Source organism: Legionella taurinensis (genome assembly GCF_900452865.1).
Classification (GTDB): Bacteria; Pseudomonadota; Gammaproteobacteria; order Legionellales; family Legionellaceae; genus Legionella_C; species Legionella_C taurinensis.
This window is the reverse complement of sequence record NZ_UGOZ01000001.1, coordinates 2,830,001-2,887,671: the sequence shown is the minus strand read 5'-3', so window position 1 is coordinate 2,887,671 and position 57,671 is coordinate 2,830,001. Positions and strand designations below refer to the sequence as shown.

The following is a 57,671-nucleotide window of genomic DNA, read 5'->3' as shown; positions in this document are numbered from 1 at the left end:
AGTCCAGATTGTCCAATAGCGACTTTTTTTGCATTCTATTCAGTTGGCCAATCCCCTGCGGATGACGGACGATCAAATCCACAAACACAAAGCGGGTTTTACTTTTTTCATAAATATCAAATAATTCATTCACCGTTAATGCACGGGACAAGGTCAACAAGGCAGACCATTGCACGTCTTCAAGCGCGGGTCGCTTAAGCAGTTCCAAGGCAAGTTGCCTGCCTTCTTCGGCGTCCAGCTTATCAAAGAGCAGGGTGAATTGATCCTCTTGCAGCAGCGCCGGTGGATTAAGCAGCAATTGTTTAATGTAATTTTGAAAAATCCGGTCTTTGGTCAGGGCAGGATGAAGCGACACGGTGATGTGATTCAACAACAGGGTCGTGAACGGGTGACGATCAATGGTTTTGGCCTCCGCGCTGAAAAGGCAGGATAAAGCCAGCGAGGCAAAGGCCTTGTCGCTTAAAATTAATCGGGGCCACTGGATATCGCGTTCGTTAAGAAAATTGATGAGATTAAACAGCTGACTTTCAAGCTCCTTCATGAAATAAGGGTTTTCATCCCGATTACTCATCCATTGTTGAAAGAGCTTCAGTTGCTGAAGAATGAGGGCCTTGTCACTTAAATTGTGAAACTGGATGTCGGTTAAATCAAGGATGAGCATGGTTAATACGGGCGCGGCAATGGAGAGTCTGTGTCCTGTTTTCCCCAGGTGCTGTTGCATGGCGTCGATGGCTTTGCGTTTTTCAGCCGCACCCAGTTTATTAATCTGTTGATAGAGGCAGATGCAATGCACTTCACACCGCTCATGGCGGGTCAATTCGATAAAAATGGCGGGCAGGTAGGGACTTAAGCATTGTTGCTGCAATACGCCATTGAGCCATTGCGAATCGGCTGGCAACAGGGAAATTAAAGGCCCCAGGGCAATGTCTTGAAGACCCCCCTTGTCAGCCAACGTTTTCAGCCACGCGCAGAAATTGTTTTTCAGGTAGTCCTCACTGCTTTCCCTAACCAGCCACTGCAAGAGCTCGTCATCGAATAAAGGCAGAAGGGTGGCAAACGGAGGCAACTGACTGACAAACTGGAAACACTGATTCACCAGTAAAGGGTTATTTTTGATTTTTTTTAATTCACTGATCAGGCGTTTCAAAAAAGCAACCGCATTCTCCGGCGATTGAGTCAGTAAATACTGGGCGGTCTTTTTCCAGTTTTCCTGCGTCCGGTCATCCATGGAATGGAGCAAAACCGAGACCATCACGTCGGGTTTGATTTGATCAAAATTCTTAGGCTCAATCTGGGTAAGGTACAATGCGCTTAAATGCACGTCCTTGTTTTGGGCAAGGTTGTTAGCCAGGGTGGTCAATACGCCGTCAAAACGATGAGGGGCGGTCAATTGAGACGTGAGCAGTGTCTTGATAGAACTGTCGTCATCGACCGCTTTCTCCTGTTCTTTGGGTTTTAACAACGCCCAGCAACTGGCCTTTAGGTGGTTATAATTTTTTTTACCTTCTTCGCTTAAACTGCTTTCAATGAATGATAAATGGCTAAACAGTTCATGCAGGACAGCAGGAGACTCGCGAAACTGACTGAGTAAATTGAGCGCTATCGTATCCGCTGAGGCTTCATTGAGTCTCGCGATATCCAGCACACGGGTTATTCGTAATTTAAGATCAGTCGCTACATTCTGGCAAACAATCCCCTGCAATAGGGACGGTGTGAAATTTTGCAGGTAAGACGAGCGCGAGCAAAGTGAAAGAAAACAGACGGGACTCAACAGTAACTGTTCAGCAATAAGGGCATTGTTTGTACAATCGGTCCAGTGATGTACCGGCGCGTTACCGTCATAGGTGAGCTGCAGCCTGTTGCAGAAATGAAGCAGCACCTGCTCCAGCGTGGCCTTGTATTCGGCATTCGTTTGAGCTAAATCAACCAGTGACTCCACAAGATAAATGATGTTTTTAATTTCAATGCAATCCAGCAGCTTGCCAAGGAAGGTGCGACTGATAAGCGGCGTATTGGAAAGAATGTAAAGCAATACTGTTTCTCGGTCAGTTTCCTTAAACAGTTCGACAAAGCAGGTAAATTCTTCTTCCCCCGCCTGATTTCGGACCAGATACAGGTAGAAATCAAATAATTCCTTGCAGGACAATTGTTTTAAAATGTCCTGCTTTTGATTGGCGTAAATGCCCTGATTGAGCAGCAGGCGGCAATAAGGCATTAATTTGGTCTTATTGACACAACTGCCCAGCAGGGCCATCAGCCATTCATATTGTACTTGAGGTTGCCCTTTTAACTGATTAAAGACCAAATCGACCATTTCATCCCAGGCCTGATCAGGAATGGCGGCCACCAGTTCAGGGAAGCTGTTTTTTACCTTATTCGCCAGCGTGATTTTCCGGATCACGATGTCGCAATAGATTTTCAGGTAATAAGGCTGTTCGTGACGATAGAGGTGCGCCAAAGCCGCAAGCGGCCCGCAAAAATTAAGCAACTGGCTGATGTCGAGCATGTCCAGGCAGCCGCGAAGCAGTTTATTGTCACGTGTACGGCTGGCGGTCAAATAATTAATGATAAAGAAGTTATCCGCATCATTATGCTGCTTCAGGCAGTGGAGAATAAGCTCGTCATCGGGTTTTCTTTCAAAAAGGGCATCAAGAAGGCGAATGACGTCATAATAATTTCGGTCGTGATGGTAATTGAAGTAGTGGCTAAACGCGAGGGCGGCCTGTTCTTTTGACAGGGCTTGCAGCACATCGACAATCTGCCCGAGGATAAAGGCGTGAAACGGCTTATCCTGCCAGTTGAAATGGGCACAGTTTTTCAGCAATTTAAAAACCAGGCTCCGTTGCTCTTCCACGGAGTCGAGCAATTTTAACCGCTTGGACATCAGTAAATTAGCCAGTTCCGCATTGTTCTCTGTTAATTGCTGATACTCCGATTCCGACGCGGTCGCCCGAATGGTCAGGCACATCAGCAATTCTTCGTAATGGCTTAAATAAAGGTGCTTAAGCGGCGATGAATGGCTGGGGGTGTCTTTACTGGTATAAGTGGACGCCAGCGCGCGCAAATGAAAGGTCACGTCAATCAGTTGCGGGGTACTTAATAACAGGCTTAGTGATTTTAAATCCTCGGTGGTGCACGGCAGAGGGGATAGAATCAGACAGCGGGCTAACAGTTCGAGGTGCTGGCTTTTATTATGGTCCTCAGCAGAAGACAAAACAAACTGAATGAAGGACGGAACCCAGTGCTCTTTACCTGACGCTGTTTCAAGTAGGCGTTGGTAGAATTTTTCACAAACAGGGGGCGGAAGGCGGCTTAATACCCCGTTGATTTCTTCAGCCGGGCGTGATTGTTTAATCCATTGCAACAGCTCCTCCATTACCATTGACCACAGCGCATCGTCAGGGGATGCCAACGGTTTTAGCTCAGTGAGCCGGCTCATCATGTCCTCGCTGTCATTGTGTTGACAGGCATGGGCCAGTAAAATGGAATTTAAGCTGTTCAGCAATTGCTTTTGCTCGCTCTCCTCCTGGATCTGCTCCCTGACTAAAACCAGCAATAGACGTAGATGTTCGTAGGCCTGTGCTTTGTCAAGCCGGGCAATGAGTTGCGTTAGATCGTGAACAGAAGGCTTTTCGATGAGCAGAAGCTGGCGTAATTCACTGATGGTTTTTTTTGACAGAAAAACGCTAAGAAATTGTTCGCCCATGGACGTGGCCTCCTGTGCCTTGAGCTGCGGAAACGATGAAAGAGCGTCCCGGACTCAATCCTTGACAAGTAGCATCAGCATAACGCCTTCAAAAAAAAAATCAATCTGTCATGTTAATGAATAAAATCACGCGGTTATTTTTGCCAGAATTGGCGGGAAAAAATAATAAGCAGGGAAAAGATTTCAAGTCGGCCCGCAATCATGGCAAAAATCAGAACCCATTTGCTGGCGCGGGTTAAGCCTGCAAAATTTTGGCTGACCGTGCCTAAGCCGGCGCCGGCATTCGCCATGCTGGCAATTATGGAGGAAAACGATGTTATGAAGTCATTCCCCAGGGCCATAAACAGCAGCATCAGGAAAATAAACAAGCCTAAAAAGACAGAAATAAAACCCCACATCGATTGCAGAATGGATTCCGGCAAAATCTGTTTACCGAATTTAATGGGGATGATGGCGTTGGGATGGAGCAGATGGTACATCTCGCGCCGGCTTTGTTTATAAATAAGCAGCGCACGAATCACTTTAATGCCGCCGCTGGTGGATGCGGCACAACCGCCAATCAGGGCAGCCAGCATGATTAAGACAGGCACGTAGGTAGGCCAGGTGCTGAATGGGGCAGAAATAAAGCCCGTGGTGGTGGCCATGGAGATAATATTAAAGGTGCTTTTGATGAGGGCATGGTGCTTTTCATCAAAGAAGCCGTTGATCACCAGGCTCCAGGTCACAAAACCAATGACAATGATTAAAAACGCGATGTAGCTGCGAAACTCTTCGTCTTCCCAGTAATGCCTGAAGCTTCGTTTTTTAAGGATCATAAAATGCAGGGCGAAACTGGAGCCGCCGAGCAACATAAACAGGCAGGCGATGAGTTCAATCAAATCACTTTCATAATAAGCAAAACTGGTGTCATGCATGGAGAAGCCGCCGGTGGACACGGTGGCAAAACTTTCTCCCAGGGCATCAAACCAATCCATGCCAGCGAGCCAGTAGCAGAGCATGCACAAGAGTGTCAACAAAACATAAATAGACCACAATGCTTTGGCAGTCTGGGCAATGCGCGGTGTTAATTTGCTGTCCTTCATCGGGCCTGGTGTTTCGGCACGGTACAGCTGCATGCCTCCGACGCCCAGCATGGGAAGAATGGCCACAGCCAGAACCACAATACCCATGCCCCCCAAAAACTGCAATTGTTGACGGTAAAACAAAAGGGCATGCGGTAGCGTTTCCAACTGGGGAATGATGCTGGCGCCTGTGGTGGTAAATCCTGAAACCGATTCAAAAATCGCATCGGTGATGCTGTGATCGTGATGGCTGATGGCAAAAATAAAGGGCAGGGAGGCAAATGAACAAAGCACGACCCAGAACAGGGCGACAATCAGGAAGCCGTCGCGTATTTTAAGCTCGGTCTGCTGCCCATTAAATAAAAAAGAGAGTAAAGCCCCGGTAAAAAAAGTACAGGCAAAGGCGGTCACAAAGGGCTTCCAGAAATCTTCATGAAAGATGACGTTAATCAGCAGGGGTGTCACCATGCTGAAGCTGAACATCATTAACAATAAACCGATCAGGCGCAGTATGGTTTTAATTTGCATGGTGAGATCTAATCCCGTTTAACTCATAAAGGTTAAGCTGACTTGAAACAGCGATTCGACCTGGCGAAGGTAACGTTTTTTTAATAATAAAATCACCAGGTGATCGCCGGCCTCAAGCGTCAACTGGGGATCACTCATCAGGATTTTATCTTCCCGAATCACCGCCATCACAGAGCAACCCTGCGGCAGATCGATTTCGTTGAGTTTCCGGCCAATGACTTTCGAGGTCTGCTGGTCGCCATGGATAACCAATTCAATGGCTTCCTGTTCGCCATTGTTCAGGCGGTGAACCTTGATCATATTTCCCCGCCGCAATTTAGTCAGAATGCTGCCAATGGTAATTAATTGCGGGGAAATGGCATGATCGATGCTGCTGTCTTCGATCAACTCGACATACGCGTTGCGATTAACCAGAGCCATGGTATGGCGAGCCCCCAATCGTTTAGCTTGAAGACAGGACATGATGTTGGCTTCATCGTCATTGGTTACGGCACAAAACACATCAGTAAATTCAATGTTTTCATTCAGCAGCAGATCGCGGTCGGCGATATCCCCCTGCAAAACGGTGCCCTTGTTCAGTTGTCCGGCAAGATCCATGGCGCGTGTCATGTTATGGTCAATGACTTTGATGCGGTAGCGGTCTTCAAGCGTTTGTGCGAGTTTCGTACCGATATGGCCGCCACCGGCAATAATAATGCGGCGGTTCGGATGGGTATAACGGCCCAGGGCAATCAAAACCTGTTGAATGGCCTGCGGGGGCGCGATGAACAAGACGTCATCATCACTTTTGATCTCGCAATTTTCCTCCGGCATCAAGGTTTCCTTGTCGCGGAAAATCGCCACCACCCGGACATCGATAAGTTCCAGATGTCGATAAAGCTGCTGTATGGTTTTGCCGACCATCACCCCGCCGGGTTTGGGCTTGATGGTAATCAATAACAGGCGGCCGTCTGCAAAATCAAGCACCTGGGTGGCGCCAGGGTAATCAATGAGGTTCTCAATGTGTTCTGTGACCAGTTTTTCGGGGCTGATGCACACATCCACCGGCACATGGTCGTTGCAGAACAGCTGGGGGTAATCAAAATAGTATTGCGAGCGGATGCGGGCAATTTTTGTGGGCGTGCGAAACAGGCTGTAGGCAATCTGGCAACCCATCATGTTGATTTCATCGCTGTTGGTCACCGCAATCAGCATATCCGCCTGCTCAATGCCGGCAGCAATCAGAATATTGGGGTGTGCGGCGGAACCCTGCACCGTCTGAATATCCAGGCGGTGATGCAATTCCCGCAGACGTTCCTCGTCCAGGTCCACCACGGTAATGTCATTGTTTTCGCGCGTTAAATTACGTGCCAGCGTACCGCCAACCTGACCGGCGCCAAGAATCACTATGCGCATAACAAAACTCCTTCATACACGAAAACGGCCGGGCCAGTCAGCTGTATGGGGCTATTCATATCAGGCCAATCCACGGTTAACTCACCGCCTTGCAGGCTCACTTTCACCGTGGGTTCAAGCCGATGGAAAAGACGTCCTGCGGCAACAGCCGCGACTGCGCCGCTGCCGCAGGCACTGGTTTCTCCACACCCGCGTTCATAGACCCGCAGCCGGATTTGTCCGGGATTAACAATTTCCATAAAACCGACATTCACCTGTTCAGGGAATAAACGATGCTCACAAATTTCCTTCCCCAGGGTAGCGACCGGGCTGTTGGCTACCTCATCCACCACCAGAACCGCGTGGGGATTGCCGACGTTGACGGCGTGCACCGGCAGGTGAGTCCCATCCAGCAGCGGGATCGGGTAATGCGGTGATTTTTCCACGGCAAACATCGGGATTTCTGCTGGATTAAGCCGGGGCTTACCCATGTCGACCGTGACGGTCTTATCGTCATTGAGGAGAAGTGCCATGCGGGTTGTGGGCGTGGCCACTGTGATGCGTTTCTTGTCGGTTAAACCATAATGATGAAGAAAACGCGCCAGACAGCGGGCGCCATTCCCGCATTGCCCGACCTCATGGCCGTCAGCGTTAAAAATGCGATAAAAAAAATCAGTATCCGGGCTCGTGCTTTTTTCAACAATAAGGCATTGATCAAAGCCGATGCCGGTATGACGCGCGGCCAGGCGGGCGATTGTTTGGGGGCGTAAATCCGGTGTCTGATGAATGGCGTCAATGACCATGAAATCATTGCCAAGACCGTGCATTTTTGTGAACTTAATGGCCATAATGGACTCGCTGCTAACGAATTTTCGATGAGTGTGGCGGGTTGTTGTCAGGCAGGTACAGCGGGCCCTTCTGCCCGCAAGCGGCCAGAAGCAGGGTCATTATTGCCAGCAATACGCCATGGTGGAACAGTTTCATGAGTATCTCAAAGGGAGCCAATGCCTTTGATTATAAAGAAACCTTTAACAAAGCGCCATGCTGGTTCGTCTCAGATTCCATGCTTTCACTGGGTTGTTCTGCTTCTGCCGCTTTGCGAAGATGATCAATGGAAGCCCGCATGGATCGGGTAGGGAATCCGTAAGACGCTGGATTAAACCGTATTTCCTCCTGATGAAATTCATTGTCACAGTCTTTTTTAAGCCACTCCAGGCGATAAATGATTTCCGAGGGGATTAAGGAATCCTCCTGGTCATAATGGGGTGTGACCGTAATGGTAATGGAAGGAATGCCTGATTTTAATCGGTCCGCAATTTCCCGCTCGACAATTTGCAGAATGCTGAGATTGCATTGACGGGTGGCGGGAATTAAGTTGTCGACGCTGTGGTCGCCGCCTAAGAAATGGGCGACAAGGTGCGACCAATGGTATTGATTGCCATGGGTTGTGCTGGCTTCGTCATGACCATGGGCAATGAAAATATCCTTGCAGGTTGCCTGCGTTAATTGCTTTTGACTGCACAGGCGGTTCTGGCCCTCGGGGAGCATTTTATCGAGTGTGGCCACAAAACGCTGGGCTTTGGGACGTTCTTTATAAAGGGTGGTCGGTAATTTCTCGTCAAACAGACGTTTTCTGGCTTTGGACAGGTCCACTTTTCCCTGATTAGTGCGGTTGCCGACGGGTGTCACCTTTTTATAAAGGCTGCCCTGGGAATTACTGAAAAAAAGCCGTACACGGGTTCCGCCGGGTGTGAGGGCTTCACGGCTATAGCCGTGCTTTGGCGTTACCTGGGTGAGGGAGTCCTTACCGGTCACTCCTGTCTTTTTTAAAGGGGTGGTCAGTTTTTTCTTCTCGGATACAAACGAGTTGTCGTCCGGATTAAGAACCTGGTCTATCTTTCTTTTCGCTGGCATGGAAACGGTCTGCGGGGAGGGCTCTTTTTTACAGGCGCGCGACGGTTGTTTATTGCTGATTTGCTGAATAATGTGATTAGGGTGCTGTCCTGTGACTTTGGATAACGCAAGAACAATGCGTGTGAATGTCAGTTTTTTGGGCTGCATCGTCTGCAGTTGCGATTTGCCTGTGGGGAGGCGATCGCTTAGATCCTGCCATTGCGATTCGCTTAAATGAAGGTTAACCACGCCGGGGACTATTTTTTTAATGTCCGCTTGGTATTTTTTAAGCTGTTCGGGTTTTAAAGGCATCAGACGTCGCTCTAAAAATTAAAAGTGTGTTCATTAATTGATCAGTATTGTACTCTATATTTCATCGATGAACAAACAGTAATTCACGGGATAACGCTGAAATAACGTTCTTTTGCTGCATCGGTCTAAAATTTACAGGGTAACAGGGGCCGCAACCTTGCTATACACCAGTACTTTGGTGATAATTTGCCTTTTGCTGAATTAGGGGTAACAGTGTTTCATATCGATCCGAAACACCCGGCACAGGCCTGCGTCATCTGGATGCATGGCCTCGGTGCGGATGCAAACGACATGGTCGGGCTGGCTGAGCAATTGCAGGTTAATGAGTTGATGCTGCGGCATGTTTTTCTGGACGCGCCGGTACGGCCGATTACCATCAATGGCGGCATGGCCATGCGCGCCTGGTATGATATCCTGGCCATGGATTTCGCCGCGCGTGAAGACAAGGAAGGCATTTTAACATCGGAGAAAATGATTAGCGCAGCGGTTGAGCAGCAACTGGCGGCAGGCTTTACCAGCGAACAGATTTACCTGGCCGGATTCTCACAGGGCGGGGCCATGGCGCTGCATACGGCCTTAGGCATGACCAAGCCGCTTGGCGGCGTTATTTCACTGTCGGCTTACCTGCCTCTGGTTAATGAATGTGAACCGCAATTACCCGCCACAACGCCGCTTTTTCTCGCTTTTGGGACCTATGATCCGATTGTCTGGCCGGTTTGGACGAAAGAAACCCTCAAATGGCTCGATCGAAAGGGATTTACTGCGATTTCCGCTCATGAATACCCCATGGAGCATAGTGTTTGTGCCAATGAAATAGTGGATTTGTCGCAGTGGCTTATTCAGCATGTAAGGGGCGTTTGAAATGACCATTGTAAAAAAATCACGAGTAATCCCCTACAGTTGCGAGCAAATGTTCACGCTGGTCAATGACGTGGAACATTATGCCGAATTTTTACCTTATTGCGCTCAAAGCCAGGTGCATCATCGTGATGAAGACGAAGTGCAGGCGACTTTGGTCATCTCAGCCGCCGGCATGAGCAAATCCTTTACCACCCGCAATCGGCTGCAGAAAAATAAAATGATTGAAATCCGTTTGGTGGATGGTCCGTTCAGTCACCTGGAGGGGTTCTGGCGTTTCGATGAAACACCGGAAGGCTGCAGAATCTCCTTTGACCTCGAGTTTGAATTCGCGGGGCGAATGTTTTCCATGTTCTTAGGCCCTGTGTTTGAGCAGGTGACAGAGAAAATGGTGGATGCCTTTTGTGACCGGGCCGCGTCCTTGTATGGTTAATGTCGAAATCATTTACATGGATGAGGCAGGGGGTTTTTTTCATAAAAAACTGACCCTTCCCGCTGGGGCCAGTGTAGGCGATGCGGTGTCGCAGTCTCAACTGCATGAGCACTATCCCGAAACGCAGCAATTGCCGCTGGGTATTTTTTCAAAGCCGGTGACGGCGGCGACGCGTTTAAGGGAGGGGGACCGTATTGAGGTGTATCGTCCTTTAACGATTGACCCCAAACAGAAACGACGAGAGCGGGCAAAAGGCGCCGGAGGCAGGAACCGCCAGCGCGGTTAGCCGGTTAAGGGTGATGTTCAATTCGAATCAGACGTCCGTTGGCAAAATAAAGGCTGACATTGCGTACAATCGGGGCGTTGCTGCCTTTGCGCCAGGTGTAGGCATAATCCCAACGGTTGTTATTAAAGGTGGGGCTTAACAGGCTGGTTCCCATGAGCGTGGCCGCATCCTGTTTGCTCATGCCTATCGCCAATCGCGAAATTTTAGCCTGCGGTAACAAATTCCCCTGCTGCACAATGCGCCTTGAAAAATCATAGGATGCACAGCCGGAAACCAGCAGGGAAATCAGGACGGTAAAAATAAACAAACGGAAGCGCATAATTTTTGCCTGTGTTGAAAAATTTCGCCATAATAGCATGTCATTAATAGAAAGACACCTGCGACCCATGCAAATCAGCCAGGTAGGAGTACGAATGGAAGAAAGCCAGCAATTAAAAGATGCCGGATTAAAAATAACCATGCCTCGAGTCAAGGTTTTACAGATTCTGGAACAATCCCGCGATCATCACATGAGTGCGGAAAATGTTTACAAAGCCTTGATAGAAATGGGTGAAGATGTCGGCCTGGCGACGGTTTATCGCGTGCTAACCCAGTTTGAAACCGCAGGGCTGGTTTCCCGCCATAATTTTGAGGGCGGTCATTCCGTGTTCGAATTAAGTCAGGGCGAGCACCATGATCATCTGGTCTGCGTCAAATGCGGGCGGGTGGAAGAATTCATTGATGACATCATCGAAAAGCGTCAGGAAGCCATTGCGAGACAGGCGCATTTCAAGATGACCGATCATGCACTCAATATTTACGGCCTTTGTCCGGATTGTCAGGACAAAGGGTGATGCATTTCTTAGACCATTGATTTACCAACAGACGCGTCATTGACTAGAACTCATAACGCGTTCAACAAGGACGATTGCCATGTACGATGATTTGCGTGTGCCCTATCAGGCCGGCGAACTGCCTGCCCTTCAACTGGGCGGGATTATGCTGGATGGAACGATCCTTCAGGATGCGCCGGTAAACCTGGTGTTGAAATCACTCAATCGCCATGGCCTTATCGCCGGTGCCACCGGTAGCGGTAAAACCAAAACCATTCAGGTGCTTTGTGAGCAGTTATCGTTAGCCGGCGTACCCAGCCTTGTCATGGACATCAAGGGCGATGTGTCCGGCCTGGCCGTGCCTGGGGAGTCCAATGACTTCTTAAAAAAACGCAGCCATTCCCTAAACCTTGAATTTGTCCCGCGGGGTTTTCCGGTGGAGCTGTTAACCTTAGACCGCGGGGTGCAAGGTGTGCCGGTTCGCGGTAAAGTCAGTGATTTTGGCGCGTTGCTTTTCTCGCGCATGCTGGATGTGAATGAGACGCAGACGGGCGTGGTCACCATTCTTTTTGAATACGCCAAAGACCGTCAATTACCGCTGAATGATTTAAATGATTTTAAAGCCATCCTGCAATACATCCAGTCAGATGAAGGAAACATTGACGTGGAGTCGCGTTATGGCAGCGTGTCGTCTGCCTCCGTCGGCTCGATCATGCGCAAAATCATCGAATTGGAAGCGCAGGGCGGCGGCGATTTTTTTGGCGAGCCGGCCTTTAAGGTCACGGATCTGTTCCGCACAACGGCCGAGGGGCTTGGGATTGTGTCCATCCTGCGTTTAATGGACATGCAGGATAAACCCTTGTTGTTTTCAACCTTCATGATTAAATTGCTGTCGGATGTGTACCGTCAATCCCCTGAGCTTGGTGATCCGCTCAAGCCTAAACTGGTGCTTTTTATTGACGAAGCCCATCTTATTTTTAATCACGCCAGTAAAGCCTTGTTAAATTTACTGGAGACCATGGTCAAATTAATCCGCTCCAAAGGCATTGGCCTTGTCTTTTGTACCCAGACGCCGAATGACATTCCTGAGGCGGTATTGAGTCAACTGGGATTAAAAATCCAGCATGCCCTGCGTGCATTTACCGCCAAAGACAGGCAGGCGATGAAACTGGTGGCGCAGAATTTTCCGCCGTCAACCCATTATGCGACAGAACAGTTGTTAACGTCCCTGGGTATCGGGGAAGCCCTGGTCAGCGCACTGGATGGCAATGGCCAACCCACCCCGTTAATCCAGTGTTTAATCCGGGCGCCTGAATCGCGCATGGGGACAATTACCGATGCGCAGGTTCAGGCCATTATTCATCAATCGCCTCTGTATACCCAATATGGCCAACGCCAATCCACGCCCTCGGCGGCGGAAAAGCTGGGAACTGCAAACCGCACGGCAGACTCCTCTGTTCCGGGTGACGTAAGCAGTGACACGTCACAGGAAAAGCAAGAGCCGTCCGTGCTGGAGCAATTGAGTAAAAACACCTTGTTGCGTCAGTTGATTCGCGATATCTGGCGGAAATTACTCAATTTATTCTTTCCCTCCAGTCGAGGCCGTTCACGAAAAAAACCATAACGTAAGGAACCTGGCGATGAAAAAAAGATTGGCTGTTCTTCTGGTGTTGGTTGCTTTTCCGGTTTTTGCGGGCACAAAGACCATGGAATGTGTGCTTCAGGGTGTCAGTGAGCGCGTGGTGTTTGCCTTGCCTGAAAAGGACGGGGACAAACCGTCGATTGACTTCGTCTACCCGGTTAAGGTCAGTCTTTACAGCCTGCGGAATAATAACCTGCTGCTCATGGCGGTTGATAGCGAGGACAGTAGCCGTCCCCGTCTGTTTATTTCTGCTCAGAAGGCGGCCAGTAAGTCAGGTTATGCCGGGCAATTCATGACGGATGCCGGCGGTAATGCCCTGCAACTGGACAATGGTCCCGTGCTTTGCCACTTAAAACAGCTCAATCGCCCTGGCTAGTTTGCGGGAGCGTTTGATGACTGATGGGTTGCCAATTGTCGAGCATGATTCTTAGGCTGGTTGACAACACACAGGCCAGGTGAGCAATAGCATGGTTTTCATGCACCAGGGCCTGATTGCTTTCGATTTCAAGACCAAGATAATCCTCAGCCGGGTATTTTTTACGCAGGGACGCGGCAAAACCGTCGCTGACACCACGGTAAGGGTAATTCAGGCGGACCCGCAGACCTTGGTCGAGGTGTTTAATCTGTTGCTGCCAATGCCTTGCCAGGTTTCTCTCAAGCAGCCGTTTGGGATCATACAATAAACCAATTTCAGTATTGCGGGTTATTTCATTAAGAATGGGTGTAAAACTGTGGACCGACAAATGCCACACCTGCTTGCCCGCTTGCAGATGGCTATGAATCCGCGTCTCCACATCCTGCCGAAAAGGCAGGTAGTATCGTTGCCGTATCGCTTCCTTTTCATTGATTGGCAAAGGGTAGGTGATTTCAGAAAAGCAGTGGCGATGGTGCAGGCTGCGGTTACAATCGATCAACAGGCGGGTGGCTTTAGCTGAGACGAGCTCGCAGGCCAGCGCGTCGCGCAGGTAGCTGGCGATGGCTTCCGCGCCAAAATCCATGCCCCTGTGCGAGTTGAGCAAATGCTCATGCGCCATAAAATGCGGCCTGTACTCCTCAGGGACATGGTTAACGGCATGTTCACAACTTAAAACCACGGCGATTGGTTTCATAGTGCGTGCAGTTGTTGGTTAGTTAATAAACAATCTCCCAGTTGGCGGTATAAGCGCTTTAAGGTGTGATGGCTGATGTCATTACCGCAGGCGCGTACCATCCGCTGGCTGAGATTCCCCTGACTGAGTATCGTTTCCAAAACCGTCTGGCACGAGTAATCGAGCTCGGCGCTGACCTGTTCAATCAATGCTGCCCAGACATCGCGGCAGGTTTTAACCCCTCGCGCTAATTGCCATTGCCGGCTCAATTCGCGGCTTTCTATCGGCGTATCCAGGCCGTCCTGCAGGCTTTGCTGATAAAGTGCCGCCAGAGTTCCTGTGTCGCAGGGATTATCCAGAAAGTAATGGGAATGGTTCACCCAATGTTTCAGGATAGCTACAATGGCACTGGCAATCGCATAATCCGCCTGCACGCATTCCTGGGAATCAATCAAGCGGATTTCAATGGCGCCATACTCAAATTTGGCAATGGCGCCGCGGGAGTTCAGCCATTCGTGCTGGAGAATGCCTTTGGGATCATAGGGCCGTATCGCCTCATACATCGGTGTCAGAATGTCACGGTGGTACTGCGCTTCGGATTGGACAAATTCAGGCACCACCAGCCCGGTAATTTCGGGTATTCGTTGCTGGTTTTTATCATAAAAATAAAGGCGGCTGTCCTGCATGCCGGTGCGCTTGCCATCCAGGAAAGGGGTGCTTGCGGCTAAGGCGGGCAGGAGAGGCAATACCAGGCGGATGCTGTTATGCAGCAGGTTGAATTCCTCGTCATTGGCAAAAGGCAGATTGACATGCATGCTTTGCAGATTCGCCCAGCCATGGCCATGGCAGTTAAAAATCTGATCGTATTGCTGATAGATTTGGCGATTGCCGTGCGGCCAGCGTTGGGTTTCTAAGGCAGGATCCATCCAGGGGTGCGCGCCAGTAGGCAGCAGCAGGAGTTGCTGTTCCTCAAGAAGCGGCTGCACGCGTTGAATTGCCTCCCTAAACTGCGTGACAATGGTCGGTGAGACAGGCGCCGGGCCATTGTTTTTTAATTCAAGCACATGCATCACCAGTTCATTGCTGACGGCAATGTCCCCCAGGGCCACTTCGTTGGTGAGTTCGCCGTGGCTTAAGGCTTGAAGGATGGTATCGCTTTGCGGACGCACGTTTAATGTGGCTTTATCAACCAGCATGTATTCGATTTCAAGTCCTATGACAGAAAAAAGCGAGTAATTACCCATAGCCATGCTTCCTGCGAATGCGTTGTAAAAAGACGGTCATGATTTGTTGATAGAGGTTTTCACCAAGAATCTGATCTTCAATACCAAAATCAATGTTGGGGTTGTCATTGACTTCAATCACATAATGTTTGTCGCCCTGACTTTTAATGTCTACGCCATACAACCCGTCGCCAATGAGTCGGGTGGTTTTCAGGGCTGTTTTGATGACCCCGTCCGGGACATCGGTAATGGGAATCGTTTCATGATTACCCTGTATGGCAAAGTTGCCCTGAACATCGATATTGCCTTGCGATTTATCGCTCAGGGCATCCCAGTTGTAGATTTGCCAGTGATCCCTGGCCATGAAATAGCGGCAGGCAAAAATCGGTTTGTTATCCAGCACGCCGATACGCCAGTCGAATTCCGTGGGAATAAACCGTTGAATCAGGACCAGATCCGAACTTTTGAAAAATTGATTCAGCGACTTTTGCAAGGATTTAAAGTCATCGAGTTTGATGACTCCGTGAGAGAAGGCACTGTCCGGGCGTTTTAATACACACGGGAATTCAATCGGCGGCAGTTCCTTGTCGTATTTGCTGATGAAGGTGGTTTCGGGTGTCAGGATCTGATGGCTGCGCATTAGTTCGGCAAGATAGACTTTATTACTGCATTTAATGATGGATTGCGGATCATCGATCACCACGATATTTTCCTGCGCAGCCCGGCGCGCCATTCGGTAAGTGTAGTGATTGACGGAGGTGGTGGCACGTATGAACAGCGCATCGTATTCGGCAATGGATTTGCTGTCGCTTTTTTCGATGAAATCAACATTGAGTCCCATGTCTTCACCGGTATTGGCAAAGAAATCCAATGCTTTTTTGTTGGATGGGGCATTGGGTTCGGTGGGATCAACCAAAATAGCCAAATCATGATAACGTTGTTTTTTACGCCATTGATGGAACCGTTTTTTCGACAGGTAGCTTTCCGCTGCCTGGCGCATGAAATCGCGGTGGTGGGCCGGAACGCCGCTTAACGACAAGGGCTGCAGGTTTTTAATCCGCCATTGCTTGCGTTTTTCCAGTGTGAAACGGATAAGCGGCAACGGGAATAACCCATGCAGTTTTCTCGCCAGATCGGCATGGCATTTGGCCATGTTCTGACCGAAATACAGACTAAAGACAAATTCGGTGCCTTTGATGTCCTGCAGGCTGTGCTGTATTTCTTCATCCACTTCCTGAGAAATCAGCTTGGACAAACTGGTGTTCATGACGTCTTGAATGCTGTGCACCGACGGAATGGCTTTGTGATCCCGGGCATGGGCCAGAAGGGAAACATAATAGCCAATGGTTTGATGCTGATAAGATTGGCAGAGGTTAATGACGCGCAGGGAATTGTTTTGCAGAAAATTTTCGCTGGAAAGGTATTCCGACGCATGAACGATGGCGGCTAAGGGGCTTAAAAATTGCCAACTGTCAGGGTCATCCGTAACGATTATAGTTTGCATTGGGTGCTCTTTGGTTGAATGATAAGTAAATTGGCATCATAGGTCAGTACACCAAGCATGATGGCGTTAATCAAACGATGACTGCTCACTTTGTAATAATTGTCATGTGAGAGCGGGTTTTCACGATGCGGATCGGCGACTACGATAAGCCTTTTTTTAGCATCATAACCACAGAGCACAACAAAATGCCCGCAGGGTGTCCCGCGAATATCATCGTAATAAGCTTCACCTTTACTAGTATAGCGTTCTCTGGCGCTGCGGTATAAGTACGTGGCGCTTAAGCCCGTCAAAATGGGGATGCCCTGCTTAAAGTAATCCTTCAGAAGCTGAACGCTCAGGGTGCGGAAACGTAAAATGCCCCCCAAGGACACGTATTCCATGTAGGCTTTGCTGGCCTGCAGGACTCCTGCTGTGCGTTTGTAACGCATCTGGGTATTTAATTTCTGCAGCAGAAGCGTGGTCTTTGCTTCACCCTGTTCAAACCAGGTGGGGTCAAAAATATTGAGGTTGTTAATGTAAATGATGGTATCAAACCCATGCAGGAGCGCGTGTTTACCGAGCATGGGCGCCAGCGTGCCGCCGGAATGCGAACGCTCCACACCCTGGATAACCTGGTCAAGCGGAATATCCAGTCCATAATAGCGATAAATAGCCTGCAGACTGGTGGGGCCGCAGCTCTCATCATCAGGTTGTGTGTTGATACAGAGATCAATCATTGTTTAAATTATTGAAAAACAGTGGCTTGGTTCTTAAAACGTTAGTCTTCGGGCCCCTAATTGTCAAATGCTGTGATGAGAATAAAATAATAGCTGGCACTGTTATTGCTATGATATGGACAGGGCCTGAATGCTTTCTGTGCGGCTATACTTACCTGGAAGCGGACGGATATTATTTCCTTTAAGGATGCTGTTTTGACGGCGAATGGATTAAGGTCAAAGCGATATTATTTTTGCTACGCGCTGGCAGCGGCGGCCTATTTGATCGGGGTTGTGATCATGGTTGGCTGGATAACGCGTGCGCCGCAATTTGCGACGCTTGGCGCAGGCTCTCTGGTTATGCGCTTCAATACCGCGCTTTGCATTACCCTGACGTCTTCCGCTGTTTTTGCACTCGCGCTTAAAAAGCGCCTGGCGATGCTTTTAAGTCTGTTGTCGGGTCTTATCGGTCTTTTTACCCTGTTAGAGTACGCAAGCGGTTGGGATCTGGGTCTTGATTATTGGCTGCTCATCCCACAAACCACCATTGACAAGGGGTATCCCATTCGTATGGGACCTAATACCGCCTTTTGCATTGTTTTGCTCAATGCGGCTATTCTTCTGTACTGTTTATTTAAAAAAACATGGACCAAACTGCTGCAATTGGTGCTGGTCGCTCTGGTGTTGTGTCTCGGTCTGGCCGCGCTGTTTGGTTATTTTCTGGATATCCAACTCATTTACAACTGGGCAGGTTACCCCGGCATGGGAGCCCAGTCTGCCTTTTGTTTTATGTTGCTCAGCCTGTCACTCTCCATCCTCTTTTATTACCGCCACTTTAAATTTTATTCAAAACACAGCATGGTTCAGACCATGACCATTCTGGTGACCGGGTTCCTGTTTTTTATTTTACTCTGGCAGAATTTTTTAAACGATGCGGCAGAACAATTGCGGCGAAAAATTGCAGCCGATACGCGACTGATTGCTAAGGAGATTGAGGTCAACCTGCATGACAGCTTTTGGGCTACCCGCCGTTTTTTTTCCCGTTTGAACCATCATGCGTTCAACGATGAGGCCATCAGTGAGGATGCGGGGAATTATTTGAAAGACATGCCTACGCTCGCAGCCATTGCCTGGGGTAAGGAAGCCCTGTCTCAGCACGGCCCAATGGATGATCTGCAAAAATCGCATTTACTGCGTTTAATCAGCCTTTGTCAGCAAGGATTAAAAACACAGGGGATGACCGTCACGGTCGTTGAACACGCAGCGAGCGGTGGCGTGCCCTATTTATGTTTTGCGCATAATCAAGGCCGCCCGGGGTGGATGTTTTATAATCTGCAGCGCATTGTGTCGGGGGCGGTGAAGCGGGCTGATTCCGAACTAACCGGTGTGGAGGTTCATTATGGCCCCATCACGCTCTTCACCCAGATCAATGAGGGAAGCCCGGCCTTTATCCATCGTTGGGCATACAGCGAGCTGCTGCAACTGGATTTTTTGACAGAACCATTGGTTTTTAAACTCTGGCCTTCGCCCCGTTACGTGGCAGAAAACAGACCCTGGTTGCCGATTGTTACTATTTTGCTTGGGTTAGCCATTACAGCCTTGTTGGCTTTGGTTAATTTATTGCGCAATAAAGTGGCCATGGACAACACCCAGTTAAAAACGTCGATTACTGATAAGAGCCGTCGTTTGCTGGAGGTGGAGTCCAGGTATCAACGGATTTATGACAATTCGCCTGATCTCTACCTCTTTGTGGATCGCACCTGCCGGGTGATGGAATGCAATCAGACGTTTATGCGTACTCTGGGTATTGTCCGTAAAAAAAGTCTGTTAGGGCAATCCGTTTTTGATGTGTTGAATATCAAAAACACCATGCTTGAAAAAAACATCATGAACCGGATTGCCGCCACTGGCGTGATTAATAACCTTGAACTCGATTTGATGAATCAATTTGATTCCACCAGCCGGATGATGCTTAAGGTCAGTCCATTCATCGGGGCGGATAATCAGACCATCGGTTATCTGTTCAGTTTTCGTGATATCTCCAATATCAAAGCCCTGCAGGAAGAGCTGGCCTCAAAAAAATACAGTGAAAATCTATTTCGGGAAAACAAGGCCATTTATGATCTTATCCTTGATGAAACCACGGATGGCTGGTGGGATATTAATCTTGAAACCAAAGAGTGTATTTTATCCAGTAAATTATTGCGCTCCTTAGGCTACGAGCGGGATCATTACACGCCGACCCTGGATTTTTTCCGCGACAACGCATTCCCTGACGACTTTAAATTGCTTGAGAGCAATCTTAAAAAACACATCCTGTCCAAAGGCAAATACCCCCTTCATCAGGAGGTGCGTTATCGCCATCGTAACGGCAAACCGGTGTGGATTCTCTGCCGCGGACAGGGCATTGTCGATCCTGATGGCCGAATACGCCGTGTGGTTGGTACCCACATTGATATTACGACATTGAAATTTACCCAGGAGAAATTATCGCTTAAAAACCTTGAACTCGACCTCATTTACAAGACCACCCGCACAATACTGGTCACCGACACCATTCAGGATGCCTTTAAATTCTGTGCCGCAACAATCAGTCAGGCGATCCGGTTTGCGGTAGGCCTGGTGTATTATGTCAATGAGGACAGTCCGCATGTCGAATCGGTCTGGCACCAAACGATGAAAGGAGAGGCAGCCTGTAGCGCCTCACTGAAAAGCCTTGAGCTCAGTAAAAAGGAAGGCATTGTGGGGCAGGTCTTTCAGGAGCGAAAAGCGGTATGGCTGTCCTCCTCCAGCGCCAATCCCTTTTCACTGGAACAGGCGCACTGCACCCATTTTAAATTCAGCGGGGCATTGGCTTTTCCCATTATCGTCGCGGATGAGATTTATGCGGTGTTTGAGTTTTTAAGTGACGAAAGCCATACCGCACCCATTGAAGATTTGGACATGATTGACCTGCTGGCCTCACAGATGAGTCTTGCGGTAGAACGCAAAATGGCCTATTCCCAGCTTCAGCATCTAGCCCTGCATGATGAACTGACCAAATTGCCCAATCGCCGTGCCTGCATGGAGATGCTCGAGTTAGCCATCAGCCGCGCCATGCGCAACAAAAGCGAGGTTGGCCTTATGTTTCTTGACCTTGACGATTTTAAAGAGGTGAACGACACCTACGGTCATCACCTGGGCGATCAATTGCTGGTGGAGGTCAGTCAATGCTTTAAACAATCGATTCGCGGCCACGATTATTTGGCCCGTTTGGCCGGAGATGAGTTTTTGCTGATTGTCACCGATTTCAGCTCCTATTCTGCTCTCTCGTTGCTGGCAAAGCGGTTGATCGAATCCATTCCTCACCCCCTGGTGATTGACGGTATTGAGGTGAATGTGTCGGTGAGTATTGGCATTGCCGTGTATCCTTTTGCCGCCAAAACAGCCGAGGCCTTATTACAGAAGGCCGATGCCGCGTTGTACAAGGTTAAAAGCGAGGGTAAAAACAGTTTTTATTTCAGTAACCCAGGTTAGCTAAGGTGTCTTAAGCAGGCTTACACCATAAAAAACCACAGGAATGACCGCACCCAGAGCAAGGATTAAAAAAAAGGGCACAACCAGTTCGCGGCTTTTATGAAGACTCTGTTGTGCCTTTGGGTAGGTTCGGCCTAAAAGACGCGTCACCACATAAATAAACAACACCAGGCCATAAAAAAAGAGGGAGTACCACGTCATCCGGCTTACAAAATCAGGCATTTTGGTAAACATGACATAATCCAGTGGCACGTTCACTAAAAAAAAGGCCAAAAACCAGAGGGCTGTCAGATGCGGCGGGATGTCTCTGCAGGTGACCAGTGTCTGCCAGCTTAAGCAGAAGGGAAGCAGCAGCAGGGAAAAATAATACAGCCAGCCAAAAGGGCTTAACAGCAGCATGAGCAGCAGGGTTAAACAAAACGCATAGTGCGGGTTCGCTGAATGATTCCCGGGTTTGATGGCTTTGCAGTACCCGTAAAAAATCAGGGCAAAAAACACCAGGCAGAGGCTCTTGGTAAGAACTAAAATCCAGGGTTCAGGGTGAGCGTTTTCAATCAATAACCGGTACAGGTAGCCGTGGATGGACGCATTCCAACTGTCGCCATACCATAATACCCGCTTCATCATGGTGAAATACTGCTCATAAAGAATGGCGCTGTGGGTGAACAGTGGAATGAGCCAGAGAACGATGAAACTTAAGGCCATGGCCAGACAGACGGCGTATCGTCGTTGCCTGAACGCAAAAACAAGCAATAAACCCGGAAAAAGCTTAATGGCGGTAATGCATCCCCACAAGCAACCGGCAAGACGATCCTGACCGCGGATGTAGGCGAAATAGCCCGCCATCACCATGAAAAAGATCACAGAACCCATCTGGACAATGGCGGTATCCATGAGGGTGCTGAACAATAACAAGTAAACAGCCAGCAACAAGGCCCCGTGCTTTTTGACAAAGGGCATGGGGAAGGCTAGCGTGAACGTAAGCCACGCACCGCAAATACCCAATGCAAAAATAAACAATGACCAGACAGGGACTGCGTACTCATAAGGGAGTTGTGAAAAGGGTCTGAAGAGAAGTAAAAAAATGGGCGGGTTAAGATTGGCCGGCAGCTTCTTGGCGTGGGGTAAGTAATCTGGAATAAAATTCTGATAAGGGTCAAGCCCCTGGGACAGGGCCTGGGAGGTTGAATAAAATGCGGAGATATCAAGGCGTATGCATTTATTAAACTGCATGGCAAAGATAAGTCCATAGACAAGCGTTACCCCGGTAGCCAAAATGAACCCCAGGAGTAATTTTTTACCGGTCATGAGACAGGCTCAACCAACCACTTTAAGCGACAGTTCAAGGATAAACCGTGCGACTTCTTCCGGTTCCCTGTCATAATGGATAAAGGCTTCAATGGCAAGCGGCTTATTGATGCGCTCACCGCTCTGTCGGGATTCATCAATCATTTGCCTGACCACCTCGCCCTGGTTGCAGACAAAATACACATCGGCTTCTGGCCGTTTGATGAATTGCGCTTGAAAGGATTTAAACACCAGGGAGATTTTAACCTTGCTTTTTTCAGCATAATAAAAACCATGCAGGCCGCCAGCCAGGTCAGCCCCTACCGACAGTGCACCGAAATACATGGAATTCAGGTGGTTTTTGCTGCGCCGGGTTAAAGGAAGTTTGACCACCGCCTGCGCATCATCGATGGATAAAAGCTTAGGCTTTAAGTAGCCGATTAACGGCACCTTGAAATGACTGAATTGCCAAAGAAAAATACGAAAGCGGGTTATTGGTTTCATGCCTGTGTCCTACACTTGTTCTAACTTTCCTTGTTGACTTCCAGATTGGAAATAATCTTTTTTACCCCTTTGACCGCGTTCACCCGTTTCACAATGGCGATGATTGATTTATTGGTTTTAACGCGACCGGACAGGGTCACTGCGCCATTGCTTGTCGTGGCGTTAATCCCCACCAAGGGAATGGTTTCGTCATCGAACACCTTCGCCTTCAGGATGGCAGCTTCCACTTTGGCGGTGATGTAAGCATCGGTAAACGACGTGTTGACTGGCTGAATAACTAAATTTTCAGTTTCAACGGTCTTAACGCCCTTGGTGTTTTTGGTCAGACGCAGAGCGTTAACAAAGGCTTCCCGATCATTCACGTGGCCGTTTAAGGTTACGACGCCATCACGGGTGCTTACCGAGATTTTCAGCGGATTGAGATCACGGTTTTTGGTGAATTTCGCGGTAATTTTGGCAGTAATGACGGAGTCGCTTAACGTTTGTTCAATCTCTTTCAGGTTTGTTTCCGCATGAGCGAAATTCACAGTCAACAGAAGCAGGGTGCTTGCAATTAAATGAATGAGTGCGCGCATAGAAATTCGCAGGGCCAGGGCTATTTCGCCAGTATACCATTTTTTAGCCAGGCTCCAACACCATCGCCGTTTAAGGATAAGGTTGCTTAATCATGCTGACGCTTTGCACCAGGTAGGGCGGGTCGCCATTGACTTTAACCACCACAATGGAAAAGGCAATTTGGATGCTTAATTCGGGTATGGCAATGGCCTGATTAATCCGCCAGAAATGAATGCCGGAAAAATAACCTTCATTGATGATTTGCGCGTTGCCCAAAGCCTGCGGGTGCAGAGAGAGCTGGTTTTCTTCAATAACGGAAAGGTAATTGCCAAGGAAGCCTCGCAGCGCGTCTCTGGCATTTTGAGTGTAATTGATGCGATTGGCAGCAATGTCCTCTTCGTAACTGTCGTAATCCAGGGTAAATGTGTTCAATAACGTGGTCTGAGTCCAAGCGGCAACCTCATCATCCTGGGCATCAGCATAAGAAAAAACGGGCAGAGAAAAAAGGAATAGTAGAAAAAAATTGCGCAATAGGCTACTCTTCACGATGGTTTCCTTGTAACGATTACAGCAATTTTGGTTGATAATTAACTACTATTGGCAAAAACAAACATTGGTTTAAGAATTATAGCAGAGATATAATTTGTAATTTTTTTCAATTAATCCGGCACTTCCATGCATTCCATTACCATTCGCGGCGCGAGAACCCACAACCTGAAAAACATTGACGTGACCATTCCCCGCGATAAGCTCACAGTCATTACCGGCCTATCGGGCTCCGGCAAATCCTCATTGGCCTTCGACACCCTGTATGCCGAGGGGCAACGCCGCTACGTGGAATCGCTGTCGGCTTATGCCCGTCAATTTTTATCGATGATGGAAAAACCGGATGTGGATGCCATCGAAGGCCTGTCGCCGGCGATATCCATCGAACAGAAAGCCACATCGCATAATCCCCGTTCCACCGTAGGGACCATTACCGAGATTTATGATTACCTGCGCCTTTTATTTGCCCGGGTAGGAGAGCCCCGTTGCCCAAGGCATCACATCAGCCTGCATGCTCAAACCGTCAGCCAGATGGTTGATCAGGTTTTGTCCATGCCGGCAGACAGTAAAGCCATGATTTTAGCGCCGGTGGTTCGTGAGCGGAAAGGGGAACATTTGCAGCTGATTCAGCAATTGCAGGCCCAGGGGTATGTCCGTGCCCGCATTGACGGGGAATTATGTGAGCTTGACGATCCGCCAAAACTCGCTCTGCGGCAAAAACACAGCATTGAGGTGGTGGTCGATCGCTTTAAAGTGCGCGACGATATCGCGCAGCGGTTAAGCGAGTCGTTCGAAAATGCGCTTAATCTGGCCGAGGGCATCGCCATTGTCGCGTCGCTGGACAACGACTTCACAGAGATGGTGTTCTCTTCCAAATTTGCCTGCCCTGAGTGCGGCTACAGTTTAAGCGAACTCGAGCCGCGGTTGTTTTCATTCAATAATCCCATGGGAGCCTGCCCCGATTGCGATGGTCTCGGCGTCGATCAGTATTTTGACCCTGAGCGCGTGGTTCATGATGACACGTTAAGCCTGGCCGATGGGGCCATTCGCGGTTGGGACAGGAAAACCACCTATTATTTTCCGATGCTGGAGTCCCTGGCGCAACATTATCAGTTTGATGTGGAAACTCCGTTTCTCGATTTGCCGGAAAAAATACGGCAAATTATTCTTTACGGCAGCGGCAGCGAGGTCATTGAGTTTCGCTACCAGCGTCCGCATGGTGATTTTTTGTCAAGACGCCATGCGTTTGAGGGCATCATTCCTAACATGCAGCGCCGTTACCATGAGTCAGAGTCCTCCATGGTTCGTGAGGAACTGGCCAAGTACCTTTCCTCACGCCCATGCCAAACCTGTCAGGGGGCGCGCTTGCGGGAAGAGGCCCGGCATGTGTTTGTGGATAATAAAAACCTGCCGGAGATTTCTGCCTATTCGATAGAAAACGCCTATGAGTTTTTTAAAGGCCTGCGACTGGACGGCTATAAAGGAGAAATTGCCGCTAAAATCAATAAGGAAATCGTGGAGCGGTTGGGGTTTCTGGTGAATGTAGGGCTTGATTACCTCTCATTGGCCCGCAGTGCCGAAACCCTGTCGGGGGGTGAGGCGCAACGCATTCGTCTGGCCAGTCAGATTGGTTCGGGATTGGTTGGCGTGATGTACATTCTTGATGAACCGTCCATCGGCCTTCATCAACGCGACAATGATCGCCTGCTTAAAACCCTGTTGCATCTGCGTAATCTCGGCAACACGGTTATCGTGGTGGAGCATGATGAAGAGGCCATCCGGGCGGCAGACTACGTGCTGGATGTGGGACCTGGGGCCGGGGTGCACGGCGGCATGATCGTGGCAAGCGGCAAGCCAGACGAGATCATGGCCAATAAAGCCTCCCTGACAGGGCGCTACCTGGCGGGGAAAGAATCCATTCCGGTGCCTGAAAAACGGGTGAGTGTGGATAAAAAACGCATGATCCACCTGAAAGGCGTGACCTGCAATAACTTAAAAGGCCTGGATGCCAGTATTCCCGCAGGCTTAATCACCTGCATCACTGGCGTATCGGGCTCCGGCAAATCCAGTTTAATTAATGACACGCTCTATCCGCTGGCGGCCAACCGCTTAAACCGCGCGAACCTGCTTACACCGTGCACGATTGAATCGCTTACCGGGCTTGAACACTGCGACAAGGTGATTGATATCGATCAAAGCCCTATTGGCCGCACGCCGCGCTCTAATCCGGCAACCTACACCGGCCTCTTTACACCCATCCGCGAGTTGTTTTCAGGCACGCCTGAAGCCCGCGCCCGCGGGTATCAACCGGGCCGGTTCAGCTTTAATGTCCGCGGCGGACGCTGCGAAGCCTGCCAGGGCGATGGCTTAATCAAGGTCGAGATGCATTTTCTGCCGGACATCTACGTCGCCTGCGATGTCTGCAAAGGTAAACGTTACAATCGTGAAACGCTTGAGATCCAGTACAAAGGCAAAAACATTCATGAGATCCTTGATTTAACCGTGGAAGATGCCCGGGTGTTTTTTGATGCCATTCCAGTACTGGCCCGCAAATGCCAGACACTGATTGATGTGGGATTATCGTATATTCGCCTCGGCCAGAGCGCGACAACCTTATCGGGAGGCGAGGCGCAGCGCATTAAACTCGCGCGGGAATTATCCAAGCGCGATACAGGCAATACCCTCTATATTCTCGATGAGCCGACCACCGGTCTGCATTTTCATGATACCAAGCAGCTGTTGGCTGTTTTATTCAGGTTACGAGAGCAGGGCAATACCATCGTCATCATCGAGCACAACCTCGATGTCATTAAAACCGCCGACTGGATTATCGATTTAGGCCCGGAAGGGGGCAGTAAAGGCGGTCAAATCATCGCGGTGGGTACGCCGGAAATGATTGCCGCCTCTCCCCAATCCTACACAGGGCAGTTTTTAAAGCCATTGCTGCCGGCCGCTCAGGAAAGCCGCGCATGAATGTCTGCCAGTGCGTCGATGGCTTGATTAACCTGTTGCTCGGTATTTAATGTGGTTAGAGAAAAACGCAGTCCACCCCGATGCAGGGGAACCGCGGGGTAGATGCCTGGTGTAATGAGTAATTGGTATTCCCAGGCCAGTTTGGCGGCCTCAACCTTATTGAAATCCCAGGCAATAAAGAGGGCATCGCCCATGCCAGTCTTCAACTCGATAGCCTGACCACAAAGCACCGCCGCGGGTTGCGCATCGTCTGCAATTTTTTCTAATTTGGCTTTGAGTTTGGTATTCGAGGGAGGAAAGGCAGGAATGGCGATAATGTTAGTAGCGTATAGGCAGGCAATGTAGTCAGCTTCCCGTTTCGCAGTGCTAATAAATCCGAACGCTACCATGTCCGGTTGGGTATCGAGGACCAGTTCAAGTGTTTCAAGAAAATTTCGAGGGTTTTGCGGGGTGTGGAGAAGGTCAAGGATGGGATCGGTGGTTACAGGACTAAAACATTTTTATTTTCTTGTTATTTGAGCTATAACTTATTGAACAGTAATAATTAAAGGAATGCAAAAGATGGGCAAATTCCTAATCGTACTTTTGGTTATTGTGGTGATCATTGCCTTTTGGGTGATAGGTATTTACAACGCACTAATCGGCATGATTGAAGCCATTAACAACAACAAACGCCAGATTGATATCCAGCTTGATCGACGTTTCAAAGTCTTCGAATCGCTCATTGAGACGGTTAAAAAATACATGGATTATGAACAAACCACGCTGAAGGACGTGGTGGCTCTGCGTAATCAGGCGCAGGCGGCTAAGGCGGCTGGCGATGAGCAGACCAGAATTGCCGCTGAAAATGGGATTTCCCAAATTGCATCGGGGCTGAATGTGGTTTTCGAGCAATACCCGGATTTGAAAGCCAACCAGAACGTATTGCAGCTTCAGGAAGAAATCGTCAATACCGAAAATAAACTGTCCTATGCCAAACAAGCCTACAATGACAGCATTGAACGTTATTACGCCAAGAAGAAATCCTTTGTTGAAGCGATGGTCGTTAATTTTTTCCCGGCAGCCCTCGACAAGCAATTTGAGTATTGGGCCTTGCCAGAGGAACAGATTAAAGCGAACGAAGCCTACACGGTTAAGTTCTGAGTTATACCATGGCCCTGTCCGATTACCATGCCACGACCGGTAACTGGCGTGAACAGTTAAGGCGCAACCAGCGGAAAACCCGCACCGTGATTCTCCTGTTCATTGCCATTTACGTGGGCGTGGGGCTGTTAGTCGATGTGGTCATCCTGCAATCCACCTACCCGGGCCTTTCACTAGAGCAATGCTTCAGTGCGCTGCTGACGCTTAAGGCGGTACCGTATGCGACCTTAACCATGGGGGCGGTGGCTGTCATTTCCCTTTTTGCCGCTTACGCACTCTATGATCGCATCATGTTGATGGGAACGGAATACCGTGAAATTACGCCTGAAACGGCAGCGAATCTTCAGGAAAAGCAACTTTATAATGTCGTTGAAGAGATGAAAGTCTCGGCCGGATTACAATACATGCCCAAGGTGTTTATTATTGAAGCCAATTACATGAATGCCTTTGCCAGCGGTTACAGTGAAAAGTCAGCCATGGTGGCGATTACCCGCGGCCTGATGGAAAAACTCGACAGGGCGGAAATGCAGGCGGTGATGGCACACGAGCTAAGCCACATTCGCCACCTCGACATCAAATTGACCTTAATGGTTGCCATATTGAGCAATATTTTGCTGATTGTCATTGACATGCTGTTTTATTCCGTCATTTACCGCCGCGATCGCCGCGGCGACAACCGCCTGGTGCTTATCATTGTTCTCCTGCGTTATGTTTTGCCTATCCTGACAGTGTTATTAACGCTCTTTTTAAGCCGTACGAGGGAGTACATGGCGGACTCAGGCGCGGTGGAGTTAATGCGCGATAACGAGCCCATGGCCCGCGCCTTATTGAAAATAAGTCAGGATCATGAACAGCACGCCGAGCAATACAACGAGGAGTATGGCAATACCCCCCATGAGCAGGTGCGTCAGGCTTCTTACCTGTTTGACCCCTCAAGCTTTGATCCGGTGAAATCCTTAAGCAGTGCGTTCTCTACCCATCCTGCCGTTGAAGAACGGCTGGAAGCGCTTGGATTTAAGCGCAAAGCACCCCGCGCTTAAGGCTGCACCGGGCAAGCTATGCGCTCGTTTTTATACACCAGTTCCCCATCATAGCTCAGCTTGATGTAGGCATCGTGGTAGGCGATCCCTTGTGTTTTTAATGTCTGCACCAACGTGCCGCGTTGAAACTGGTCGATGATGTCCTTAAAGACTTTTTTCGACACGCTGCGGTTGAAAAGCCCATGATAACAATTAATGACCTCGCTCTGATTCAATAGCTCCTCGATGGTGCGGTTAAAATCCGTCTTGCTGCGGTAACTGTCGATAGACGCTTTCAGATGCCGCTGATTGGCGAGGAGGATTTCGATGAAAGTCATTAAATTTTTGGTTTTTATGCCGCGGTAGGAACTGAAAAAAGCAAGCCGCGGTTGAAACGTGGTTTCAAGATGGGCAAACAGGGTTTTAAAATCACTGACAATGACTTTAATTTGCCCTTGTTTTGCGGTAAAAAACTGTGCTTTCTGCCGCTGTTCGTCCAATTGCCTTAAGGCAAGATTGAGCTGGGACTCCAGTTTTTCGATGATTAATTTTTCCTGGGAAATATTACTCTTAAGACGGCTAAAAGCTTTGCGGATTTCGTCATTGGCGCATTCAAAGCTTTTCTCGTAACGATTAAAACGTTGCAGGATGATGTCAATGCGCGTTCGCATATTCTGCTTCAGCGTGTAAATTTCCTCGCTGGCCATTTGAATCTGACTGGATTGATGGCCGCACAGCAATTGCTGAATTTCATCCAGTTTGCCATTTAAATCCTTGTTAATTTCATTGAGATCATTGATGTTGTCCTTGAATTCATCCAGCAACAAGGTGTAGATATTGCCATTAATCGTTTCAATCTTTTCGATGTGGGCAAGATTCTGCTCTGTCTTTTCTTTTAACTCCGCAATGGTTGCCTGAGTGGTTTGTAACTGACCATGCAGCAGCCTGACATCCTGGCTCAATGCTGCGATTTGTTGCTGGTTCTTGGTGTATTCGGACTTTAATCGGCTATTGTTGGCAGCCAACTGTTTAAGGTTTTCTGATTCCAATGTCACGTGCTCAATCACCACCTGCCGGTTAGCGAGCACATCGTGCAGTCGACTCAAAAAGGCTTCGATGGCTTCGTTGGTTTGGCTTGCGACTTGCTGTTTGGTTAACTCATAAAGACGAGTTAATTGATGGTACAACGTCATGTAAGCCGCGAGATTGCCGCCTTTCGTCTCATGAAAGTGAAATTCCTGCTCCTGCGTGACTAAATTAAGCAAACGGTTCTGGGGCACATCAAGCCAGCCAAAATGGGCATTGGTAATGTTTCTCAGGAAGTCGTACAGTGACGCATCAATCTCCACCACGTTATCATCAAATTGCAATTGGTAAGTGCTGGTCAACCGCGTCGGGTTATAAATGGTGCGCAATCGCAGTTTACCGGAAAGATCAAGCAGAAGCTTCTCGGCCTGCTGAATTTGAAAATAAGTCAATTGCAGGGAGGTCAGCAGGTTTTTATCGATTGAGGGATTGGGCGCGGTTTTGCTGGACAGATTGATCCCCAGACTATCCACCAGGCCGAACTCTTCCAGTAACCGTACGACATTAAACTGGTAGACGCGATTTTCGGCGGTCTGGGCAGGTGAAGCCTCCGACTCCCCCGGCGTGTCCAGGTAATGCCTGTCTAAAAACGCATTGTGGATGTAATCCATTCTCACGCGCAGGCTATTCAACATCTGAATGCAGCGCCGGAATACGGAGTTAGTCACCACTTTATTCTGTTTTATCAGGCTTTTATCGGAAGCCGCTTCCGTTTTGATGACAAACGATTGACCATTTCCTGTCATGGGGATGCCCTGTGCTTCGAGCCATTTGGGATCGTTAATGTGGTGCAACAATTCCGAGAACGCCGGATGGCGTGTAAAAAAATGTTCGATGCGCTGCAGAGCCGCTTCGTAGAAGAAAGAGATAATGAAACGCTTGGCCTTATACTCGCCGCGTGCCAGCAGGCCGCGGTGGCCGTAATTGACTGCGGATTGAAAAAAGTCTTTTTCAAGGGCCTGGCAGACGAACAGTAATTTGCAAATCATGGCCAGATCTTCCGCGAGAAGCGCCTGCTCTTCGACGCTTAATGTGAGGTAATGGTATTTCTGGTTCCAGTTGGCTATCGCTTTGAGTACGGCGGGATCGCTGAACAGGTCCTGGTATTGAACAAAGGAAAGCAAATCCTCCTGGTTACTTAATTGATTTAAGTGCTCTGCGATGACCGCGAAGGGTTTCAGCAGGGTATAAATTCCTTTATCAGGGAAGGGAAGTGCGCCAGTGGCTTGAGCTGTGTCGGCTCTTAGCATCCCTTGCGCCATTTTATAGGTAGTGATTTCTGTAAATTCCTTGCCCGCCTGACTATCGAAGAAACGGGCAACCAATTCCAGAAAAGTACTGGTCAAGCCATGCAACTGAATCGATGATTGCTGCGCTAATTGTTGGATGCTGATGTCGCGCTGTTCAAGAATCAATTGGTCAATCAGTTGGTCATAATGCCCCTGGACACGCAACGCCAGGGTTTCGCGTTGTTTTGTCGTGGTAATGAGGTATTCGTGGAGATTTTTATTGAAATTACCGGTCAGCAGTTTGTTATGAAGGATGTTGGTGTAGAAATTCTTCATGATGTCTTTAAGCTTAAGCAGGCGTAATTCATTCTCATAGCCTGGTAAACTCGCCAGTGATTTCATCATCTGCACAAGGATGATGGAGGTGTTGCGCATGATTTGCACCGCTGCCACGGCAGCGGCACGATTTTCTGAATTGATAACCTGACGGTTCACATTCAGGTAGGTTTCAAAATATTCATTGATTGTTTTTTCAATGGCGTAAGCGGACGAATGATTCAGATCCAGAGATTTAACCCCTTCATGCAGTTTGGGAATATGAAAAAACTCACTGCCGCTTCGTTGGCGTAAATAGCAGAACGTGTCAATGTGTTCACGCAGTGCACTGCCTAATTGAAGTTGCAATTCGCAGCCTTTATCCAGGGCATCCAGTTCCTGGAGCATGCTCTCGATGATTTCTTTGCAGTTTTCATTCAGGATCTCCGCATGGGTTTTGGGGAGATGTTCTAAGGTAAGGACTAAATTTTTCTTTTCGCAATTGGCTTTCAGTGAATGGAGATAGGCGCCAAATCCTGTTCCGAGCATTAAACCTAATCCGCCGGTGATGGCGTGGCCGCTGCCTGGACTGACAACCGCACTGATGAGGGAGTCCAAAATTCCCATGGTGACCTCCTGATGCTTTATAAAATGCTTTCTATACCCATTCCCGCGGTGTAAATGCGTTAAACGAAGTCCAAAGTGGATTAAAGTTAAATTTAAAGATCATTTACTTACCATATACCAGTCTAAACAAGAGCGTCAATCCCCTGAGGGAAGAGAGTCAGGGCGGTGGTATGGATTGTGGCCGGTTTAAGCTTTTCTTAATCTGGATATGAGATATTAGTGATCAATTTGGTCGCCAATTTATCTTTCATGCGCATTAAATCCATTACTGAATTACAGGCGTTTCTCATCGATGAAAAAAAAATCGCCTTGGCAAAGCGGTTATGGGAATCGTCTCAGTCCATTACCAACACGCCAGCCGAAAAATACTTAGTCGACACGCGACAAATTCCTGCGGCAGTGGCCAGAAGCCTTTCGTTTAGACATTTACGCGGTCCCTTGGGCATTAAGGAGCTGGATGAGAACGAGCCGTACCGTGATTATGTGGTGACCCCGGTTCATGATCTCGATAATCGCTTAATGGGTTTACAACTCATTCAAGTCGGGGCGGATGGTCAGAAAGCGCAGGGTAAATCCCGTCAGTTTTATTGCAAAAAGTACATTGGCGCTACCGCCCCGCCGCGCCCCGGGAAAGCGGCCATTGTCAATCCGGGTGTCTCTCGGGATGTGGTCTACATTGCGGAAGGAGTTGAGACGGCGGCCAGTGTCGCAGTTATCGATGCGATCAGGGAAAATCATGCCATTTTAGCTTCCATGGGTGTTGATGCCTTACCGACCGTATTGGGGTATGTTAAAACCCATTACCCTCCTGGCGCGACCGTCGTCTTCCTGAAAGACCATGACAAGGACAATTCTTCAGCCAATCAGGCGTTTGGCAGGGCAAAAAACCTGTTTATTGATGCCGGTTACAATGTGGTCGTTAAAGAACCACCATTGGAAGAAACAGACTGGAATGATGTGCTGCAGAGCGAAGGCCCGGCACGATTACATCGCCATTTTGAGGACCTGGTGTCAAGCAGAAGGCCTGAGCGGGAAAAAGAAGAACGGGATAAAAAATCAAAGCATCACCAGCGACGGAGTCATCACCCCTCTCCAGCGGTATTCCGGTATTTTAGTTGCATTTATAATGAATTGTTGGTTTTTGAACATTTTTCAGAGAAAAAAGCCCTTTTTTTGAATGTAGGTTACGCTTTGCCCGAGCTTGAAAAAAGGATACTAAAGGTGGGTGAAATGCTAACGACTCAGGACGATTTTGATGCAATCGTCCAAGAGCTCAAAGAAATCAAAGCCGACATCAAAATCATTAACAACGCCTGGACTCACCTGACGGGTCAGTCCTTGAGCAATCCTGTAGAAAGTCTTCAACCGTTTAAAGTAGCCTTAAAACAGTATGAAAAATTGAATGAAAAGCGTAAAAAGCTGCTTAATGAAGAGCTGGAAAATTTTTCTTTAAAAAGCGATGATTGTGATGCCGCGGTTTATAGAGCCTATTACACGACGCTGGAATTGTTGAAGGCGCATGTCGCTTCTTTGTCTGATCAAGACAAGGAACGGTTTAAATACAGAAAATTTCTAAACGAACGATTGGTAAAAATAGGTAAGGAAATTCAGCTTCTTGAGGGACAGCAGCAGGAATTAGCGCGAGAGCCTGTGACTGCAAACCTGTTAAGTGGACAGATGCAATCCCTGCAGGCAGAGGAAAAATTTCTTCATCAGGAACTGGCAGTCCTCGACAAGCAGCTTAAATTGTTAGCGTATCACACCGGATTTTCCGGGGAGTATGCCCGTTATTCCCGCCATTTCGTTGATTTTGTCAACCAAAGTCTGCTGCAATGTGAATACAACTACTCCACGATCAGGCAACGGGCTACCAGGGAGAAAGAACAACTACGCAATCATCTGCAAAAAGAATACGGCAAATTGCTGGATAAAGCGCGGGCTTCCTGTCGGAAACATCTGGCGGGTGAGATGGGCAAACTTCAGGGGGCTATCCAGGGTTTAAATCAAGAAACGGTGTTGCAAATCGAACAATTGGAAGATGCATTACCGCCTCCAGCAACGCGTTTTCAGCACTATCACCAGGCTTTTCTTGAGTTGGACGCTGTCTCTTCTGATGCTAGAAGCCTGCAGGAATGGGTGAATAATCTCACGCATTTTAAAATGGTAGGACCTCTGGTTTATACCTATCCGGATACGGGTACCGAGTCCGGCGTTGCTTTTGTCGATACTTTTTTGGATTACGATTCCGATGAGGAAGAGACAATAAGCACCTTGACCTCCGCCGTGCTTACCGCAGCGGGCGGCGAATACGATAATTTCAGCGGGAGAAATGCGCAACTCCAAGCGGAGCAAAAGGAACAAATCGCCAGATTGTGCGGTATCGACGGGAGGGATGTCACGGAAGGCCTGTTGGACACGATCATGGATTTTACCCAGAAGCTGTCATTGAGCCTGTATAAATCCTTTACGGTGATGGACCCGGAAACAAAGGCCAGACAGGAATTTGATGGCATTGCGCTTCGCGGGCATCGCCTGACTGTGATTGAACGTAAATCGAATGATGGAACCGGCGATGGGCTCCTGCAACGCAATTTTTGTCAGAATAAAATCATTGCCAAAATGCAGTTTTTACAAAAACGCATCATGCGCAAAATCATGGATCACCCGACGCCTGAAGCCTGGGTTCTTCTCGATACGCCTGAGCGTGAATCCTGGTATAGCAGGCAGTTTACTCCCGAAAGCCAGGAGCGTCTGGTGCAGGCCGCTAAAACCAGGATCATTGAGGCGTTTAAAGCGATTACCCTGGAATTTACTTTAAATCGCGGGAAGGGTTTTGCCAGAGAAAACTACACTGGTTTGTTTTTTAATAGAGAGCATGACTTGCGCGAGGTGCACATCCGATTTTCAAGGCAACAAAAAGGCAATGAACAAATTGCTCATGCGCGAATTGAAAAACTGTCAAGCGCCCGCTCTTCCCGCCCGGGTTAATCCCGTAGCCCAGTCCCCTTTTTAAGCATGTATAGGTTGAGTCCAGTCAGGAATGCCAGCAGGGCCAGAATGATTAACAGGGCTTCGGTCATGGGTATTTCTTCCTGATTGATCATGGCGTGCCGCAGAGCATTAACCATGTAAAGAATGGGGTTAAAGTGAGAAATCGTCTGCCAGATGCCGGGCAGCATGCTCGTTGAATAAAAAACGCCGCCCAGATAGGTCAGCGGCGTTAAAACGAAGGTCGGGATAATCATGACATCATCGAAATTGCGGGCGACCATGGCATTGGTAAAACCGGCCAGTGAAAAAATAGCGGACACCAGGATAACCACGAGGCAAGTCATGCTGAGACTGTAAAGTTCTATCCGGACAAAAAAACAGGAAACAAGGTAGACAAGCAGCGCCACGATCATCCCTCTTAAAATACCGCCCAAGACATAGCCGAGCAGCAACAGGCTGTCGTGCATGGGGCTGACCAGCATTTCTTCCACATTTTTCTGGAATCGTGAGCTGAACAGCGAGGTAGAGACGTTGCCATAGGCATTGGTAATCACCGACATCATGATTAAGCCCGGCGCAATAAACGTGGTGTACAAGACGCCGCCAACCGGGCCTATGCGATTGCCAATCAAGGTTCCAAAAATTAAAAAATACAGCGCGGTGGTAATGACCGGCGGTAAAAAGACCTGGCTTGCGATGCGGAACATACGGACTAATTCTCGGCGAACCAGGGTATACAACGCGACAACTTGACGATTAATGGTCATGGTTAATTAAATCCAGAAAAAGTTCTTCCAGGCGATTGGTTTTGTTACGTAAACTGTGGATACGCAAACCCCGTTCGCTCAATACTGAAAACACGTCGTTAAGCGACACCTGATTGTCTACCCGCAATTCGAAGGTGTGGTTATCAATCAAGGTGGCACTGAAAGGCGCAAGAGAGGGCAGCCCGGTAATGGGTGATTCGGTGTTCAATACAAAGGTTTGATGATGAAGTGTTTTCAACAACGCTCTCATGGACGTGTTTTCGATAATCTGACCCTGATCAATGATGGCAATGTTTTTACACAGTTGCTCTGCTTCTTCAAGGTAATGGGTGGTTAAAATGATGGTTGTTCCCTGGGCATTGGTTTGGGTCAGAAAATCCCACATGCTGCGGCGAATTTCAATGTCAACGCCGGCGGTGGGTTCATCCAGAATCAAAACCTTGGGTTGATGAATCAATGCCCGGGCAATCATCAGCCGCCGTTTCATGCCTCCTGAAAGGTGCCGGACAATGCTGTGGCGCTTTTCCCATAACCCCAGTTGCTGTAAAAGAATGTCTGCCTGCTGTCTCGCCTGTTTACGACAAATGCCGTAAAAGCCGGCTTGATTGATAAGGATCTGATCACAGGCTTCAAAGATGTTCAGATTGAATTCCTGGGGCACCAGGCCCAGGCATGCTTTGGCTAAATCGGGTTTTTCATCCAGGTCATACCCGTCGATTGAAATTTTACCCGAGGTTTTGGTGACCAGGGTGGTAATCAGGCCAATGGTGGTCGATTTGCCTGCGCCATTCGCACCAAGCAGGGCAAAAAAGTCTCCTTTTTTGACCGTGAGATTAATGCCTTTTAGAGCCTCTACCCCGTTGGCATACGTTTTACGCAGTTCATTTATTTCAAGGGCGTGCATGATATCGCTTACAAAGAAGAGAATCTGATTACACACGAGAATATCAGGTTTTTTTGATTTTATAAATTAAGCAGGGACGCTGCTTCGGGTTTTAAGCCAACCGGCGAGACTATAACGGGTTTCTCGGGTTACACAGACCTCGTGGGGGAGCTGGCTGTCAAAACAGATGAAACGGTTGCCCAAGGGCAGCACCGTTTGCAGGAGTTCATCCCTGGCATTATAAAGCTTCAACTCACCACCCCAGGTGGTTTGCCAGTCATTGTTTAAATAATAAACACAAGAGAGGCGCCTATCGCGTGTGTTGATGAATTGATCCACGTGCCGGCGGTAAAAATCCCCCGGTTGATAAATCGCAAAATGGGTTTCGAAGTGAGCCAGGCCTAAGTAGAAAGTTTGATTCAGCGTACCGGCTAACCGGTGAATGGCGGTATAATAGGCTTCGATGGCTTCATGCTCCGGCGTGTCGTGAAGCCAGCGAATTTTGTCCCGCCGAATGTTCTGATCGTGCAGGGCATCCAGTTGGCGTCCAATGCGTGCCTGCTTAAACTCACCCGTTTCGGCCATTTTTTGTGCCAGTGAGAGCAGTTGCTGGTGAGTGGTATCGGGTAGGAAATTGTCAACAAGACTGTAACCCTGCCCATGCAACTCGTCAGTCAGTTTGGTAAAATCAATCACAGCACCCTCAGGCATTCATTAGGTGCTGAAATTTTACACATAAACGCCATAAATGACAGCCTGTTAATCCCAATAAGGGTATTTTCGTGCCGGAACACAGGGGCTGTCGACGTATTCGCCATTAATTTTTAATACCATATTGACGCTGCGGCGATGGTAGCGGGTTAACACGTCAAATTGCGCTGGCGTTAGGTAACCGTACGTGTTGCCGCAATAGACTAACGATTGTGCCGCATGCGACGGTTTTACCTGCATGGGAATGTCACAATCCCATCGGAAACGGGTCAGATCGCAATTGGCCATTGCAGTACTTAGGGGCAATGTGATTAAAATACCTGCGAGACTTAATGTTTTCATGCGGCTTGCTCCTTGCCTGTTCTTATTATTAACCTACGGGCACGCTTAAGATTTGAAAGGCTCTTTTATGACTATAGATTATTTTTTAAGAGCTTGCTGACGACCTACTTGGAGATGGAATGCTCAAATCGACTGAGGAATACTTAGCCTTATTGCGGCAGGGGGAGCTGTTAAGCGCGCTGGAATGGGTCTCCTTTCTCGAGCAATCGTATGGGGGAAAAAATGAACAGATATCGGCTGATCAGCTGTTGCCCGTGGCCATTTATGACCTAATCAACCATGGCTTTTCAAAAGCGGACGATCTCTGCGCCATTGTTGTGTTATATGCCTTAATCAATGAACAACCCTCGATGTTGCCTGGAACGCTGGATTATGCTGCCACCATCCTTGTCAGTGCCGCCATGCAATGCTTAGTCTATGAGGATTTGCAAATCCTCAGTGAGTATAAACAACAACCCTTAACGCATAATCTCAAAACGATTGAGCAATTGGTTTCACAGGAAACCGAGAGGTTCACAGCCTCAATCAACCGTGATCATTTGCTTAAGAAGGGTAACGAATTAGGACTGCTCGCCAAAAGCAACCCCTATTGTAAAACAATCGAAATCACCAGGCAGCGCCTGCTGCAGTTGGAGTTGTGTGAGGCTTATGCCGAAGAATTAAAGAATCAAACCGATAAGGCGTTTGCGCTCAGGGCAGGGGTGGTCCAGGCCTTACTTGATCAATTTAAAAAGAAAATGGGCAGTGATGAGTGCGATAATTTGCTGAAAGACTATGTCAATAAACTCCGGGAAATGGGACCTGAGATCTGGGAAGAAAATTTGTATTTATCCAAATTGGCGCCTAAAAACGTGCTGGAAGAGTTTCTCGACAATACCAAAACATCCCTGCATTTTTTTATTGGAAGCTGGATTAGCCGTTTGATTAGCAATGCTGAGGTTGAGTTGCCCAAAGAAACGAAAACAGACAAGGAACAAAGTCCTCAGCTATAACCCTCGTGCGATAATAAATCATGCTTGTAACTTAAGGCATGCGCATGCCCCATGTAACCACCCGGGTTGTCCTTGCCGACGACACGATGGCAGGGGATAAATAGAGCCAGAGGATTGTTTTTACAAGCTTGCCCAATCGCACGTGGGCTGGATTGCAGTGTGTTGGCCAGTTCCCCGTAAGTGACAGTGCGGCCCACCGGAATAACCAGCAGGGCATTCCATACGCGTTGTTGATAAGGGGTTCCCAGGGGTTTTAACGGAAGCTGAAAGCGGTAGTGAGGATCGCTGAAATAATGGTCAAGTTCCTGGGCAATGGTCAGGCACAATGGGGTTGTTGTGGGTTCTGCGTTGTCAAACGGAGTGTGACTGAACACAGCTCCAAAAACAAAATGCTCATCGTACTGGACATTAAGCCAGCCAACCGGGGTTTGATAGGCAGTCAAACTGAGCATGGCAGGAAGAAAGGCATCCTGTCGAAACAGGATGCCTTTGCAATTAACCTTCTTTCTTACCAGTCAGTTTTTCTTTAATACGGGCAGCACGACCAGCCAGATCACGCAGGTAATAAAGCTTGGCGCGTCGGACGTCACCACGGCGTTTAACAGTAATGCTGTCAACGATCGGGCTGTAAGTCTGGAATACACGCTCTACACCAACATTGTGAGAGATTTTACGAACAGTAAACGCGGAGTTCAGACCACGGTTGCGTTTAGCAATCACGATGCCTTCAAAGGCCTGAAGACGCTCACGGCTTCCTTCTTTTACTTTTACCTGCACCAGAACAGTATCCCCTGGGCTGAATTCAGGAATGTTTTTGCCTTTCATTTGTTCGGCATTCAGTTCATCAATGATGTTAGTCATGGTTACTCCTCAAATGGGTGTTCCCTATTAATCAGGATCACCGTGTTCGCATTTAAATTCGTCCAGTAACTGCCGGTCGAATTCATTGAATTTAATCGTTTCCAATAAACCCGGCCGTTTCAGCCAGGTATTCCCCAAAGCGTGTTTGCGTCGCCACCGCTCAATGTCGCGGTGATTGCCGTTCAACAAGACGGACGGTACGCTCATGCCGTCTATGGTTGCCGGTCTGGTGTAGTGAGGATAATCCAGCAAGCCGTTCATAAACGAATCTTGCTCGGCTGAACCGGCATGGCCTAAGCTCCCCGGCAGCAGTCTCACAATGGCATCAATAAAAATCATGGCTGCCAATTCACCACCGCTTAATACAAAATCACCGATGGACCATTCTTCGTCCACGTGTTTTTCGATGATTCGTTCATCAATTCCTTCGTATCGGCCAGCAATAAAGAGCAAGGATTGCTTTTCGCTGGCTATCTTGTTCAAGTCGCCCTGGTTAATGGCTCGTCCCTGGGGACTCAAATAAATCGTTTTGCACGGTTTTGGCATCTGCTGTCTGGCCTGCGTTATTGCCAAAGCCAGAGGCTCGTACATCATGACCATGCCGGGGCCGCCGCCGTAAGGCTTGTCATCGACTTGCCGATAAGGCCTGGAAGCCCAATCACGTGGATTCCAATAATTGACGCTGGCAATTCCCTGACTGATGGCTCGGCCTACAACGCCATGCTCAAGAACCGCAAACATCTCCGGCATTAATGTGATGACGCCGAGATGAATCATTAAAAATCAGCATCCCAATCGACAAGAATCACGTGTTTCTCTAAATCAACCGCTACAACATACCGACCCGGAATGTAGGGGATTAAATGGCGGTTTTCACCATGGATCACCATTACATCATTCGAACCTGTCGGCATCATGTCAGTCACCGTGCCAAAATTAACGCCCTGCTGGTTCATCACCTGCAGGCCCATCAATTGATGCCAGTAATAATCACCCGAAGGTAATTCAGGCAGCTGCTCACTGCTTACAGCAATGTCCAGATTGGTTAAACTGGCTGCCTGTTCTCGATCAGAGCATCCTTCAACCAGGGCAAGAATCTGCTTGTCAGTGACATCAACGCGTAGCAAATTAACAGGTTGCCATTGATTATTGCGTTGGATATGCCAGTCGGTATAACGCAACACATTATCACGGGGTTCAGTAAATGAATGAACAGTAATCAATCCTTTCACACCGTGAGCTCGGCCGAAGCGGCCGATAACAACCCAATCAATCGTTTTTTTCACGTTACTCAGCGGCTTGGCTCTTCTTGTGTTGCTTAATCAGCTGGCTGACACGATCAGACAATTGTGCACCAACGCTTTGCCAGTGAGCCAACTTATCCATTTCAACGTGTAAAGGGATTTCCTGGCCACGAGCAACCGGGTTGTAATAACCAATGCGTTCGATGTAATTACCATCGCGACGTCTGCGGCTATCGGTAACAACCATGTGATAAAAAGGACGCTTTTTGGCGCCGCCTCGTGATAAACGTATAACGACCATTGTTTTCCTCGTTAAGAGTGGTTACGTAAAAATGCCGTGTATTGTACGAAAATTAACTCCGTATGGGAAGGGCTTCCTATAATTATTTAAATTCATCCGGAAACATGCCTTTCATACCGGCTAATCCGCCCATACCGCGCATCATTTTCTGCATTGCACCGGGTTTGGTGAATTTTTTCATCATTTTTTGCATCTGTTCATACTGCTTCAGCAGGCGATTAACATCCTGAATCTGAGTTCCTGAACCCTGGGCGATACGCCGCTTTCTGGAACCAACGATTATTTTGGGTATACGCCGTTCTTTGGGTGTCATGGAGTTAATGATGGCAATCGTTTGCGCCATGGCTTTATCATTCACTTGATTGAGCGCCTGTTTAGGCAATTGGTTTAACCCCGGAAGTTTGCTCATCATGCCGGTGATGCCGCCCATGTTATTCATCTGCAGCAGCTGCTGTTTGAAGTCTTCCAAATCAAAGCTTTTGCCTTTTTTAAGCTTTTTAGCCAGTTTTTCACTGGTGGCCTTATCGGCTTTACGCTCAACTTCTTCAATCAGGGTCAGGATATCACCCATGCCGAGAATCCGTTGCGCAACGCGATCGGGATGGAAGGGCTCAAGGGCGTCGATCTTCTCGCCGCTACCCATGAACTTAATGGGTTGCCCGGTAATCTGTTTGACGGATAACGCGGCGCCGCCACGGGCATCGCCGTCGGTTTTGGTGAGAATAACCCCGGTCAACGGCAGGGCTTCATGGAACGCTTTCGCGGTATTGGCCGCATCCTGTCCGGTCATGCTGTCGACGACAAACAAGGTTTCAACCGGGTTAATGGCTTTATGGATGGCCTTGATTTCAGACATCATTTCCGTATCAATGTGCAAGCGGCCGGCGGTATCAAAAATGACAACATCCACGTAATTTTTACGGGCGCTATCCAGGGCTTTTTGCGCAATGGAAACGGGCTTCTCATGGCTTTCAGCCGGGAAAAAAGCCACATCCAGCTGTTCTGCCAGCAACCGCAACTGCTCGATCGCGGCAGGGCGATACACGTCAACACTGACGAGCATGACTTTTTTGTTTTCTGTCTCTTTCAGGTAACGCGCCAGTTTGGCGGTGGTGGTGGTTTTACCGGAACCCTGAAGACCTGCCATCAGAAAAACAGCGGGCGGTTGAGTTTTGAAATTCAATTCCGCGCGGGTATCGCCAAGAAGATGCACCAACTCATCGTGCACGATCTTGATAAGCGCCTGATCGGGTTTTAAATTGACATCCACGTCCTGGCCCAGGGCTTTTTCTTTAATCTGGGCGATGAAATCCTTAACGACCGGCAAGGCCACGTCAGCTTCCAGTAAAGAGAGGCGGACTTCTCGTAACGCCTGCTGGGTATTTTCCTCCGTGAAACGGCTCTGACCGCTCAGTGTTTTAAAGGCATGCGTCAACCGCTCGGTTAAATTCTCAAACATGACAATGACCCTGTAGAAAAAAGTGGGTTATTATACCACAAGGATACGGCACAGCATAAAGCACTTTGTTGTGGTTTGACGCCCGTAAAAAATACTCTCTGCCAAGCCGGATTCTTTTGTTATGATGTCGGTTTGATTTTACTACCAAGAGAAACCATGGGGCAGTTATCACTGACGACATTGTTCATGCTGCTATTGCTGTTAGTCATTCTGTCAGCCTTTTTTTCCGGTTCAGAGATTGGCATTATGTCATTGAACCGCTATCGCCTGCGCCACATGGTGAAGAAAAAGCATAAGCAAGCTATCCGGGTTAACAACCTGTTAGCTCGTCCCGACCGCCTCCTCAGCATCATTTTAATCGGCAATACGGTAGCCAATATTATTGCCTCCATGCTGGCCACTTTAGTCGGTCAACGCCTTTATGGTGATGCCGGGGTGGCAATTGCAACCGCTATTCTGACGCTGGTTATTCTAGTTTTTTCCGAATTGGCACCCAAAACCCTGGCGGCATTGCATCCCCAGGCCGTCGCTTTCAGAAGCGCCCTGCCTCTGATGATACTGCAGACCCTGCTTGCGCCTTTCGTGAAAACCGTTACCTGGATAACCAATACCCTGCTGCGCTGTTTTGGTGTTTCCATCGATAAAGCCCAAAAGGAGTTATTGTCCAGTGAAGAACTGCGTTCGGTGGTGCATGAAGCCGGGGGATTAATGCCAACGGAACATAGAAGCATGCTGATTAGTCTGCTGGATTTGGAGCAGGCGACGGTGGAAGACATCATGGTGCCGAAAAGCGACATTGTGGGCATTGATGTAAATCAATCCTGGCATGAGTTGCTTGACCAGTTGGAAACGGCGCAACACACCCGATTGCCTCTCTATCGCGATACCATTGATCATTTAATTGGCGTAGTTCACGTACGCGATTTATTTAACCTGATGGTTGAAGAGCGTCTCGATAAGGAGAGCCTCATCAAGGCCGCTGATGAGCCTTATTTTATTCCTGAGGCCACGCCGCTCAATGCCCAGATTTTAAATTTTCAGAAAATGAAAAAACGCAGTTGTTTTGTGGTGGATGAATACGGTGATCTGCAGGGTTTAGTCACCATGGAAGACATCCTCGAGGAAGTGGTCGGTGAGTTTACTACGGACATTGCGGCCTTAAGCAAGGATATCATTGAACAGGACGACGGCTCGGTGATCGTTGATGCGAGCATTACATTGAGGCATCTGAAACGCCTGCTGGGCTGGCAATTGCCGGCTTTGGGACCCCGCACCTTAAGCGGGGTCATTATCGAGCATCTGGGGTATATTCCGCCGCCGGAATGCTGTTTGCAGATTGATCACTACCAGATTGAAGTCTTGAAAGTGGGCGATAACACCATCAAGACGGTGCGGATGATCAAAATCCCCAACCCTGCTTAAGCTGCTGAGAAGATTACTGTGTTTTCACCGGCAGGCGTTTACTTTTAATAATGATATACACGGCGGGCAGAATAAACAGGGTAAAGAAAGTCCCGACACAAAGCCCGCCTATCAGTACGGTGCCAATGGCATGACGCGATTCGGCGCCGGCATCATGCGACAGAACCAGCGGAATTGCACCAAACACCATGGCGCCAGTGGTCATCAGTACCGGCCTTAAACGCAGCACAGCCGCCCGTTGGATGGCATCGAGCAGGGGCGCGCCGTTTTGATGTAACTTATTGGCGAATTCGACAATCAGGATACCGTGTTTACTGATCAAACCAATCAAGGTAATTAAGCCAACCTGCGTATAAATATTTAACGATTGACCGAATAGCCAGGTAAACAGCAGGGCGCCTGAGCAGGCAAGCGGTACAGTGAACAGAATAATGAAGGGATCAATGAAATTCTCAAATTGTGTCGACAGGATGGCATAAATGAAAGCGAGCGATAAAAGCAGCAGGAAGAGCATGACATGGGATGATTCCTGCAAGGCTTTGGCCGCTCCGGTCCAGGTTAATTTATAGTGAGACGGCAGGTTTTCTTTGGCCTGAGTCCAGAGCGTTTTTGCAGCGCGGGCCATGGCATCGCCTTTTTTTAATTGCACATGCAGTGTGGTCGAGCGCATTTGTTGGTAGTGATCAAGCGTTGCCGGCTGTGCCTTGGGTTGCATGGTGGTGATTGCCCCAAGAGACACCCGCTTGCCTTCACTGGTAGTGAGGTAGAGTTCATTGAGTGTCCAGGGGGCGTGACTGCCTTTGATGGTGACATTATACGTAACGCCATCTTTCTCAAAGGTCTGTGATTTATCGCCGCTGAAAAAGACTTCAATGGTTTTTGCCACCTGGCTGGCGCTTAAACCCAGCTTGGCCAACTGGTTGTAATCCAGATCAATGGTGTAGCCCATGGTATCCAGGCGAAGTTCATAACTGACATCATCAAACAAGTGTGTTTTATCGAGCGCCGATTTTAATTTCTCGGTTTCATCAAACAGTTGCCTGTAGCTTTCAGGGGTGGAAATGACCAAAGCCAGTTCCGTCCCGCTTCCCGCATCATCAATACCCGGTAAGCCGGTATCCCAGCTCCACACGTGCGGATCAATTGAAGGATAGTGATTAAAGGCAGGCCGTAACTCGTCTACCAGCTGGCTGGCCGTACGATGCCTTTGCGCGTGAGGTTTTAAAGGCAATACAATGCTTCCTCCCCAATCACCAATAAAGGTCAGGCGATTGGTGGATTCCGGAAGTGCGTTGATTTTGGTTTCCAGTTTAGCAATCTTGTTATCCAGGGTGGCCAGATCTTCACCTGCAACAGGAGGGGTATAGATGCCAATCAGGCTGCGATCTTCCTTGGGTGCCGTTTCATGGGGTATTAACTGATAAAAACCCACACAGGCGAGAATCGAGAGTAAGGCGGCGGCAAAGGTGAGCTTCTGCCGATGCAGGATAAAGTCAAGTGCATGGCCATAACGCTCAGCTAATTTTTCAAGGAAGACATCAAACTGCGGCCACCAGTTTTTGGCGTCTTTACTTAAGAAACGCGCGCACATCAAAGGTGACAACGTTAAAGCCACAAGGCCTGAAATAAAAACGCTGCCGGCTAAGGCCACTGCAAATTCAATAAACAATTGCCCAAGCATGCCCTGAATAAACGCAATGGGAAGATAAACGCTGGCTAAGGTAAAGGTCATGGCAACAATGGCGAAACCAATTTCTTTAGCGCCCCGGATGGCTGCATCGAAAGGCGATAAGCCTTCCTCAATATGTCGCCAGATGTTTTCAAGGACAATGATTGCATCGTCGACGACGAGCCCTATAGCCAGCACCATGGCCAACAGGGTCATTAAGTTAATGGAAAAGCCAAAGAGTTTGAGAAAGAGCAGGGAGCCCAGCAGGGAAACAGGGATAGTAATCAAAGGAATGATCGTGGCCCGCAGGTTACGTAAAAATAAAAAGACAATAATCAGCACCAGAAAAATGGCCTCGCCAATGGCGGAGCGAATATTTTTCAGGGAGGCATTAATAAAATCGGACTGATCAATAATGACTTTGACCTGCAAATCCGCGGGCAGGCTCTGTTGGATGCCGTGAAGGACTTTACGGACCTCTTTGGATACTTCGATTGGGTTGGCATCACTGGCGCGATTAATGGATAACACCAGCCCAGCATGGCCGTTAACCCGAACCCGCATTTGGCTGTTATCGGTTTCCAGAGCCACATCGGCCAAGGATCCTAAAAAAACCGGGTGTTTGGGGTTGGCTTTGATCAGGAGGTTCTCATAATCGTCCCGGGTATTGAGAGTCGAATTTAAGGTGCTTGGAATTTTATTGCGGTAATTCCCGGCAGGCAGGGAAATGCGGCTTTTATCAAGCGCATTAACGACTTCATCGGTGTTCACTCCAAAGGCAAATAATTTTTCTGGCTTAAGGCTAATCGTGTACGTGTAGGGCTGTCCCCAGACATCCACGGTCGCCACGCCCTGAACGCTGCGGAACACATTTTTCAAATTAAGGTTGGCGTAATGGGTTAATTCCCCGAAATCACGGACAGACGATTCCAATGACACGCCAATGAATGGCAGCCCATTGGATTTACGTTGGCGTTCTACCGACGGCGATTTGACTTGAGCCGGTAACAGGGCTTTGGCCATGCCCACGGCATCCTGGGTGGCGCTTAAAGCCCTGTCCATGGAAGTATTTGGCCGAAACACCAGCGTGATTTGTGAACTGCCGGCGCTGGATTGGGAGGTAATGGTCTCCAGACCCTCAATCCCGGCCAAGCGATCCTCAAGGATGTTGGTCACTGAGGTTTCGACGAGATCGGGACTGGCATTGGGGTAGCTTGCGTACACCGTGATGGTGGGAAAACTGATATCGGGGTACTCACGCACAGAAAGGGTATAAAGACAAAGAAGACCCAAAACAGCAATCATGCTGTTTAAGACGATGGCGATGACGGGATGTTTAATAAAATAACTGGTCAGTTTCATGATGGCTTACTGGCCTTGGCATCAGAAGGGTTAACACTATCGACAGTCATGCCCGGGTAAAGGCGTTCCTGACCTCGGATAACCAAGTGTTGTCCGGGTTTTAAGCCGCTGATAATTTCAATCTGATCCTGCTGCTTAAGTCCGGTCTTTACCGCAACAAGCTCAATACGGCTTTGTCTGACCACATACACAAAGGGTTTGCTGTTTCTCAAAAAGAGCGCTTGAAAGGGGATAACCACGGTGTCTTTTTTTTCAGCGACCACCAAATCAACGTCAACAGTTGAGCCCACCAGGCACTCCTCGCACTGGATGGTGACATCCGCCGGGCACATGTGGGTGTCTTCATCGAGCATTTTTTGCAAATGGCTTAAGGCGTAGGTTTTACCCTGAACATAAACGGGCTGTCCTTCATGGATATCGCTTAAGTTACTGCAGGGAATATCCACATCCACAATCAGCGAGGAAGGGTCATAGAGGCTCACAACGGCTTCACCGGCATTGACCTCCGCGCCTTCACGTTTTTTATACGCGCCAATGATGCCGTCAAAAGGGGCATAAAAACGGGAGTTATCCAGTTCAATCTTTGTTTTGGACAATTCTTTCTGGGCATCTATCCAGAGCTGCTTTTTTTCTTCCGCCTCTTTGGCGCTGACGTAGCCCTTTTTAATCAAGGGGCTGATGCGTTCGTATTGTGCCTTGGCCAGTTCAACGGCCGCCGTGGACAATTGCAGGTTTTTTTCGCGATCGGGATTGGCAATTTTGGCAATCAAGGTGCCTTTCCTGATTTTTTGGCCGGTAGGAACCAGGGCATCCAGCATCCCGGACTCTTTGGCGACCAGCACGGTGCTGTGTTGAGGATGAATGGTTCCCAATAGGTGGATGGTTTGTCTAAGGGTCTGCTTTTTTACGACCTCGATTTCGACCAGTTTATTGGCCGGCGCTTCGGCAGAGGTTTTGGAGTGAAACAAGGCGCGGATAGAAAAAATGCCAAGGGTGGCAAGCAACAGAATCAGGGCAGCCTTTTGCCAGTAATAACGCGAACGCACCATGCGATGCCATTGGATTTTTAACACGATTTTGCCATCATCCAGTTGGGAAGCAGGTAGTTTACCACAAAATGAAATTGGTTTTAATCAGATCAACTTGTCAATTGGTTAACACCCTCGCCGGCTGCACATAAGTTTTGTAGAATAGTTTTCCCTTTATCAGATGGATCTATCAATGACTAACCTGTTTCAATTATTTCAAAGCCGTGAAGTGCGCTATTTTCCCACGGTGTTTACTTCACGTGTCAGCTTCAAAAAACAATTACAACCTAAAATCCATACGTCATCCAAATCCCTTGAGGCGTTTTTGAAGCTGGAGAGAGAGTTACAACCCATGCTCAAGACCACCAACAAGGAGTTGACGATTCATTTGGTTAGAAAGACCAATGACGCTTTTCTTAAGCGGCATCAGATTGATTTAATCATGGGAAATATCAATCTGGAATCGATTGCCATGGGTGTACGAATGGAGTCCGGACTAACCTCGTTTGAACACCTTTATCGGGCCGATAACGAACTGTTATCCCCTTCGTTTAATCATGTCTCAACCCCAAACCTGAGGGAATTAAAATTAGCCATCGTCGCGCAGTTGGGTCAAAAGAAACTCGTCGAAAAAGTTGCTGTAGAAAAGCAGGCCGCCTGTCAACAACTGCTAACTCAAACGCAACATCTGATCATGTCCGCCAAAACCGTCTCCGCGGTTATCGCCTCCGTCGCGTACAGTGCGCGCGTGTTCACGGCGCTGGGTGTGGTGACCAAAGGAAAGCTCTCGGATTCCGCCATCTGTAATTTATTTGAAGAGGATATTCCTGCCGTCTTTGCAACCCAGAAATTGAATACTGGAACGGCTTTAAACCACGTGGGTTCTGCTTTCCAGCTTGAAAAGGTAAGAGAGCAGCTTATCGTAAGACTTGAGGATTATTTAAGCCGCCGCGCCAGATTGCTTGACGAAGTTGTGGCAGAAAATGACCACAGTGGCGACGTATCACAACGCTATAAGGCGATTAACCGTGGATTTTTTTACAACAAGGATCTGCAGGAAGCGCGCGTAGCTATCGCTTCGAGGTTATTAATGCAAATCGAGCGTTATCAACTCTGCGACCGTGAAGGGACTGGCACGTCGGTGGATAATGATCGCAAAGCCAAAAATGGCCATACGATCGATACACCGCAACATTTTGCTCAGGCGTTAATTGACGCCATGGAAGACAATTTAGATTGTTTTGAGAAGAAAGCCCGCGCTGTCGATCAGCTGGGTGAGCTTCATGAGATACTTGCGGAAGCACGTGAGCAGATGGGCGTGGTTTATACCCAAACAGTAAAAGTTGGTGGAAATTATAATTTGAGGGAGCAACTGGGACTGGAAAAGGTCAGGCAACCGGCTATGACCCACTAACCGGCTTGCAGTCAGGAAGGGATTATTTACTTTCCGTCCCTTCCTTAAGCGACAGCACGCGCGCAGTAAACAGGTAGCCGCCATTACGGATGGTTTTTATCAGTGCAGGTTTTTTCGCGTCAGTTTCGATTTTTTGACGCAGGCGGCTGATTTGCACGTCAATGCGGCGATCAAAGGGATTCAGATCGCTGTTTTTGGTAATCTGCAACAGGAATTCACGTCCGAGGATCTGCTGCGGCTGCCTGACAAAAGCCAGCAATAAATCATACTCGCCGGCGCTGAGTTGCAGTTCCTGGTGATGTTCATCAAATATTTGCCGGGAAGAAGGGTAAAGACGCCAGTTGGCGAAAGCCAGGATTTCTTTTTCCTGTTCCACCTCATCGGCAAAGCGCTGGACGCGGCGACTGATGGCGCTGATGCGCGCATGCAATTCACGCGGGTGGATGGGTTTTACCAAAAAGTCATCCGCCCCGGCCTCCAGCATTTTGACACACATTTCCTCGTTGCTATTATCGCTGATGACTAAAATGGGCGCCGGGTAACGGTGGTAGAGCGTATCAATTGTTAAGGCATTGTCCTTAAGCAGCCGCCAGTTAATAAGCAAGGCTTCCGGCGGCTCGCTTTCCTGCCCCAGTTGCCGGGTATCGCTGTACTGAACCAGACTGAAGTTAAATTTGGCAAAATACTCCTCCAGTCGTTGGTCTTTGGGAGCATCGTCAATAATCAGCAGGTATTTACGATGCGGCAGCATGCAATCTCTCCATCCGTACTATCTCGTTGATGTGTTTTGTTTCGGACACGATTATATACCGGAAGGTTTTTATTTGGCGATTTTTTTAAACCGGCGCTAGCGCGGTTTCGACCGATGATCGTCGACGTTGTCTTCATTCTCAAGGTTCTCGGAAACGGGCTCCTGATTTTGAAGGGTGGATTCAAGGTTATCCTGTTGGGCGTTAAATGATTCCAGATTGAGAGTATCCACGAGTTCCTTTTCCATGCTTAATCGGTCTTTTTGGTCCGGGATCTTACCTAGTATTTCACTGATGGCGCCATGCTGAACGGCAATGTGTCCGCCGCCTATGGCCGGTGCTCCCTGGGCATTCATGCTGTTATCCAGGATGCGATTGGCACTTTCCTTACCAACGAGTTCGGGCAGTAATTCCGGAGCCAGTTGGCCGTTAGCTACTTTTTTAGCCAAAAACTCCTCAAATCGTGGGGGCTTCATGTTCATTCATCACTTCTCTGCCAGCTTTATTTAGATCCTAGAAGAAGATGGCAAGTAAATCCAATCATTTCCTGCTATGATGAAATTAACGCGCTGTAAGCGTTTAAGCCTTATCTGATGCCGGAGGAACGGGATGCCTCTTTTTAATCGATTGGGTTTGAGCTGGTTGGTTGATAATGCCAGCCGCAATAAAGCGAAGATTAAATTTGCTATTCGCCAGGGAGAAGTCAGGTTGCATCGCTTAATGACCCGCGGACACCTCTCTTCTGAGCATTACTTGGTCATTGCGTCATCTTGCCAGCAATTGGTTGCGCTTTACGATGAATTAATGACGTTGATGGCGACCCCTGACCAACGTTTCACCGAAGAAAAGGACGCTTTTAACCCCAGTGTAACTGTTTCAGAAAGCTACCTGAACCTGCTTAAATGCAGGCAACAGCTTCTTTCCCCAGCTGCCAAAAGCGAGGAAATGATTGTGCTTGCCCGGGTAAAAAGGCATTACCTTGACATGGTGAGCCTGCTCGCAGGGAGCGAACAGGCAATCCCCGCTGAAACCGGGAAGCCTGATCACCTGCCGTTATTGACTTTATTTGACCAGATTATCAAAGCCGACTCACCGGCTGACTGGTTGTGGGCAATGACACGGTTTGCCAACACGGCGGGAGAAAAAACTGCGGCGTCAGGCAGTCTGTTTTTACATCTTGATGATCAGCAATTGATTGAACTGGATCATCGTCTGGCTCTGCCTGAGTTCCGGTCACTCATTAACAGCATTTTTTATTATTGGATTAATCCTGGCCATCTGTATGATTTTTCGCTTCATGCGGAAAAAATGATTTCAGTCAGAAATCGATTCAACACTCTCTATCAGTTTATTGTTTTTTTTCATCAGCACTTACTGCAGGCCTTGCGGCAGCGGGGCATTCACAGCGGTCACGATTTTCTATTTCACGGCAGCGAGTTGCCGGAAGGGATTACCGTGGAAGCTGAAAAAAAATACCAGGGACTGATTACCGAGGTCATCAAGGACTGGCGTCTAACCCACTGGCTTGAGCAGGAGGAACGGTTGGGGCAGGCGAAGCTGTCCGACATTTTTCGGGCTTACAAATACTGGTTTAATCCCAATCGCCTCATTGACGCGGCCATGTCGCTTAAAGCCTCGTTGGCAAGCGGTTTTCCCGTTACCCAGGGAAACGTGCTTTTTAATCAACAAATGAAGCGGCTGTATCAGCATTTGTCGACCACCGATTGCCTGGATTTGTACGGTTATTTTGCCAACAAGGACAGTTCCTATCTAATGCGTACGCTGGATGCGGCTTGTCACGGTCATGAGATTACCGATTTCCCTCCTTTAACGCTTCAGGAAAGGGACACGGTTTTTTATGTTTACAGTGTGCTTGAAACCATTATGGAAGCACTGCGGGAGGCACTGGATGAGCGCGGCATGACCACTGTGGCTTATGAGCGTCAGGTGGGGTTGAAAAAGGTGAAACCGGGGCGGCGCAATTTGCAGGCGCTCAGACGGGTAATCAGCTTGTATGCCGAACCGTCGCCGCGCATTAACCAACGTCTTGAAGCCCTGTTTAAGGAAGTGGAAGGCTAGGTTTGGTTTCAGGGTAGGTTGACAAATCGTCCGCATAAAATTGCAGCAATTGCCGCAGCAGGGACTGAGCCGGAGAGGCGTTGGCAAAAGGGGTCTGCAGGCTATCCGTCCATTGTCCGTTACTTAAACGCAACAGCACCGGTATATAAAATCGGTCATCCGGGTATAAGGCCAATAGCCAATCGCCCTGGATAACACCGTATATTTTCATGGCATTAATGTGTTCAAGCTTGTCCTCGCGCAGTTCCAGCAAGCCATTTTCCGGATTAACGCGAAATAAAAGAATCCCATATAGCCTCGCTTTTTCCCGAGAAATGAATTGATTGGGAAGCATGCCGCTTTCCAGCATGAACACACGATTGGCGGGAGGCTCACTGGAACTTAACAGGCTTGGTAACAGGGAGAGACCGTCTGTTTTTAGTTTTTCAGGCAGGCCGACAAAAGCGGCAATGGTCGGTGCTAAATCAATCAGGGCGACACGGGTGCTGATGGTTTTTGCCGGCGTCAGGGGGCGGTTATCTTTGGTTATTTTCATGCCAAGCAGGCAGGTGTACTGGGAGGGACTGAGTAAATCCGAACCATGACCGGCGCTGCGTTGCAACTCGGTTGACGTCTTGCGGGAAAAATAACTGGCCAGCAGGCTGGGCTTCTTACCCTGGTAGCCCTCGAGGCTGGTTTTACGGCTGCCTTCTTCATACAGGGCTTCGCCATGATCACTTAAGACGATAACCAGACTGTTTTTAAGGTAACCCCCTTTTTGAAGCTGTGCGAATAATCGCCCGATTTGCTCGTCAGTCTGTCGGACGGCGGCATGATAAAGACTACCCCGCTCCATGACACTGTATTCGTCCCCGACCTCGGCCGGTAAAGACTGTGCCCAGGCATAGGGCCAGTGCGGCAGGGTGAAATGGACGGCCAGAAAAATCGGTTGCCGGGTTTGTGCAGCCTCAATTCGCTCTGCCAGTGCTTTATCAAAAGTAGCTGGATAATAGGTGTAATGGCTGGCACGGTTTAAGTGGTTATAGGGAAAAAGCCAGCGGCTTAATTTAAAATTAACCAGCAGATTACTCAGGGGAAAATCATTAAATGTACCAATCAGCGCGTCATTAATTCCGGTTTTGGGGCCTATGATTTCCTGAAAACCAAACTCCTTATCCAGCGTATTAAACCGTCTGTCATCCGTGGCAAAAAGAGTGTAATAGCCTGCCTGCCGCAACGGCCAGACAATACTGGCTGAGCTTTTAACCAATTGGGCGGGCGTTAAGTTTTCCCTTGCCTGATGATGAATGGGGTATAAGCCGGTCAAAATACTTGACCAGGCGGGGTAGGTACGGGCTAAGGGGCTGATGGTGTCAGTAAAGTGTACGCTTTGATTAATAAAGTGGAAAAGGGTTGGTGTTTCTGTTGCATTGAGGCGTTCAGCACTGAAGGAATCAACGCCAATGATAATGATATTCGGCCGCGTGCTGGCAGGGCCTTCTGCAACGGCTTCATGTTCAGGGAGAATAATAAAAAGCGAGAACGCTAACCCCGTTGTCAACAGGGCCGCTGCCATCCGCGGCTGTTTTCGGATGAGTCTCGCCAAACCCAGCAAAGTTAACAGTAGGAAAAAAGCAGACAAGGCAAGAAGCAGCCATCGAATCAATGTCAGGGGGATGGGCGGTAAAAACAGGCGGCTGAATTCACTTAAAGGAAAGAAATAACAATTAAGGCAAAGAACCCAGAGAATGGTCAGGGCATAGAGCAGCATGAGCAGGCGGTGGTTATCCTCCAGGCGTTTGCCGGCCAGGATAGCCAATAACCAGAAGGCCTGAAGTAAGGCCAGCAGTGCATGCAGCGCCACTTGCAGGCCGCCTGTGAGCGCCATTTCAAAATAGACTTGGAAAGGCAACGGGATGGCATGCAAAAAACTGCTGCCTAAGCTTAAAATGTAGGCAAACTGCAACCCTAAAAAGACTAAATTAAAAAGGAAAAAATGGTTGAAATAATGCCAATACGCGGTGGGGTCTTTTCTCTTCACGATGGGTCGACTGTGCTGTTGAGATGCCAGTTGTACATGTAATTCTCAATGGTATTGACATGCTTTAGCTGGCTTTTTAAAGGTTCGCGGGCATAGTATTTAATGTGATTAATGATATCCAGTTTGGTGCCTCCAAAATCATCGCTGAACCATTCGTAGATTTTCGAGACGATGAGCTTGCCTTCAATGACTTGAACGCCTCGCAGGGAGTTGATGTATTCCATTGCAGCATTATTAAGCTGCTGTTCGATGGTTTTGCCCAGGTAAGCCTTTTTACTTAAATTCGCAGCACCGATGGAGCCATTGTTAATGGCGTAATGGGTGCGCGGATCATTCCAGATGGGACGGATAATGCGGTTATGAATTTCATCCAGAGACAGAGGAGTGCCGTTGATGGTAATGATCTTTGCTCCCCAGGGGCCAATGCTGAACAGGCCGGGAGATATATTAATGTCTTCTATGCTGCTCACCGGGTAGTAATCGGCCACGATGCTGACGGTAAGGGCATTGTATAAGTTAATCCAGAAAGCCAGTTGCTCGTCGCGGTTGTAGGCATCAATATCGATTTTTGATAATTGATTAATGTAGCGTTTAAGCCGTTCATGCTGTTTAGGCGTCAGGTGAGCATAATCGACCAGGTTAATTCCTTCGTCGTTGGTCACCACGCATTGATTCAGCAGGGTTTGCCAGTCGCTGTGGTCAATGACGGCCGTCGAGAGAGGATTATTAACTTCCCAGATAGGCCACAGACTTTTGTTAAACGCTGCCTGTGTGCTGAACGTACAAAACATTAAAAAATAAAACCCACAGACGACTACGGCCTTGAATCTAGACATGCACGGCTGCCCGATTCTTTAATGCGCTACCTATGGTATTGCCATCGAGAAATTCCAGCTCTCCGCCTGAAGGAATGCCATGCGCCAATTGACTGATCCGCACCCCGATGGGCCTGAGCAATTCATGAATAAAATGCACCGTGGTTTGTCCTTCCACCGAAGGGCTTAAGGCCAGGATAACCTCATTAATTTTTTCACGCGCGATTAAATCAACAAGTTTGGGTAAACCGATGTCATCCGGACCCAAGCCATCGAGCGGTGAAATTTTTCCCATCAAGACAAAATAACCGCCGCTAAACGCATTGCTTTGTTCAATGGCGGATACATCGGCAGGGCTTTCAACCACGCAAAGCTGGCTGAAATCGCGATTGGAATTAGTGCACAAGTGGCAAAGCATGTTTTCGGTGTAATTGTTGCAGCGTTGGCAATGGCTAATTTTCTGCATGGCTTCTTCAAGGCACGCGGCCAAATGCAGCCCGCGCTGCCTTTGATGCCTAAGCAGATGATAGACCATACGCTGCGCGGATTTTGGCCCAACACCCGGCAGGCAGCGTAAGGCATCGATTAGACGATTCAACGCACTCATGACGCCGATTATTCCCCGTCTTTGTCTTTCAGAAAGTCAGTTGGGATGTTAAGCCCGGCGGTGAGTTGGCTTATCTTCTCTTTAGAGGCAACTTCAACTTTGCGGACAGCATTGTTGAATGCGGCTGCGACTAAATCTTCTACCATTTCAACGTCTTCTTCCATCAGCGCCTGGCCAATTCGGACTTCGGTGACATCATGGCGGCCATTCATTTTAACCCGTACTTTCAATGAGCCGCTGCCGGCTTCCCCTTCAACAACTAATTGACTTAATTGCTGCTGGGCTTCCTGCATGCGTTGTTGCATTTTTTGGGCTTCTTTCATCAGATTGCCCAGATTTTGATTAATATCCATCGTTACCTCTCAATCGTGTTGTAAATTAATTATAATGGATCTTCAGCGGGCACAATAGAATTTTTAACCACTTCCGCTGAAAATTGCTGTTGCAGCTCAAGTAAAAAAGGATCGTTCTGCAAGCTGTTTTCGGCCATTTCCATGCGCACCTGCTGAGCCTGCTGTTTTTTTTGAGCTGGCGTGGCTTGCGTAGGACCGTCTGTATTCAGGGTCAGCTTGATGGATTCACCATAAAACTGGGATAAGGCCTGCTCAATGCGTTGTTGAATGGCGGGAGTAAACAGCGATTGATGGCCTTTATCCACCCGCAAAACCAGGTTGCGGCCATTCTTACTGATCAATTCCGCATTTTCCACCGCGTTTTGCGCCAGACCGCTTAATTTTAAGCGCGGCAGAAGGGTGTCCCAGCGCAAGTCACTGGATTCGGTTGGTTGCGGTTCTTCCGTTACGGCTGCCTCATTCACCACCGGCATGCCTGGATCAAAAGACGGCTCATCAGGAACAGGCGGCCTATCTTCAGGCTGAAGCGGTGGCGGGTTTGCCGGCGACAGGGGACGGGCGGCTTGTCCGGCCGTGCATGGGCTGCCTGGGTCGATCACCGGCAATGCTTGTTCTGACGCGGCCGGTATTTCATGCGCCAGCGGAGGCAAAGGGCTTTTGCCTGCCGGCTTGAATGCCAGCATCCGCAGCAGCGTCATTTCAAACCCTATGGTTTGCGTGGGCGCAAGCGGCATATCTTCCAAGCCCTTCAGCGCGATTTGATAAAACAGTTGAGTGTCTTCTGCCGACACCTGTTGCGCCAATGCCTTGATGGCTTCAGGGCTTTGCAGCAGGGGGTGTTCGCCCGCAAGAGCCTGACACAGGGTCATCTGATGCAGGTAGTCCAACATTTCATTCAGCACATAAGCAAAATGCCCGCCTTCACGCGCAATGGTGCGGCTTAACTGAATCAGGGCTGGGGCGTCATGGTGAATCAATGCCTGCAAAAGCGGAAGCGCATAATCCTGTTGCGTATAACCCAAAAGCGACTTCACCTTTTGGGCTGTGAGCAGGTTATCGGCGCTGGCAATGACCTGATCCAGCAGGCTTAAAGCATCCCGCATACTGCCTTTCGCCGCTTTTGCCAGTAAGGCAAGGGCTTGCGGTTCGCAGGGTTGCTTTTCCTGGTCGACAATGTATTGCAATTGCTGGCCAATCAATTCAGGTGATAAATGATGAAGATTAAACTGCAGGCAGCGGGACAGAATAGTCACGGGTAATTTTTGCGGATCGGTCGTTGCCAAAAGGAATTTAACATGAGCCGGCGGTTCTTCCAGTGTTTTTAACAGGGCATTGAAACTATGCTGCGACAGCATATGCACTTCGTCAATAAGGTAAATTTTAAAAC

Annotated in this window: 51 protein-coding genes (2 of these 51 running past the window's edge); 15 read left to right on the top strand and 36 right to left on the bottom strand. The window is 48.6% G+C overall.

Annotated features, from left to right (window positions below):
- The 6 genes from DYE45_RS13215 to DYE45_RS13190 all read right to left on the bottom strand — a co-directional run.
- Positions 1-3,706, bottom strand: the beginning of a protein-coding gene (locus DYE45_RS13215) for a hypothetical protein (protein ID WP_115300993.1). The gene continues 4,790 nt to the left of window position 1, outside the view; the window shows 3,706 of its 8,496 coding nt (coding positions 1-3,706); its start codon is at positions 3,704-3,706; its stop codon lies off the left edge, out of view.
- A gap of 134 nt (positions 3,707-3,840) precedes the next feature.
- Positions 3,841-5,295 (bottom strand): TrkH family potassium uptake protein, encoded by a 1,455-nt coding sequence (locus DYE45_RS13210; protein ID WP_108294425.1) that lies wholly within the window; start codon positions 5,293-5,295, stop codon positions 3,841-3,843.
- An 18-nt stretch (positions 5,296-5,313) separates the two neighbouring features.
- Positions 5,314-6,690: a Trk system potassium transporter TrkA gene (gene trkA, locus DYE45_RS13205; protein WP_108294427.1), complete on the bottom strand. Its 1,377-nt coding sequence runs from the start codon at positions 6,688-6,690 to the stop codon at positions 5,314-5,316.
- On the bottom strand, positions 6,681-7,517 hold the full coding sequence (dapF, locus tag DYE45_RS13200; protein WP_108294429.1) for a diaminopimelate epimerase: 837 nt from the start codon (positions 7,515-7,517) through the stop codon (positions 6,681-6,683). Before dapF ends, trkA begins: the two co-directional genes overlap by 10 nt.
- A gap of 13 nt (positions 7,518-7,530) precedes the next feature.
- A complete protein-coding gene (lptM, locus tag DYE45_RS13195; RefSeq protein WP_108294431.1) occupies positions 7,531-7,653 on the bottom strand; it encodes an LPS translocon maturation chaperone LptM in 123 nt (40 codons plus the stop codon).
- Between the two features lie 30 nt (positions 7,654-7,683).
- Complete coding sequence (locus DYE45_RS13190; protein ID WP_108294433.1) at positions 7,684-8,874, bottom strand: DNA/RNA non-specific endonuclease; 1,191 nt, start codon at positions 8,872-8,874, stop codon at positions 7,684-7,686.
- 213 nt (positions 8,875-9,087) lie between these two features.
- Here DYE45_RS13190 and DYE45_RS13185 point away from each other — a divergent pair, with 213 nt between their 5' ends.
- Genes DYE45_RS13185 through DYE45_RS13175 form a run of 3 tightly spaced genes read left to right on the top strand, consistent with a single transcriptional unit; the run spans position 9,088 to position 10,451 of the window.
- The gene (locus DYE45_RS13185) at positions 9,088-9,735 is read left to right on the top strand and encodes an alpha/beta hydrolase (RefSeq protein ID WP_256594924.1); all 648 of its coding nucleotides are present in this window, start codon (positions 9,088-9,090) and stop codon (positions 9,733-9,735) included.
- Between the two features lies 1 nt (position 9,736).
- Positions 9,737-10,165, top strand: coding sequence for a type II toxin-antitoxin system RatA family toxin (locus DYE45_RS13180; protein ID WP_108294435.1), 429 nt, complete (start codon positions 9,737-9,739; stop codon positions 10,163-10,165).
- A complete protein-coding gene (locus DYE45_RS13175) occupies positions 10,158-10,451 on the top strand; it encodes an RnfH family protein (protein WP_108294437.1) in 294 nt (97 codons plus the stop codon). Before DYE45_RS13180 ends, DYE45_RS13175 begins: the two co-directional genes overlap by 8 nt.
- A 4-nt stretch (positions 10,452-10,455) precedes the next feature.
- Here DYE45_RS13175 and DYE45_RS13170 read toward each other — a convergent pair whose 3' ends face one another.
- Positions 10,456-10,770, bottom strand: coding sequence for an outer membrane protein assembly factor BamE (locus DYE45_RS13170; RefSeq protein ID WP_108294439.1), 315 nt, complete (start codon positions 10,768-10,770; stop codon positions 10,456-10,458).
- Between the two features lie 94 nt (positions 10,771-10,864).
- On the opposite strand from DYE45_RS13170, the gene fur reads away from it, so the two are divergent.
- The 3 genes from fur (at position 10,865) to DYE45_RS13155 (ending at position 13,281) form a co-directional block, all read left to right on the top strand.
- On the top strand, positions 10,865-11,284 hold the full coding sequence (gene fur, locus DYE45_RS13165; RefSeq protein WP_108294441.1) for a ferric iron uptake transcriptional regulator: 420 nt from the start codon (positions 10,865-10,867) through the stop codon (positions 11,282-11,284).
- A gap of 79 nt (positions 11,285-11,363) precedes the next feature.
- Positions 11,364-12,887: a helicase HerA-like domain-containing protein gene (locus tag DYE45_RS13160; RefSeq protein WP_108294443.1), complete on the top strand. Its 1,524-nt coding sequence runs from the start codon at positions 11,364-11,366 to the stop codon at positions 12,885-12,887.
- 16 nt (positions 12,888-12,903) lie between these two features.
- Positions 12,904-13,281, top strand: a complete 378-nt coding sequence (locus tag DYE45_RS13155; RefSeq protein WP_108294445.1) for a hypothetical protein — start codon at positions 12,904-12,906, stop codon at positions 13,279-13,281.
- On the opposite strand, the gene DYE45_RS13150 is transcribed toward DYE45_RS13155, so the two are convergent.
- The 4 genes from DYE45_RS13150 to DYE45_RS13135 are packed head-to-tail and all read right to left on the bottom strand — an operon-like array spanning position 13,265 to position 17,436.
- On the bottom strand, positions 13,265-14,014 hold the full coding sequence (locus DYE45_RS13150) for an N-formylglutamate amidohydrolase (RefSeq protein WP_108294447.1): 750 nt from the start codon (positions 14,012-14,014) through the stop codon (positions 13,265-13,267). The two genes, DYE45_RS13155 and DYE45_RS13150, sit on opposite strands and share 17 nt — an antisense overlap.
- Positions 14,011-15,237 carry a glutamate-cysteine ligase family protein gene (locus DYE45_RS13145; RefSeq protein ID WP_165481713.1) on the bottom strand — a complete coding sequence of 409 codons (1,227 nt, stop codon included), beginning with the start codon at positions 15,235-15,237 and terminating at the stop codon, positions 14,011-14,013. The genes DYE45_RS13150 and DYE45_RS13145 overlap by 4 nt, the downstream gene beginning before the upstream one ends.
- Positions 15,230-16,720: a RimK family ATP-grasp domain-containing protein gene (locus DYE45_RS13140; protein WP_108294451.1), complete on the bottom strand. Its 1,491-nt coding sequence runs from the start codon at positions 16,718-16,720 to the stop codon at positions 15,230-15,232. The genes DYE45_RS13145 and DYE45_RS13140 overlap by 8 nt, the downstream gene beginning before the upstream one ends.
- The gene (locus DYE45_RS13135; RefSeq protein WP_108294453.1) at positions 16,708-17,436 is read right to left on the bottom strand and encodes a C39 family peptidase; all 729 of its coding nucleotides are present in this window, start codon (positions 17,434-17,436) and stop codon (positions 16,708-16,710) included. The genes DYE45_RS13140 and DYE45_RS13135 overlap by 13 nt, the downstream gene beginning before the upstream one ends.
- A 195-nt stretch (positions 17,437-17,631) precedes the next feature.
- On the opposite strand from DYE45_RS13135, the gene DYE45_RS13130 reads away from it, so the two are divergent.
- Positions 17,632-20,931, top strand: coding sequence for a sensor domain-containing diguanylate cyclase (locus tag DYE45_RS13130; RefSeq protein ID WP_115300991.1), 3,300 nt, complete (start codon positions 17,632-17,634; stop codon positions 20,929-20,931).
- Here DYE45_RS13130 and DYE45_RS13125 read toward each other — a convergent pair whose 3' ends face one another.
- The 4 genes from DYE45_RS13125 to DYE45_RS13110 all read right to left on the bottom strand — a co-directional run bounded on the left by DYE45_RS13125 (position 20,932) and on the right by DYE45_RS13110 (position 23,823).
- A complete protein-coding gene (locus DYE45_RS13125; RefSeq protein ID WP_108294457.1) occupies positions 20,932-22,239 on the bottom strand; it encodes a glycosyltransferase family 87 protein in 1,308 nt (435 codons plus the stop codon).
- A 9-nt stretch (positions 22,240-22,248) separates the two neighbouring features.
- Complete coding sequence (locus DYE45_RS13120; protein WP_108294459.1) at positions 22,249-22,722, bottom strand: PaaI family thioesterase; 474 nt, start codon at positions 22,720-22,722, stop codon at positions 22,249-22,251.
- Positions 22,723-22,742: 20 nt separating this feature from the next.
- The gene (locus DYE45_RS13115; RefSeq protein ID WP_108294461.1) at positions 22,743-23,297 is read right to left on the bottom strand and encodes a BON domain-containing protein; all 555 of its coding nucleotides are present in this window, start codon (positions 23,295-23,297) and stop codon (positions 22,743-22,745) included.
- A 70-nt stretch (positions 23,298-23,367) separates the two neighbouring features.
- Positions 23,368-23,823: a DotI/IcmL/TraM family protein gene (locus DYE45_RS13110; protein WP_160160736.1), complete on the bottom strand. Its 456-nt coding sequence runs from the start codon at positions 23,821-23,823 to the stop codon at positions 23,368-23,370.
- Positions 23,824-23,952: 129 nt separating this feature from the next.
- On the opposite strand from DYE45_RS13110, the gene uvrA reads away from it, so the two are divergent.
- The gene (gene uvrA, locus DYE45_RS13105; RefSeq protein ID WP_108294465.1) at positions 23,953-26,796 is read left to right on the top strand and encodes an excinuclease ABC subunit UvrA; all 2,844 of its coding nucleotides are present in this window, start codon (positions 23,953-23,955) and stop codon (positions 26,794-26,796) included.
- Here uvrA and DYE45_RS13100 read toward each other — a convergent pair.
- The gene (locus tag DYE45_RS13100) at positions 26,778-27,185 is read right to left on the bottom strand and encodes a hypothetical protein (protein WP_108294467.1); all 408 of its coding nucleotides are present in this window, start codon (positions 27,183-27,185) and stop codon (positions 26,778-26,780) included. The genes uvrA and DYE45_RS13100 overlap by 19 nt on opposite strands.
- Before the next feature lie 172 nt (positions 27,186-27,357).
- Between DYE45_RS13100 and DYE45_RS13095 the strand changes: the two genes are divergently transcribed.
- Complete coding sequence (locus DYE45_RS13095; RefSeq protein WP_108294469.1) at positions 27,358-27,939, top strand: LemA family protein; 582 nt, start codon at positions 27,358-27,360, stop codon at positions 27,937-27,939.
- An 8-nt stretch (positions 27,940-27,947) separates the two neighbouring features.
- Positions 27,948-28,979 (top strand): zinc metalloprotease HtpX, encoded by a 1,032-nt coding sequence (gene htpX, locus DYE45_RS13090; RefSeq protein ID WP_108294471.1) that lies wholly within the window; start codon positions 27,948-27,950, stop codon positions 28,977-28,979.
- Here the strand turns inward: htpX and DYE45_RS13085 are convergent.
- Entirely contained in the window at positions 28,976-32,215 is a 3,240-nt protein-coding gene (locus DYE45_RS13085; protein ID WP_108294473.1) for a coiled-coil domain-containing protein, read from the bottom strand. The genes htpX and DYE45_RS13085 overlap by 4 nt on opposite strands.
- A gap of 249 nt (positions 32,216-32,464) precedes the next feature.
- Between DYE45_RS13085 and DYE45_RS13080 the strand changes: the two genes are divergently transcribed.
- Complete coding sequence (locus tag DYE45_RS13080; protein ID WP_133138216.1) at positions 32,465-35,203, top strand: toprim domain-containing protein; 2,739 nt, start codon at positions 32,465-32,467, stop codon at positions 35,201-35,203.
- On the opposite strand, the gene DYE45_RS13075 is transcribed toward DYE45_RS13080, so the two are convergent.
- The 4 genes from DYE45_RS13075 to DYE45_RS13060 form a co-directional block, all read right to left on the bottom strand.
- Positions 35,200-35,973 (bottom strand): ABC transporter permease, encoded by a 774-nt coding sequence (locus DYE45_RS13075; RefSeq protein ID WP_108294477.1) that lies wholly within the window; start codon positions 35,971-35,973, stop codon positions 35,200-35,202. The two genes, DYE45_RS13080 and DYE45_RS13075, sit on opposite strands and share 4 nt — an antisense overlap.
- Positions 35,963-36,877 (bottom strand): ABC transporter ATP-binding protein, encoded by a 915-nt coding sequence (locus DYE45_RS13070; protein WP_108294479.1) that lies wholly within the window; start codon positions 36,875-36,877, stop codon positions 35,963-35,965. Before DYE45_RS13070 ends, DYE45_RS13075 begins: the two co-directional genes overlap by 11 nt.
- A gap of 66 nt (positions 36,878-36,943) precedes the next feature.
- Entirely contained in the window at positions 36,944-37,567 is a 624-nt protein-coding gene (locus DYE45_RS13065) for a 2OG-Fe(II) oxygenase (RefSeq protein WP_108294481.1), read from the bottom strand.
- A gap of 48 nt (positions 37,568-37,615) precedes the next feature.
- Positions 37,616-37,909, bottom strand: a complete 294-nt coding sequence (locus DYE45_RS13060; protein WP_108294483.1) for a hypothetical protein — start codon at positions 37,907-37,909, stop codon at positions 37,616-37,618.
- Between the two features lie 119 nt (positions 37,910-38,028).
- On the opposite strand from DYE45_RS13060, the gene DYE45_RS13055 reads away from it, so the two are divergent.
- Complete coding sequence (locus tag DYE45_RS13055) at positions 38,029-38,901, top strand: helical bundle domain-containing protein (RefSeq protein WP_108294485.1); 873 nt, start codon at positions 38,029-38,031, stop codon at positions 38,899-38,901.
- On the opposite strand, the gene DYE45_RS13050 is transcribed toward DYE45_RS13055, so the two are convergent.
- The 6 genes from DYE45_RS13050 to ffh form a co-directional block, all read right to left on the bottom strand.
- Positions 38,892-39,353, bottom strand: a complete 462-nt coding sequence (locus tag DYE45_RS13050) for a methylated-DNA--[protein]-cysteine S-methyltransferase (protein ID WP_108294487.1) — start codon at positions 39,351-39,353, stop codon at positions 38,892-38,894. The two genes, DYE45_RS13055 and DYE45_RS13050, sit on opposite strands and share 10 nt — an antisense overlap.
- Before the next feature lie 43 nt (positions 39,354-39,396).
- Complete coding sequence (rplS, locus tag DYE45_RS13045; protein ID WP_058532411.1) at positions 39,397-39,762, bottom strand: 50S ribosomal protein L19; 366 nt, start codon at positions 39,760-39,762, stop codon at positions 39,397-39,399.
- Positions 39,763-39,789: 27 nt separating this feature from the next.
- Entirely contained in the window at positions 39,790-40,539 is a 750-nt protein-coding gene (gene trmD, locus DYE45_RS13040; protein WP_115300990.1) for a tRNA (guanosine(37)-N1)-methyltransferase TrmD, read from the bottom strand.
- Positions 40,539-41,048: a ribosome maturation factor RimM gene (gene rimM, locus DYE45_RS13035; protein ID WP_108294491.1), complete on the bottom strand. Its 510-nt coding sequence runs from the start codon at positions 41,046-41,048 to the stop codon at positions 40,539-40,541. The genes trmD and rimM overlap by 1 nt, the downstream gene beginning before the upstream one ends.
- 1 nt (position 41,049) lies before the next feature.
- Positions 41,050-41,307, bottom strand: coding sequence for a 30S ribosomal protein S16 (rpsP, locus tag DYE45_RS13030; protein WP_108294493.1), 258 nt, complete (start codon positions 41,305-41,307; stop codon positions 41,050-41,052).
- Between the two features lie 82 nt (positions 41,308-41,389).
- Positions 41,390-42,766 (bottom strand): signal recognition particle protein, encoded by a 1,377-nt coding sequence (gene ffh, locus DYE45_RS13025; RefSeq protein ID WP_108294495.1) that lies wholly within the window; start codon positions 42,764-42,766, stop codon positions 41,390-41,392.
- Between the two features lie 156 nt (positions 42,767-42,922).
- Here ffh and DYE45_RS13020 point away from each other — a divergent pair, with 156 nt between their 5' ends.
- Positions 42,923-44,188, top strand: coding sequence for an HlyC/CorC family transporter (locus DYE45_RS13020; protein ID WP_108294497.1), 1,266 nt, complete (start codon positions 42,923-42,925; stop codon positions 44,186-44,188).
- Positions 44,189-44,201: 13 nt separating this feature from the next.
- On the opposite strand, the gene lpeB is transcribed toward DYE45_RS13020, so the two are convergent.
- Both lpeB and DYE45_RS13010 read right to left on the bottom strand, forming a co-directional pair.
- Entirely contained in the window at positions 44,202-47,219 is a 3,018-nt protein-coding gene (lpeB, locus tag DYE45_RS13015; protein WP_108294499.1) for a multidrug efflux RND transporter permease subunit LpeB, read from the bottom strand.
- On the bottom strand, positions 47,216-48,292 hold the full coding sequence (locus DYE45_RS13010) for an efflux RND transporter periplasmic adaptor subunit (protein WP_174703692.1): 1,077 nt from the start codon (positions 48,290-48,292) through the stop codon (positions 47,216-47,218). The genes lpeB and DYE45_RS13010 overlap by 4 nt, the downstream gene beginning before the upstream one ends.
- 148 nt (positions 48,293-48,440) lie before the next feature.
- Here DYE45_RS13010 and DYE45_RS13005 point away from each other — a divergent pair, with 148 nt between their 5' ends.
- Positions 48,441-49,661 carry a hypothetical protein gene (locus tag DYE45_RS13005; protein ID WP_115300989.1) on the top strand — a complete coding sequence of 407 codons (1,221 nt, stop codon included), beginning with the start codon at positions 48,441-48,443 and terminating at the stop codon, positions 49,659-49,661.
- Between the two features lie 22 nt (positions 49,662-49,683).
- Here the strand turns inward: DYE45_RS13005 and DYE45_RS13000 are convergent, their stop codons facing one another.
- Together DYE45_RS13000 and DYE45_RS12995 are read right to left on the bottom strand one after the other, a co-directional pair.
- The gene (locus tag DYE45_RS13000; protein ID WP_165481714.1) at positions 49,684-50,409 is read right to left on the bottom strand and encodes a response regulator transcription factor; all 726 of its coding nucleotides are present in this window, start codon (positions 50,407-50,409) and stop codon (positions 49,684-49,686) included.
- Positions 50,410-50,508: 99 nt separating this feature from the next.
- A complete protein-coding gene (locus DYE45_RS12995) occupies positions 50,509-50,886 on the bottom strand; it encodes a hypothetical protein (RefSeq protein WP_108294505.1) in 378 nt (125 codons plus the stop codon).
- A 133-nt stretch (positions 50,887-51,019) separates the two neighbouring features.
- On the opposite strand from DYE45_RS12995, the gene DYE45_RS12990 reads away from it, so the two are divergent.
- Entirely contained in the window at positions 51,020-52,489 is a 1,470-nt protein-coding gene (locus DYE45_RS12990; protein ID WP_115300988.1) for a hypothetical protein, read from the top strand.
- On the opposite strand, the gene DYE45_RS12985 is transcribed toward DYE45_RS12990, so the two are convergent.
- The 5 genes in view from DYE45_RS12985 to dnaX are tightly spaced (at most 29 nt apart) and all read right to left on the bottom strand, a layout consistent with a single transcriptional unit that may run on beyond the window.
- A complete protein-coding gene (locus DYE45_RS12985) occupies positions 52,470-54,509 on the bottom strand; it encodes a sulfatase-like hydrolase/transferase (protein ID WP_108294509.1) in 2,040 nt (679 codons plus the stop codon). The genes DYE45_RS12990 and DYE45_RS12985 overlap by 20 nt on opposite strands.
- On the bottom strand, positions 54,506-55,345 hold the full coding sequence (locus tag DYE45_RS12980; RefSeq protein WP_108294511.1) for a DUF547 domain-containing protein: 840 nt from the start codon (positions 55,343-55,345) through the stop codon (positions 54,506-54,508). The genes DYE45_RS12985 and DYE45_RS12980 overlap by 4 nt, the downstream gene beginning before the upstream one ends.
- Positions 55,338-55,931, bottom strand: a complete 594-nt coding sequence (recR, locus tag DYE45_RS12975) for a recombination mediator RecR (protein WP_108294513.1) — start codon at positions 55,929-55,931, stop codon at positions 55,338-55,340. The genes DYE45_RS12980 and recR overlap by 8 nt, the downstream gene beginning before the upstream one ends.
- Before the next feature lie 8 nt (positions 55,932-55,939).
- On the bottom strand, positions 55,940-56,284 hold the full coding sequence (locus DYE45_RS12970) for a YbaB/EbfC family nucleoid-associated protein (RefSeq protein WP_108294515.1): 345 nt from the start codon (positions 56,282-56,284) through the stop codon (positions 55,940-55,942).
- A gap of 29 nt (positions 56,285-56,313) precedes the next feature.
- A protein-coding gene (gene dnaX, locus DYE45_RS12965) for a DNA polymerase III subunit gamma/tau (protein ID WP_115300987.1) crosses the window boundary here: on the bottom strand, positions 56,314-57,671 show its 3' portion. 355 nt of this gene lie beyond the right edge of the window; the window shows 1,358 of its 1,713 coding nt (coding positions 356-1,713); its start codon lies off the right edge, out of view; its stop codon occupies positions 56,314-56,316.

Excerpts from the sequence above, each read along its gene's own strand:
- DYE45_RS13070 (WP_108294479.1), bottom strand. The coding sequence starts at position 36,877 with ATGCACGCCCTTGAAATAAATGAACTGCGTAAAACGTATGCCAACGGG.
- lpeB (WP_108294499.1), bottom strand. The coding sequence starts at position 47,219 with ATGAAACTGACCAGTTATTTTATTAAACATCCCGTCATCGCCATCGTC.
- dapF (WP_108294429.1), bottom strand. The coding sequence starts at position 7,517 with ATGGCCATTAAGTTCACAAAAATGCACGGTCTTGGCAATGATTTCATG.
- DYE45_RS13085 (WP_108294473.1), bottom strand. The coding sequence starts at position 32,215 with ATGGGAATTTTGGACTCCCTCATCAGTGCGGTTGTCAGTCCAGGCAGC.
- htpX (WP_108294471.1), top strand. The coding sequence starts at position 27,948 with ATGGCCCTGTCCGATTACCATGCCACGACCGGTAACTGGCGTGAACAG.
- DYE45_RS13120 (WP_108294459.1), bottom strand. The coding sequence starts at position 22,722 with ATGAAACCAATAACCCGCTTTCGTATTTTTCTTTGGCAATTCAGTCAT.
- DYE45_RS13170 (WP_108294439.1), bottom strand. The coding sequence starts at position 10,770 with ATGCGCTTCCGTTTGTTTATTTTTACCGTCCTGATTTCCCTGCTGGTT.
- DYE45_RS13180 (WP_108294435.1), top strand. The coding sequence starts at position 9,737 with ATGACCATTGTAAAAAAATCACGAGTAATCCCCTACAGTTGCGAGCAA.
- trmD (WP_115300990.1), bottom strand. The coding sequence starts at position 40,539 with ATGATTCATCTCGGCGTCATCACATTAATGCCGGAGATGTTTGCGGTT.
- rplS (WP_058532411.1), bottom strand. The coding sequence starts at position 39,762 with ATGACTAACATCATTGATGAACTGAATGCCGAACAAATGAAAGGCAAA.
- DYE45_RS13115 (WP_108294461.1), bottom strand. The coding sequence starts at position 23,297 with ATGCGCGCACTCATTCATTTAATTGCAAGCACCCTGCTTCTGTTGACT.
- DYE45_RS13175 (WP_108294437.1), top strand. The coding sequence starts at position 10,158 with ATGGTTAATGTCGAAATCATTTACATGGATGAGGCAGGGGGTTTTTTT.
- ffh (WP_108294495.1), bottom strand. The coding sequence starts at position 42,766 with ATGTTTGAGAATTTAACCGAGCGGTTGACGCATGCCTTTAAAACACTG.
- DYE45_RS13065 (WP_108294481.1), bottom strand. The coding sequence starts at position 37,567 with ATGCCTGAGGGTGCTGTGATTGATTTTACCAAACTGACTGACGAGTTG.
- DYE45_RS13055 (WP_108294485.1), top strand. The coding sequence starts at position 38,029 with ATGCTCAAATCGACTGAGGAATACTTAGCCTTATTGCGGCAGGGGGAG.
- recR (WP_108294513.1), bottom strand. The coding sequence starts at position 55,931 with ATGAGTGCGTTGAATCGTCTAATCGATGCCTTACGCTGCCTGCCGGGT.
- DYE45_RS12990 (WP_115300988.1), top strand. The coding sequence starts at position 51,020 with ATGCCTCTTTTTAATCGATTGGGTTTGAGCTGGTTGGTTGATAATGCC.
- DYE45_RS13190 (WP_108294433.1), bottom strand. The coding sequence starts at position 8,874 with ATGCCTTTAAAACCCGAACAGCTTAAAAAATACCAAGCGGACATTAAA.
- DYE45_RS13075 (WP_108294477.1), bottom strand. The coding sequence starts at position 35,973 with ATGACCATTAATCGTCAAGTTGTCGCGTTGTATACCCTGGTTCGCCGA.
- DYE45_RS13100 (WP_108294467.1), bottom strand. The coding sequence starts at position 27,185 with ATGGTAGCGTTCGGATTTATTAGCACTGCGAAACGGGAAGCTGACTAC.
- lptM (WP_108294431.1), bottom strand. The coding sequence starts at position 7,653 with ATGAAACTGTTCCACCATGGCGTATTGCTGGCAATAATGACCCTGCTT.
- DYE45_RS13095 (WP_108294469.1), top strand. The coding sequence starts at position 27,358 with ATGGGCAAATTCCTAATCGTACTTTTGGTTATTGTGGTGATCATTGCC.
- DYE45_RS13160 (WP_108294443.1), top strand. The coding sequence starts at position 11,364 with ATGTACGATGATTTGCGTGTGCCCTATCAGGCCGGCGAACTGCCTGCC.
- DYE45_RS13125 (WP_108294457.1), bottom strand. The coding sequence starts at position 22,239 with ATGACCGGTAAAAAATTACTCCTGGGGTTCATTTTGGCTACCGGGGTA.
- fur (WP_108294441.1), top strand. The coding sequence starts at position 10,865 with ATGGAAGAAAGCCAGCAATTAAAAGATGCCGGATTAAAAATAACCATG.
- DYE45_RS13050 (WP_108294487.1), bottom strand. The coding sequence starts at position 39,353 with ATGCTCAGTTTGACTGCCTATCAAACCCCGGTTGGCTGGCTTAATGTC.
- DYE45_RS13005 (WP_115300989.1), top strand. The coding sequence starts at position 48,441 with ATGACTAACCTGTTTCAATTATTTCAAAGCCGTGAAGTGCGCTATTTT.
- rpsP (WP_108294493.1), bottom strand. The coding sequence starts at position 41,307 with ATGGTCGTTATACGTTTATCACGAGGCGGCGCCAAAAAGCGTCCTTTT.
- uvrA (WP_108294465.1), top strand. The coding sequence starts at position 23,953 with ATGCATTCCATTACCATTCGCGGCGCGAGAACCCACAACCTGAAAAAC.
- DYE45_RS13080 (WP_133138216.1), top strand. The coding sequence starts at position 32,465 with ATGCGCATTAAATCCATTACTGAATTACAGGCGTTTCTCATCGATGAA.
- DYE45_RS13155 (WP_108294445.1), top strand. The coding sequence starts at position 12,904 with ATGAAAAAAAGATTGGCTGTTCTTCTGGTGTTGGTTGCTTTTCCGGTT.
- trkA (WP_108294427.1), bottom strand. The coding sequence starts at position 6,690 with ATGCGCATAGTGATTCTTGGCGCCGGTCAGGTTGGCGGTACGCTGGCA.
- DYE45_RS13060 (WP_108294483.1), bottom strand. The coding sequence starts at position 37,909 with ATGAAAACATTAAGTCTCGCAGGTATTTTAATCACATTGCCCCTAAGT.
- DYE45_RS12980 (WP_108294511.1), bottom strand. The coding sequence starts at position 55,345 with ATGTCTAGATTCAAGGCCGTAGTCGTCTGTGGGTTTTATTTTTTAATG.
- DYE45_RS13145 (WP_165481713.1), bottom strand. The coding sequence starts at position 15,237 with ATGGGTAATTACTCGCTTTTTTCTGTCATAGGACTTGAAATCGAATAC.
- DYE45_RS12995 (WP_108294505.1), bottom strand. The coding sequence starts at position 50,886 with ATGAAGCCCCCACGATTTGAGGAGTTTTTGGCTAAAAAAGTAGCTAAC.
- DYE45_RS13150 (WP_108294447.1), bottom strand. The coding sequence starts at position 14,014 with ATGAAACCAATCGCCGTGGTTTTAAGTTGTGAACATGCCGTTAACCAT.
- DYE45_RS12970 (WP_108294515.1), bottom strand. The coding sequence starts at position 56,284 with ATGGATATTAATCAAAATCTGGGCAATCTGATGAAAGAAGCCCAAAAA.
- DYE45_RS13210 (WP_108294425.1), bottom strand. The coding sequence starts at position 5,295 with ATGCAAATTAAAACCATACTGCGCCTGATCGGTTTATTGTTAATGATG.
- DYE45_RS13135 (WP_108294453.1), bottom strand. The coding sequence starts at position 17,436 with ATGATTGATCTCTGTATCAACACACAACCTGATGATGAGAGCTGCGGC.
- DYE45_RS13140 (WP_108294451.1), bottom strand. The coding sequence starts at position 16,720 with ATGCAAACTATAATCGTTACGGATGACCCTGACAGTTGGCAATTTTTA.
- DYE45_RS13020 (WP_108294497.1), top strand. The coding sequence starts at position 42,923 with ATGGGGCAGTTATCACTGACGACATTGTTCATGCTGCTATTGCTGTTA.